The 56321-nt window shown below is 67.7% G+C and carries 52 protein-coding genes and 2 tRNA genes (2 of these 54 cut by a window edge); 12 read left to right on the top strand and 42 right to left on the bottom strand.

The features are described 5' to 3' along the window. On the top strand, positions 1-328 hold the 3' portion of the coding sequence (locus M4578_RS02815) for an SRPBCC family protein (RefSeq protein ID WP_258091910.1). Its footprint begins 143 nt before the window's first position; only the last 328 of its 471 coding nucleotides appear in the window; its start codon lies beyond the left edge, outside the window; its stop codon occupies positions 326-328. A gap of 30 nt (positions 329-358) precedes the next feature. Here M4578_RS02815 and M4578_RS02810 read toward each other — a convergent pair whose 3' ends face one another. The 3 genes from M4578_RS02810 to M4578_RS02800 are packed head-to-tail and all read right to left on the bottom strand — an operon-like array spanning position 359 to position 3897. After that, on the bottom strand, positions 359-1018 hold the full coding sequence (locus M4578_RS02810) for an ATP-binding cassette domain-containing protein (protein WP_258091909.1): 660 nt from the start codon (positions 1016-1018) through the stop codon (positions 359-361). Further along, positions 1011-2651: an ABC transporter permease gene (locus M4578_RS02805; RefSeq protein WP_258091973.1), complete on the bottom strand. Its 1641-nt coding sequence runs from the start codon at positions 2649-2651 to the stop codon at positions 1011-1013. Before M4578_RS02805 ends, M4578_RS02810 begins: the two co-directional genes overlap by 8 nt. 43 nt (positions 2652-2694) lie before the next feature. Then, complete coding sequence (locus M4578_RS02800; protein WP_258091908.1) at positions 2695-3897, bottom strand: ABC transporter substrate-binding protein; 1203 nt, start codon at positions 3895-3897, stop codon at positions 2695-2697. A 222-nt stretch (positions 3898-4119) separates the two neighbouring features. Between M4578_RS02800 and M4578_RS02795 the strand changes: the two genes are divergently transcribed. Beyond that, entirely contained in the window at positions 4120-4725 is a 606-nt protein-coding gene (locus tag M4578_RS02795) for an SAM-dependent methyltransferase (protein ID WP_258091907.1), read from the top strand. Between the two features lie 62 nt (positions 4726-4787). Here the strand turns inward: M4578_RS02795 and M4578_RS02790 are convergent, their stop codons facing one another. From M4578_RS02790 to M4578_RS02730, 13 genes are all read right to left on the bottom strand, one after another. Then, complete coding sequence (locus tag M4578_RS02790) at positions 4788-5483, bottom strand: HAD-IA family hydrolase (RefSeq protein ID WP_258091906.1); 696 nt, start codon at positions 5481-5483, stop codon at positions 4788-4790. Beyond that, positions 5480-6145, bottom strand: a complete 666-nt coding sequence (gph, locus tag M4578_RS02785; protein WP_258091905.1) for a phosphoglycolate phosphatase — start codon at positions 6143-6145, stop codon at positions 5480-5482. The genes M4578_RS02790 and gph overlap by 4 nt, the downstream gene beginning before the upstream one ends. 110 nt (positions 6146-6255) lie before the next feature. Further along, positions 6256-6810, bottom strand: a complete 555-nt coding sequence (locus M4578_RS02780) for a thioredoxin family protein (protein WP_258091904.1) — start codon at positions 6808-6810, stop codon at positions 6256-6258. A gap of 4 nt (positions 6811-6814) precedes the next feature. Further along, the gene (rpe, locus tag M4578_RS02775) at positions 6815-7513 is read right to left on the bottom strand and encodes a ribulose-phosphate 3-epimerase (RefSeq protein ID WP_258091903.1); all 699 of its coding nucleotides are present in this window, start codon (positions 7511-7513) and stop codon (positions 6815-6817) included. Beyond that, entirely contained in the window at positions 7510-8442 is a 933-nt protein-coding gene (gene cbbX / locus M4578_RS02770) for a CbbX protein (RefSeq protein WP_258091902.1), read from the bottom strand. The genes rpe and cbbX overlap by 4 nt, the downstream gene beginning before the upstream one ends. A gap of 72 nt (positions 8443-8514) precedes the next feature. Next, positions 8515-8904 carry a ribulose bisphosphate carboxylase small subunit gene (locus M4578_RS02765; RefSeq protein WP_258091901.1) on the bottom strand — a complete coding sequence of 130 codons (390 nt, stop codon included), beginning with the start codon at positions 8902-8904 and terminating at the stop codon, positions 8515-8517. Between the two features lie 114 nt (positions 8905-9018). After that, positions 9019-10476 carry a form I ribulose bisphosphate carboxylase large subunit gene (locus M4578_RS02760; RefSeq protein ID WP_420854792.1) on the bottom strand — a complete coding sequence of 486 codons (1458 nt, stop codon included), beginning with the start codon at positions 10474-10476 and terminating at the stop codon, positions 9019-9021. Positions 10477-10506: 30 nt separating this feature from the next. After that, entirely contained in the window at positions 10507-11586 is a 1080-nt protein-coding gene (fba, locus tag M4578_RS02755; protein WP_258091899.1) for a class II fructose-bisphosphate aldolase, read from the bottom strand. A gap of 13 nt (positions 11587-11599) precedes the next feature. Further along, positions 11600-12808 (bottom strand): phosphoglycerate kinase, encoded by a 1209-nt coding sequence (locus M4578_RS02750; RefSeq protein ID WP_258091898.1) that lies wholly within the window; start codon positions 12806-12808, stop codon positions 11600-11602. Then, positions 12808-13809: a type I glyceraldehyde-3-phosphate dehydrogenase gene (gene gap / locus M4578_RS02745; RefSeq protein WP_258091897.1), complete on the bottom strand. Its 1002-nt coding sequence runs from the start codon at positions 13807-13809 to the stop codon at positions 12808-12810. Before gap ends, M4578_RS02750 begins: the two co-directional genes overlap by 1 nt. Before the next feature lie 18 nt (positions 13810-13827). Next, positions 13828-15813 (bottom strand): transketolase, encoded by a 1986-nt coding sequence (tkt, locus tag M4578_RS02740; RefSeq protein WP_258091896.1) that lies wholly within the window; start codon positions 15811-15813, stop codon positions 13828-13830. Positions 15814-15824: 11 nt separating this feature from the next. Then, a complete protein-coding gene (locus tag M4578_RS02735; RefSeq protein ID WP_258091895.1) occupies positions 15825-16697 on the bottom strand; it encodes a phosphoribulokinase in 873 nt (290 codons plus the stop codon). Positions 16698-16728: 31 nt separating this feature from the next. Continuing rightward, the gene (locus M4578_RS02730; protein WP_258091894.1) at positions 16729-17736 is read right to left on the bottom strand and encodes a class 1 fructose-bisphosphatase; all 1008 of its coding nucleotides are present in this window, start codon (positions 17734-17736) and stop codon (positions 16729-16731) included. Between the two features lie 100 nt (positions 17737-17836). Here M4578_RS02730 and cbbR point away from each other — a divergent pair, with 100 nt between their 5' ends. After that, positions 17837-18769, top strand: a complete 933-nt coding sequence (cbbR, locus tag M4578_RS02725) for a LysR family regulator CbbR (protein ID WP_258091893.1) — start codon at positions 17837-17839, stop codon at positions 18767-18769. A 37-nt stretch (positions 18770-18806) separates the two neighbouring features. Here cbbR and M4578_RS02720 read toward each other — a convergent pair whose 3' ends face one another. From M4578_RS02720 to M4578_RS02690, 7 genes are all read right to left on the bottom strand, one after another. Beyond that, positions 18807-19730 carry a hypothetical protein gene (locus M4578_RS02720; RefSeq protein ID WP_258091892.1) on the bottom strand — a complete coding sequence of 308 codons (924 nt, stop codon included), beginning with the start codon at positions 19728-19730 and terminating at the stop codon, positions 18807-18809. Next, entirely contained in the window at positions 19727-20470 is a 744-nt protein-coding gene (locus M4578_RS02715) for a TSUP family transporter (RefSeq protein ID WP_258091891.1), read from the bottom strand. The genes M4578_RS02720 and M4578_RS02715 overlap by 4 nt, the downstream gene beginning before the upstream one ends. Before the next feature lie 4 nt (positions 20471-20474). Continuing rightward, positions 20475-21788 carry a TRAP transporter large permease gene (locus M4578_RS02710; protein WP_258091890.1) on the bottom strand — a complete coding sequence of 438 codons (1314 nt, stop codon included), beginning with the start codon at positions 21786-21788 and terminating at the stop codon, positions 20475-20477. Position 21789: 1 nt separating this feature from the next. Then, positions 21790-22320 (bottom strand): TRAP transporter small permease, encoded by a 531-nt coding sequence (locus M4578_RS02705; RefSeq protein WP_258091889.1) that lies wholly within the window; start codon positions 22318-22320, stop codon positions 21790-21792. 230 nt (positions 22321-22550) lie between these two features. After that, a complete protein-coding gene (locus M4578_RS02700) occupies positions 22551-23522 on the bottom strand; it encodes a TRAP transporter substrate-binding protein (protein WP_258091888.1) in 972 nt (323 codons plus the stop codon). Between the two features lie 44 nt (positions 23523-23566). Beyond that, the gene (locus M4578_RS02695; RefSeq protein ID WP_258091887.1) at positions 23567-24808 is read right to left on the bottom strand and encodes an NAD(P)/FAD-dependent oxidoreductase; all 1242 of its coding nucleotides are present in this window, start codon (positions 24806-24808) and stop codon (positions 23567-23569) included. A gap of 102 nt (positions 24809-24910) precedes the next feature. Next, positions 24911-26272, bottom strand: a complete 1362-nt coding sequence (locus M4578_RS02690) for a glutamine synthetase family protein (protein WP_258091886.1) — start codon at positions 26270-26272, stop codon at positions 24911-24913. 316 nt (positions 26273-26588) lie between these two features. Here M4578_RS02690 and M4578_RS02685 point away from each other — a divergent pair, with 316 nt between their 5' ends. Genes M4578_RS02685 through M4578_RS02675 form a run of 3 tightly spaced genes read left to right on the top strand, consistent with a single transcriptional unit; the run spans position 26589 to position 29769 of the window. After that, positions 26589-27839, top strand: a complete 1251-nt coding sequence (locus M4578_RS02685) for an efflux RND transporter periplasmic adaptor subunit (RefSeq protein WP_258091885.1) — start codon at positions 26589-26591, stop codon at positions 27837-27839. Between the two features lies 1 nt (position 27840). Continuing rightward, positions 27841-28560 carry an ABC transporter ATP-binding protein gene (locus M4578_RS02680; RefSeq protein ID WP_274705511.1) on the top strand — a complete coding sequence of 240 codons (720 nt, stop codon included), beginning with the start codon at positions 27841-27843 and terminating at the stop codon, positions 28558-28560. A 3-nt stretch (positions 28561-28563) separates the two neighbouring features. Continuing rightward, the gene (locus tag M4578_RS02675; RefSeq protein WP_258091884.1) at positions 28564-29769 is read left to right on the top strand and encodes an ABC transporter permease; all 1206 of its coding nucleotides are present in this window, start codon (positions 28564-28566) and stop codon (positions 29767-29769) included. A 76-nt stretch (positions 29770-29845) separates the two neighbouring features. Here M4578_RS02675 and hmuQ read toward each other — a convergent pair whose 3' ends face one another. Genes hmuQ through M4578_RS02650 form a run of 5 tightly spaced genes read right to left on the bottom strand, consistent with a single transcriptional unit; the run spans position 29846 to position 34003 of the window. Continuing rightward, entirely contained in the window at positions 29846-30166 is a 321-nt protein-coding gene (hmuQ, locus tag M4578_RS02670) for a heme-degrading protein HmuQ (protein WP_258091883.1), read from the bottom strand. A gap of 17 nt (positions 30167-30183) precedes the next feature. After that, positions 30184-30972: a heme ABC transporter ATP-binding protein gene (locus M4578_RS02665; RefSeq protein WP_258091882.1), complete on the bottom strand. Its 789-nt coding sequence runs from the start codon at positions 30970-30972 to the stop codon at positions 30184-30186. Next, complete coding sequence (locus M4578_RS02660; protein WP_258091881.1) at positions 30972-32057, bottom strand: FecCD family ABC transporter permease; 1086 nt, start codon at positions 32055-32057, stop codon at positions 30972-30974. Before M4578_RS02660 ends, M4578_RS02665 begins: the two co-directional genes overlap by 1 nt. A 3-nt stretch (positions 32058-32060) precedes the next feature. Further along, a complete protein-coding gene (locus M4578_RS02655; RefSeq protein ID WP_258091880.1) occupies positions 32061-32939 on the bottom strand; it encodes a heme/hemin ABC transporter substrate-binding protein in 879 nt (292 codons plus the stop codon). Further along, the gene (locus M4578_RS02650) at positions 32936-34003 is read right to left on the bottom strand and encodes a hemin-degrading factor (protein WP_258091879.1); all 1068 of its coding nucleotides are present in this window, start codon (positions 34001-34003) and stop codon (positions 32936-32938) included. Before M4578_RS02650 ends, M4578_RS02655 begins: the two co-directional genes overlap by 4 nt. 220 nt (positions 34004-34223) lie before the next feature. Here M4578_RS02650 and M4578_RS02645 point away from each other — a divergent pair, with 220 nt between their 5' ends. Then, on the top strand, positions 34224-36266 hold the full coding sequence (locus tag M4578_RS02645; protein WP_258091878.1) for a TonB-dependent receptor domain-containing protein: 2043 nt from the start codon (positions 34224-34226) through the stop codon (positions 36264-36266). Between the two features lie 96 nt (positions 36267-36362). Here the strand turns inward: M4578_RS02645 and M4578_RS02640 are convergent, their stop codons facing one another. Further along, complete coding sequence (locus M4578_RS02640) at positions 36363-38408, bottom strand: sigma-54-dependent Fis family transcriptional regulator (RefSeq protein ID WP_258091877.1); 2046 nt, start codon at positions 38406-38408, stop codon at positions 36363-36365. A 54-nt stretch (positions 38409-38462) separates the two neighbouring features. Beyond that, on the bottom strand, positions 38463-38936 hold the full coding sequence (locus M4578_RS02635) for a hypothetical protein (RefSeq protein WP_258091876.1): 474 nt from the start codon (positions 38934-38936) through the stop codon (positions 38463-38465). A 302-nt stretch (positions 38937-39238) separates the two neighbouring features. Between M4578_RS02635 and M4578_RS02630 the strand changes: the two genes are divergently transcribed. Together M4578_RS02630 and M4578_RS02625 are read left to right on the top strand one after the other, a co-directional pair. Next, positions 39239-40189 carry a LysR substrate-binding domain-containing protein gene (locus M4578_RS02630; RefSeq protein WP_258091875.1) on the top strand — a complete coding sequence of 317 codons (951 nt, stop codon included), beginning with the start codon at positions 39239-39241 and terminating at the stop codon, positions 40187-40189. Positions 40190-40296: 107 nt separating this feature from the next. After that, positions 40297-40590, top strand: a complete 294-nt coding sequence (locus tag M4578_RS02625; protein WP_258091874.1) for a ribbon-helix-helix domain-containing protein — start codon at positions 40297-40299, stop codon at positions 40588-40590. Between the two features lie 18 nt (positions 40591-40608). Here M4578_RS02625 and M4578_RS02620 read toward each other — a convergent pair whose 3' ends face one another. The 10 genes from M4578_RS02620 to pyc all read right to left on the bottom strand — a co-directional run bounded on the left by M4578_RS02620 (position 40609) and on the right by pyc (position 48468). Next, positions 40609-41604, bottom strand: a complete 996-nt coding sequence (locus tag M4578_RS02620; RefSeq protein WP_258091873.1) for an energy transducer TonB — start codon at positions 41602-41604, stop codon at positions 40609-40611. Next, positions 41601-41990 (bottom strand): ExbD/TolR family protein, encoded by a 390-nt coding sequence (locus tag M4578_RS02615; RefSeq protein ID WP_258091872.1) that lies wholly within the window; start codon positions 41988-41990, stop codon positions 41601-41603. Before M4578_RS02615 ends, M4578_RS02620 begins: the two co-directional genes overlap by 4 nt. Continuing rightward, positions 41990-42376: a biopolymer transporter ExbD gene (locus M4578_RS02610; RefSeq protein ID WP_258091871.1), complete on the bottom strand. Its 387-nt coding sequence runs from the start codon at positions 42374-42376 to the stop codon at positions 41990-41992. Before M4578_RS02610 ends, M4578_RS02615 begins: the two co-directional genes overlap by 1 nt. Continuing rightward, positions 42369-43025, bottom strand: a complete 657-nt coding sequence (locus tag M4578_RS02605; RefSeq protein WP_258091870.1) for a MotA/TolQ/ExbB proton channel family protein — start codon at positions 43023-43025, stop codon at positions 42369-42371. The genes M4578_RS02610 and M4578_RS02605 overlap by 8 nt, the downstream gene beginning before the upstream one ends. Next, a complete protein-coding gene (locus tag M4578_RS02600) occupies positions 43022-43453 on the bottom strand; it encodes a hypothetical protein (RefSeq protein ID WP_258091869.1) in 432 nt (143 codons plus the stop codon). The genes M4578_RS02605 and M4578_RS02600 overlap by 4 nt, the downstream gene beginning before the upstream one ends. 193 nt (positions 43454-43646) lie before the next feature. After that, entirely contained in the window at positions 43647-44096 is a 450-nt protein-coding gene (locus tag M4578_RS02595) for a GNAT family N-acetyltransferase (protein ID WP_258091868.1), read from the bottom strand. Between the two features lie 127 nt (positions 44097-44223). Next, positions 44224-44298 (bottom strand) — tRNA-Gly (locus M4578_RS02590). Positions 44299-44335: 37 nt separating this feature from the next. Beyond that, positions 44336-44410: transfer RNA gene (locus M4578_RS02585), tRNA-Gly, on the bottom strand. A gap of 103 nt (positions 44411-44513) precedes the next feature. Next, positions 44514-44915 carry a rhodanese-like domain-containing protein gene (locus M4578_RS02580; protein ID WP_258091867.1) on the bottom strand — a complete coding sequence of 134 codons (402 nt, stop codon included), beginning with the start codon at positions 44913-44915 and terminating at the stop codon, positions 44514-44516. A gap of 109 nt (positions 44916-45024) precedes the next feature. Then, complete coding sequence (gene pyc, locus M4578_RS02575; protein WP_258091866.1) at positions 45025-48468, bottom strand: pyruvate carboxylase; 3444 nt, start codon at positions 48466-48468, stop codon at positions 45025-45027. Between the two features lie 254 nt (positions 48469-48722). Between pyc and M4578_RS02570 the strand changes: the two genes are divergently transcribed. Next, positions 48723-51077 (top strand): ATP-dependent helicase, encoded by a 2355-nt coding sequence (locus M4578_RS02570; RefSeq protein WP_258091865.1) that lies wholly within the window; start codon positions 48723-48725, stop codon positions 51075-51077. 312 nt (positions 51078-51389) lie between these two features. On the opposite strand, the gene M4578_RS02565 is transcribed toward M4578_RS02570, so the two are convergent. Continuing rightward, positions 51390-54158, bottom strand: a complete 2769-nt coding sequence (locus tag M4578_RS02565) for a hypothetical protein (RefSeq protein ID WP_258091976.1) — start codon at positions 54156-54158, stop codon at positions 51390-51392. Positions 54159-54326: 168 nt separating this feature from the next. On the opposite strand from M4578_RS02565, the gene M4578_RS02560 reads away from it, so the two are divergent. Next, positions 54327-55013: an SIMPL domain-containing protein gene (locus M4578_RS02560; protein ID WP_258091864.1), complete on the top strand. Its 687-nt coding sequence runs from the start codon at positions 54327-54329 to the stop codon at positions 55011-55013. Positions 55014-55018: 5 nt separating this feature from the next. Continuing rightward, positions 55019-55555 carry an MOSC domain-containing protein gene (locus tag M4578_RS02555; protein WP_258091863.1) on the top strand — a complete coding sequence of 179 codons (537 nt, stop codon included), beginning with the start codon at positions 55019-55021 and terminating at the stop codon, positions 55553-55555. Positions 55556-55631: 76 nt separating this feature from the next. Here the strand turns inward: M4578_RS02555 and M4578_RS02550 are convergent, their stop codons facing one another. Beyond that, positions 55632-56321 carry the 3' portion of an O-acetylhomoserine aminocarboxypropyltransferase/cysteine synthase family protein gene (locus M4578_RS02550; RefSeq protein WP_258091862.1) on the bottom strand. The gene runs 588 nt beyond the window's last position, so only the last 690 of its 1278 coding nucleotides appear in the window; its start codon lies beyond the right edge, outside the window; the stop codon is at positions 55632-55634.

Here is a 56321-nt window from a genome sequence, read left to right as displayed (position 1 = left end):
CGAGGGCTTGAGCTGGAGCGCGGGGTTCCGGTTTCGCGGCAAGGGGCGCAAGGCCGAGATCGCGCTGTCGGAATACGACGCGCCGAACACGATCTGCTATCACACGGTGTCGGGCGGAATCGAGGCGATGACGCGGATCGACTTCGTGGCGCTGTCGCGCGCGCGGACGCGGGTGGGGATGCGGATCGAGCTTTTGCCCAAGACGCTGTCGGCGCGGTTGGCGGTGCAGTCGATGAAACTCGCCAAGGGCAATATGGAAAAGCGCTTTCGGGTGAAGATGGCGGAATATGCCAAGGATCTGGAAGACCGGCTGAAACGCGAGGGCTGACGCGGGCGGCGGCACCGCGCCGCGCCCGGATCAGGGCGCCGGGGCGTCGGGGGGCTCGCCCAGGCGGATCACCCTGCCGCCGGCGGCCTCCGCATCGGCGCGGTCGTGGGTGACCAGCAGCACCGGCAGACCCTGTGTCCGGGCGCGCTCGAAGACCAGCGCGCGGATCTGACCGCGCAGCTCGGCATCGAGCCGCGAGAAGGGCTCGTCGAGCAGCAGCGCGCGCGGCGCCGCCAGCAGCGTGCGCATGAGCGCCACCCGCGCCTTCTGTCCGCCCGACAGGGTCGCCGGGTCGCGCGGGGCAAAGCCCGCCAGACCGATCTCGTCCAGAGCCTCCGCGATCCGGGCCCGGCGCGCGGCGCGGCCCCGGACCGAGGGCGGCAGGCCGAAGGCCAGATTGCCGCCCACCGAGAGATGCGGGAACAGCAGCTCGTCCTGAAACAGAATGCCCGTGCGGCGCTGTTCGGGGGGCAGGGCGGTGATGTCGCGCCCGTCCAGCAGGATGCGGCCCATCAGGGTGAATTGCGGGGCCAGCGTGCCGGTGATCGCGGCGAGCAGCGTGGATTTCCCCGATCCGGAGGGGCCCATCACCGTCAGCACGCTGCCGGGCGCCACCGCCGCGTCGAGCGCGACCATGACGCGCCCGCCGAGCGCGATGCGCAGATCCTCCAGCACCAGCCCCTCAGCCATGGCGCAGCCCCCGCCGGTTGCGCCAGACCAGCGCCGGGATCAGCAGCGCCAGGGCGAAGGGCACGAAGGCGGCGGCGGTCTGCGCCAGCGCGGTGACCCCGATCACCCGCCGCGCGCCGCCCGAGGCCAGCGCCACCGCCTCGGTGGTCAGCGTCGGCACCCGGCCGGCGCCCAGCAGCAGCGTCGGCAGGAATTGCCCGACCGAGACGGCGGCCCCGACCGCCGCCGCCGTCAGCACCGGGCGCAGCAGCATCGGCAGCCGCACCTGCCAGAACACCCGCGCCGGCCCCGCGCCAAGCGCCCGGGCGACGGCACCGTGTCGCGCATCCCATCCGCGATAGGGATCGGAGAGCGACAGAAAGACATAGGGCAGCACAAAGATCACATGCCCGGCGATCACCGCGCCCCGGCTGCCGTCGATCCCGGTGACCAGCGCCAGCAGTTGCAGCCCCGGCAGAAAGGCGATCTGCGGCACGATGAGCGGCAGGTAGAGCAGCCACAGCGCCCGCGTCGTCGGGCGCAGGCCAAAGCGGTCCTCGGCCTCGAGACAGGCGAGCACCAGCGCCAGCGCCACGCCCACCGCTACCAGCGCGATCAGCGCCGTGTCGGCGGCGGGGGCCAGCAGCATCGGACCCTGCCGCATCCAGCTTTTCAGCGTCAGCGTGTCGGGCAGCAGTGCGGGAAAGCCCCAGAAGCCCGCCACCGACCAAACCGCCAGCGCGGCAAGTCCGAGAAACACCGCCGCTGCGGACACCGCGCCCAATGCCAGCGCCGCGCCGCGCAGCAGCCCGTCGCGCGTGCCGCGCCCGCCCGCCGCGATCCAGCGCCGCCCGAGCCGCGCCACGGCATATTCGCCAAGCCGCCAGAGCCCCAGCGCCGCAACGGTCAGCGCCAGTTGCAGCACCGCGCCCGCCGCCGCCCGCAGCCGCAGCGCCAGATCGGGGTCGTTCATCCAGCGCAGGATCTGCACCGACAGCGTCGGCGGAGTGCTGGGGCCGAGGATCATCGCCACATCCACCACGCTCATGGAAAAGGCCAGTACGGCATAGACCGGCAGCCGGATCTGCGGGTAGAGCCGCGGGAACACGGTTTTCAGCCAGCCGGTGCTGCGCCCGTAGCCCAGGCTGCGCGCGGTGGCGAGGCTTTGCGCGGGCCGCAGCGCGGGCAGCGCGGCAAGCGTCATCAGCAGCAGGAACGGCACTTCCTTGATCACCAGACCGGCGATCAGCGACAGGCCCAGGGGATCTTGCAGGATCAGCAGGTCGGGCGGGCGCTCCCATCCGGTGGCGGGTGCCAGGGCCCGCGCGATCCAGCCCGAAGGTGCGATGAGGAAGGCGAAGCCGAAGGCCGCCGCGGCATGCGGCACCGAAAGCAAGGGCGAGAGCGCCCGTTCGAGCCAGCGAAAGGCGCGGGTGCCCTGCCAGCCGGCGCAGATCAGCAGCGCGATCGCCAGCGCCAGCGCCGTGGCGGCAAACCCGGTGCCGAGGCTCAGCGCCATCGCGCGCGGCAGGCCGGGCCAGGCCACAAGCTCGTGAAACGGCATGAACCCGGGCTCGACCCGGCCCAGGGCCGGCATCACGCCGAAGGCCGGCAGAAGCGTCCCCGCGAGCCCCGCCGCCACCGGGCCGAGCATCACCAGCAGGGTCAGCGCCGGGGCGAGGCGCAGCGCCGGCACGTTACTCCGCCACGCCGTAGCGCGCGGCCCAATCCTCTTCGAGCCGGACCATCCAGGAGGGGTGCGGCTCGGGCCGCGGCGCCCCCAGCGCGTCGGGCGGCAGCGTGGCGGGGCCGAAGGTGAGGCGCTCGAACCGGGCCCGGTCCTCGGCGCCGAGCCGCGTCAGGTCGAGCACCGTGCCAAGCCCCCAGATCTCGGGATCGGCCATGCGCGCCTGCGCTTCCGGCGAGAGCAGGATATTCGCCACCACCATCGCGCCGGCCTTGGCGCTGGCATTGTAGGGGATGGCGACAAAGCTCGCATTGCCGAGCGTGCCACCCGTGTGCAGATGGCTGCGCACCGTGTCGGGAAGCTGGCCGTTGGCGATGGCGTTGGAGGCGGCGTTGGGGTTGAACTCGAACCCGATGTCGATCTCGTTATCCGCCATGAGCTGGATCAGCCGCGCGCCGTTCTGCGGATAGGCCCGGCCCTGACGCCAGAGCAGCGGCGTCAGCGCGTCCATGAAGGCCCAGAGCGGCGCGGTGACAGCCGCGTAATCGGCCTGATCCACCGGCAGCGACAGCGCGTCGCGGTCCGGCGTCAGCTCGATCAGCGCCTGTTTGAGAAAGCTGGAACCCAGGAAATCCGGCGGCTGCGGAAAGGCGATGCGGCCGGGATTCTCGCCGGCCCAGTCGAGCAGGGCGGTCATGCTGCGCGGCGGCTCGGGCAGGCGGGCGCTGTCGTGGAAGAACACGAGCTGCGCCATGCCCCAGGGGCTTTCCATGCCGTCGGTGGACACGGTGAAATCGGCGCCAAGGGCGCTGTTTTGCGGGTCGGTCAGGGCCCGGTTGGGCAGGGCCTCGGCCCAGGGACCGAAGAGCAGGCCCTGCGCCTTCATCGCGGCGAAGTTCTCGCCATTGATCCAGATGAGGTCGATGCCGCCGCCCGCGTCCTGCCCGGCGGTCTTCTCGGCCAGAACGCGGCTCACCGCCTCGGCGGTGTCGGTCAGCTTCACATGTTCCAGCGTGACGCCTTGGTCCTCTGCCCGGTCGCCGATCCAGGCGATGAACCCGTTCACCACATCAGACCCGCCCCAGGCGTTCCAGTAGACGGTCTGGCCCCGGGCCTCCTCGGTGACGGCGGCCCAGTCGGCGGGATCGGGCTCGGCCCCGGCGGGCATTGCGAGGGCAAGCGAAAGACCGGCGGCGGCGAGTGCGGATTTCATCTTGAGACCTCCCCTGATCCGGCCTTTTGCCGGCAATCCGGGCGCTTATGGCAAGCGCGTGCGCGTCCGGTCAAATGACATTCCGGTGGGGAAGGTTTCAAGCCCCGACATGCCGCGCGGCCTTTGCGGGGCGGGAGGATCGGCGCGTGCGGAGGGCTGCCGCGCTTGAGATTCGCGCTGCGGGGCCCTAGCTCTGGACGGATCAGAGGCAGGGAGGCCGCCATGTGGGAAGACCGCTACAATACCGAGGATTACGTGTTCGGACGCGAGCCGGCGGCGTTCCTGCTGCGACACGAGGACCGGCTGCCGCGCGACGGGCTGAAGCTGGCGCTGTCGGTGGCCGATGGCGAGGGGCGCAATTCGGTGTTTCTGGCAGAAAAGGGCCTGCGGGTCACCGCCTGGGACGGCGCGCCCTCGGCGGTCGCCAAGGCGCGGGCGCTGGCGCATGAGCGCGGGGTCGCGGTGGCCTATGAGGTGGCCGATATCGAGGACTGGGCCTGGCCCGAGGCAAAGTTCGATCTGGTGCTGGGCGTCTTCATCCAGTTCGTCGGCCCCGAGGCACGGGCACGGCTGTTCGAGCGGATGAAGCGGGCATTGAGGCCCGGCGGGGTGCTGATGCTGCACGGCTACACGCCGAAGCAGCTCGAATATGGCACCGGCGGGCCGCGCGCCGTGGAAAACCTCTATACGCCCGAGCTGTTGCGCGCGGCCTTCGGCGATCTGGAGATCCGCGAGCTGGAGGCCTATGAGGCGGATCTCGACGAGGGCGGCGGCCATGTGGGCCGCTCGGCGCTGATCGACCTCGTGGCGGTGAAGCCTTTGCCCTGACGCGCGGATTCGGGCGGCAAGACCCTTCGAAGAGTCTTGCAAATTCCTTTGAAGGAATTTGGTCAGGCGCGCGGGGCGAGGGCTGCGCGCAGATCGACGGGCAGCTCTGCCGGTGCGAGCGAGGCCAGAACCTCCGCCGCGCCGAAATCCTCGTCCTCGGTATAGACCGAGGGCGTGACGATCACCCGCAGCCCCGCCGCCTGCGCCGAGAGCACACCGTTGCGGCTGTCCTCCAGCGCCAGGGCCAGCGCGGCGGGCAGGCCCAGCCGCTTCAGCGCAAGGTCGTAGACATCCGGCGCGGGTTTCTTCGCGGCCACCTCGTCGCCCGCGGCGATCACATCGAAGACCGCTTCGCCGGGCCGGCCCCAGCAGCAGCGGCACAGCGCCTCGACATTCGGGCGGCTCGTGGTGGTGGCCACCGCCAGCCGCAGCCCCGTATTCCGCGCCGCCGCGACCAGATCGCCCACGCCGGGGCGCAGCGCCAGCCCGCCGCTCTCGAGGATCTCCACATAGCGCGTGGTCTTGGCGGCGTGCAGAGCGGCAATATCGAGCCCGTCCTCCGATGCGCCGCGTTCCGCGAGATAGGCGCGGATGCGCTCCTTGCCGCCGGTGGTCTTCAGCAGGCGCCGGTAATCGTCCCGCGTCCAGTGCCAGCCGAGCCCCCGGGCGGAGAACGTCTCGTTGAAGGCCAAGCGATGCGCCTCTTCGGTCTCGGCCAGCGTGCCGTCCACATCGAAGATGAGCGCCCGCAGCGTCATGCGCGGATCTCGGAGAAATGGCGTGCCACCAGATCCGGCAGCGCGTCGAAATGATCGAAGGCGTAGCTGTGATACATCTCCGAGACGGGGGTCTTGCGATAGCCTTCGGTGTAAAGCGCGAAGGGCACACCCGCGCGTTCGGCGGTCTCCGCGTCCACTTCGCTGTCGCCGACGTAAAGCGCGCTGTCCGCGCCAAGGTCGCGCATCACATGCAGCAGCGGCGCGGGGTCGGGTTTGCGCTGGGGCAGGGTGTCGGCGCTGGCGACCTTGCTCAGAAACCGGTCGAACCCGAAATGGCGCAGGGCGATCCGGGTCGGTTCCTCCGGCTTGTTGGTGCAGAGCCCCATGGAACAGGACATCGCCTCGAGCCGGGCCAGCGCGTCCATGACGCCGGGATAGACAAGGGTGTGGGCGGGCTCGCCTTCGTAATGGGTCATGAACTTGGCCAGCAGCCGGGCGTGTTCGGCGGGATCGTCGCCCAGCCCGACTGTATCCATGACGCGGCTGATCAGCACCCCGGCGCCCTTGCCGATAAAGCTGCGCGCCTGCGCGAAGGTGATCTCGGGCAGACCTTCGTCCCGCAGCACCAGATTGGCGGCGAGATGCAGATCGGGGGCGCTGTCGATCAGCGTGCCGTCGAGGTCGAAGACGATGGCTTTCATGGCAGGGATCCTTCGGGACGGGGCCGCGCCCGGGCGGCGGAGGGGACGTCGCTGGCATCGGGGGGCCGGTGCGTATTTGGAAAGAGAAGAAGCGCAGGGGACGGTGCGTCTCAGGCGGCCTTCCATTTGATCGAGCAGCCCATGGAGGGGATCTGCTCTTGCGGTCCGTGACCGGTTTCGGCCACGAGCCGCATCGCCTCGTAAAGCTCGCGCCGGAGATCCGGAGGACCGGCCTCTTTGCGCGAGGCGTCGAGTCTGCCGCGATATTGCAGCCCGCCCCCGGCATCGAAGCCGAAGAAATCGGGGGTGCAGGCGGCGCCATAGGCGCGGGCCACGCCCTGGGCCTCGTCGTAGAGATAGGGGAAGGGGAAGCCCCGCGCGACCGCCAGGGCCTTCATGTTCTCGAAACTGTCCTGCGGGTAGGCTTCGGCATCGTTTGAGGAGATCGCCGCCACGCCGATGCCCAGCCGCTGCAGATCCCGCGCGTCGCGCAGGATGCGGTCGAGCACGGCCAGGACATAGGGGCAGTGGTTGCAGATGAACATGACCAGCGTGCCGCGGGGGCCGGCGATGTCCTTGTAGCCATAGGCGCGGCCGTCGGTGCCGGGCAGGAAAAAGCCCGGCGCCTGCCAGCCGAAATTGCAGATCGGCGGGATGACGGCCATGCGATCAGGCTGCCTTGCGGGCGCCTTCGGCGGCGTCACGAATGGCGCGGATATTGGCGCCGTAGACCTCGGGGTTGGAGACCGAGCCGCCCTTGAACACCGCCGAGCCCGCCACCAGCACATCGGCGCCTGCCGCGACCACCAGAGGCGCGGTCTCGGGGGTCACGCCGCCGTCGATCTGGATGTGGATCGGGCGGTCGCCGATCATCTGGCGGATCTTGCGGGTTTTCTCGACACCGGAATGGATGAATTTCTGCCCGCCGAAGCCGGGGTTCACCGTCATGATCAGCACCATGTCGCAGAGATCGAGCACATCGGCCACCGCCTCGGCAGGGGTGCCGGGGTTCAGCACCACGCCGGATTTCACCCCCTGCGCGCGGATCGCCTGAAGCGTGCGGTGGATATGCGGGCCGGCCTCCACATGGGCGGTGATCATGTCGGCGCCCGCCTCGGCATAGGCCTTGATATAGGGATCGACCGGCGCGATCATCAGATGCACGTCCATGAAGGTCTTTACATGCGGGCGGAACGCCTTCACCGCGGGCGGGCCGAAGGTGAGGTTCGGGACGAAATGCCCGTCCATCACATCCACATGCACCCAGTCGGCGCCCTGCGCCTCGATGGCCTGGATCTCGGCGCCGAAATTGGCGAAATCGGCCGAGAGGATCGACGGGGCGATCTTGATGGAACGGTCAAAGCTCATGCGCGTGTCTCCTCATGCGCGCGGTCCACGTCCAGCCCGCCCTGAAAGACCCGGCTGGGGCGGATATCCGCCTCTGTAATCGTGCTCAGCGCGGTTGCGTCGAGCGGGCCGGTCGAGGTCTCGAACAGCCGGTTGGCCTGCCGCAGCCGCGCCCGGTCGAGTGCGTTGCGGATGGAGCGCGCATTGGCGAAATGCGGCTGCGCGCGCCGCTTGCCGATATACTCCTCCATCGCACGCTTGCCACCCGCGTCAAAGACGTAATTCTGCTCTGCGAGCATGGTTTCGGCGATCCGTTCCAGCTCGGCATCGGTGTAGTCGGGAAATTCGATGTGATGCGCGATGCGTGATCGGAAGCCGGGATTGGCGGTAAAGAACTTGTCCATGCGGTCGGCATAGCCGGCCATGATCACCACAAGGTCGTCGCGGTTGTTCTCCATCACTTGGAGGAGAATCTCGATGGCCTCCTGACCGTAGTCACGCTCGTTGTCGGGCTTGTAGAGATAATAGGCCTCGTCGATGAAGAGCACGCCGCCCATGGCCTTCTTCAGCACTTCCTTGGTCTTGGGCGCGGTGTGGCCGATATACTGGCCGACCAGATCGTCGCGGGTCACCGTCACCAGATGGCCCTTTCGGCAATAGCCCAGCCGGTAGAGCAGCCCGGCCATCTTCAGCGCCACGGTGGTCTTGCCGGTGCCGGGATTGCCGGTGAAGCTCATGTGCAGCGAGGGCGCCGCCTGGCTCAGCCCCATGTCGCGCCGCGCCCGGTCCACCAGCAGCAGCGCCGCCGTCTCGCGGATCCGCTGCTTGACCGGTCTCAGCCCGATCAGCTCCTCGTCGAGCTCGCGCAGTACCTCGGCCACGCCCGAGGCCTCGTATTCGGCGGCGAGGTCCACGGTTTTGGGAATCGTCGTCTCGGTCTCGGCGTTCATCGGGTCAGCCTTTCATCTTTCTGAAAATACGCCAAAATCCGCGAGGGGCAGCGCCCCTCGCGGCAAGGCCCGTCAATAGCGCGCGTCCCAGGCGTATTTCTGGGACCGGCCCTCGAAATCGGTCCGCTGCATGTGCAGCTTGGGCTCTTCCGGCGGGCGGTTGACGATGAAGGACATCATCACCGTTTCGAAACCGCGTGTGCTGTCGAAGGCCTGCAGGCGGATATAGCTGTCGGGATGCGCCTTGCGGCACTCGTCGAGCTCCATCATCACCCCCTTGGCATCGCGCAGGTCGAACATCGGGTGGCCCCACATTTCCCAATAGGTGTTCCGCGGGTGGGGATCGTAGACATATTCGACGCTCACCGCCCAGTCGCGGCTGAGCATGTATTCCACCTGCGCGGTGATCTGGGTGTCGTCGAGGTCGGGCAGGAAGGAAAAGCACCCCTGAGTGATACGCATATCTTGTCTCCTTGAGCTGGTCTGTGGCGCGTCCGGTGCGGCCGGGAGCGCAAATTCCTTCCAAGGAATTTGCAAATCTCTTCGAAGAGATTTGTCCCGGCCGCCCCCTTGGCGTTACATGGCGGGCGTTTCGGTGGGCACGAAGTCCGAGGTGTCGGTCGATGTGTAGTTGAAGGTGATATTGCCCCAGGTATCGAGCGCGGCTTCCAGCGGCTTGCACCACTTGGCGGCTTCGCGCAGGATCTCGGGCCCTTCATTGGCGATGTCGCGCCCCTCGTTGCGCGCCAGCACCATGGCCTCCAGCGCCACGCGGTTCGCCGTGGCGCCCGCCTGGATGCCCATCGGGTGGCCGATGGTGCCGCCGCCGAACTGCAACACCACATCGTCGCCGAAGAGCCCGATGAGCTGGTGCATCTGGCCGGCATGAATGCCGCCCGACGCCACCGGCATCACCTTCTTGATGTCGGCCCAGTCCTGCTCGAAGAAGATGCCGCGCGGCAGATCCACTTCGTTATGCGTCTCGCGGCAGACGTTGTAATAGCCCTGCACAGTCAGCGGATCGCCCTCGAGCTTGCCGACGGCGGTGCCGCAATGCAGGTGATCGACACCCGCCAGCCGCAGCCATTTGGCGATCACCCGGAAGCTGATGCCGTGGTTCTTCTGGCGGGTATAGGTGCCATGGCCCGCGCGGTGCATGTGCAGGATCATGTCGTTCTCGCGGCACCATCTGGAGATCGACTGGATCGCCGTCCAGCCGATGATCAGATCGACCATGACGATGACCGAGCCGAGCTGCTTGGCGAATTCCGCCCGCGCATACATCTCCTCCATCGTGCCGGCGGTGATGTTGAGGTAGTGGCCCTTGACCTCGCCGGTCTCGGCGCTGGCCTTGTTGACGGCCTCCATGCAGTAGAGGAAGCGGTCGCGCCAGTGCATGAAAGGCTGCGAGTTGATGTTCTCGTCATCCTTCATGAAGTCGAGCCCGCCCTTGAGCCCCTCATAGACCACCCGGCCATAGTTCTTGCCCGAGAGCCCCAGCTTGGGCTTGGTGGTGGCGCCCAGCAGCGGCTTGCCGAACTTGTCGAGACGCTCGCGTTCGACCACCAGCCCGGTCGGCGGGCCTGCAAAGGTTTTGCAATAGGCGACGGGGAACCGCATGTCCTCGAGCCGCGCGGCCTTGAGCGGCTTGAACGAAAAGACGTTGCCGATGATCGAGGCGGTGAGGTTGGCGATGGAGCCCTCTTCGAAGAGGATCAGGTCATAGGCCACATAGGCGAAATACTGGCCGGGATTGTTCGGCACCTCTTCGACGCGATAGGCCTTGGCGCGGTACTGGTCGGCGGCGGTCAGCCGGTCGGTCCAGACCACGGTCCAGGTGGCGGTGGAGCTTTCCCCCGCGACGGCGGCGGCGGCCTCGATCGGGTCCACGCCCTCTTGCGGGGTGATCCGGAACAGCGCCAGAATGTCGGTGTCCTTGGGCTGATAGTCACCGTCCCAATACCCCATCTGCGCGTATTTCAGAACGCCCGCCTTGTAGCGTTCCTTGCCCTTCAACTCCTTGGGATTGCTCATCTCGTTCATGGTCCTTCCTCCTCCGAAGGGTTACGCGGCGCGTTGCGCGGCGATCTGGGGGTTGAGCGCGCCGCTGGCATAGCGGCTCGCCATGTCGTCGAGCGAGATCGGCTTGATCTTCGCGGCCTGGCCGGCGGTGCCGAAGCGTTCGAACCGGTCGGTGCAGAGCTTGGTCAGTTCCTCCATCGCGGGGATGTTGAACTTGCGCGGATCGAATTCCTCGGGCTTTTCCTGCGCGACCTTGCGGAACTGGCCGGTCATCGCCATGCGGCAGTCGGTGTCGATATTCACCTTGCGCACGCCCATGCGGATGCCCTTTTCGATCTCCTCGACCGGCACGCCGTAGGTCTGCGGCATGTGCCCGCCGAATGCGTTGATGAGATCCTGAAGATACTGCGGCACCGAAGAGGAGCCGTGCATCACCAGATGCGTGTTCGGCAGCTTCTCGTGGATGCCCTGGATGGTCTTCATCGACAGGATGTCGCCATCGGGCTTGCGGGTGAACTTGTAGGCGCCGTGCGAGGTGCCGCAGGCAATGGCCAGCGCATCGCATTTGGTGGCCATGACGAACTCCACCGCCTGATCGGGATCGGTCAGAAGCTGGTCGTGGCTGAGTTTGCCCTCGGCGCCCGAGCCGTCCTCTGCCGCCGCCTCGCCGGTCTCCAGCGAGCCCAGAACCCCCAGCTCGCCCTCGACCGAGGCGCCGACCGCATGGGCGGCCTCGGTCACGCGGCGGGTGATCTGCACATTGTACTCGTAGGAGGCCGGGGTCTTCATATCCTCCTCGAGCGAACCGTCCATCATCACGCTGGTGAAGCCGTGGCGGATCGCCGAGAGGCAGGTGGCGTCGTTGTTGCCGTGGTCCTGATGCATCACGACGTGGTTGTCGGGATACATCTCGCAGAGCGCCTCGACCATGTGGCGCAGCATGACGTCGCCGGCGTATTTCCGCGCCCCGCGCGAGGCTTGCAGGATCACCGGCGCGCCGGTGGCCTTGGCCGCCTCCATGATGGCAAGGCCCTGTTCCATGTTGTTGATGTTGAAGGCCGGCACGCCGTAGCTGTTCTCGGCGGCGTGATCCAGCAATTGTCTGAGCGTTATCAGTGCCATTCTCGGTCCTCCCTCAGGCCGCTTGCTTGGGCGCGCAAAGCGCCGCGATGCCGGGCAGCGTCTTGCCTTCCAGCCATTCCAGGAATGCCCCACCGGCGGTGGAGACATAGGTGAAGTCCTGCGTGACCCCCGCCGCGTTCAGCGCCGCCACGGTGTCGCCGCCGCCCGCCACGGTGACCGCGCGGCCCTCGTGGGAGAGGGTTGCGGCCTGCTTCGCCACGGCCACGGTGGCCGCGTCGAAAGGCGGGATCTCAAACGCGCCGAGCGGGCCGTTCCACAGGATCGTATGGGCGTGGTTGAGCCGTGCCATGAAGGCCTCGGCGGATTGCGGGCCCGCGTCGAGGATCATCGCATCGGCGGGGCAGGCATCGGCGGGCACGATTTCGCAGGCGGCGCCGGCCTTGAACTCGCGGGCGACCACCACGTCCTCGGGCAGCAGAAGCTCGCAGCCCGACGCCTCTGCCAGCGTCTCGATCTCGCGCACGGTGGCGATCTGGTCGACCTCGTGCAGCGATTTGCCCATCGGGCAGCCGCGCGCATAGAGGAAGGTGTTGGCCATGCCGCCGCCGATGATCACCGCATCCAGCTTGCCCACCAGATTCTTCAGCACCGCGATCTTGGACGAGACCTTGGCCCCGCCCACCAGCGCCACCGAGGGCCGCTCGGGCGCCTCGAGCGCGGCGGTGAGCGCGTTCATTTCCTCGATCAGAAGCGGGCCGGCATAGGCGGGCATCAGCCCGGCGATGGCGGCGGTCGAGGCATGCGCCCGGTGCGCGCAGGAAAACGCGTCGTTCACGTAGAGGTCGCCCAGCCGCGCCAGCGCGGCGGCGAAGGCGGGGTCGTTGGCGGTCTCGCCGGGATTGTAGCGTAGGTTCTCGCAGAGCAGGACCTGGCCGTCTCCCAGTTGCTGCGACAGCAGAACGGCGCTGTCGGTGGCGCAATTGTCCGAAAAGGCGACCGGCCTGCCAAGCGCTTCGGCCAGCGCCGGGCGCAGCTTGTCGACCGAAAAGGCGGGGTCCAGCTCGTTGGGCTTCGGGCGGCCGAAATGCGTGAGGATGACCAGCCGCGCGCCCTGATCCAGAAGCGGCTTCATGCCGGCGGCGAAGCGGGTGATGCGTGTGGCATCGGTGACGCGCCCCTCCTCGACGGGCACGTTCAGATCGGCGCGCACCACAAGGCGCTTGCCCGCCACATCCACCTCGGTGATCGGGGTGATCTGCATCAGAGCAGCCCTCCCATCGCCACCGCCGTATCGGCCATGCGGTTCGAGAAGCCCCATTCGTTGTCATACCACGACAGGATGCGGACCATCTTGCCGTCCATCACCTTGGTCTGGTCCATGTGAAAGACCGAGCTGTGCGGATTGTGGTTGAAGTCGATGGAGACGTTGGGGGCGTCGGTATAGCCGAGGATGCCTTTCAGCGGCCCGTCGGCGGCCGTGCGGATCGCGGCGTTCACCTCTTCGACAGAGGTGTCCTTGGCGGCCTCGAAGACCAGGTCCACCACCGAGACATTCGGTGTCGGCACCCGGATCGCAACGCCGTCGAGCTTGCCGTTCAACTCGGGCAGGACGAGGCCCACGGCCTTGGCGGCGCCGGTGCTGGTGGGGATCATCGACTGCGCGGCGGCGCGGGCGCGGTAGAGATCCTTGTGCATCGTGTCCAGCGTCGGCTGGTCGCCGGTATAGCTGTGGATCGTCGTCATGAACCCCTTCTGGATGCCGATGGCGTCGTTCAGCGCCTTGGCGACCGGCGAGAGGCAATTGGTGGTACAGGAGGCGTTGGACACCACCAGATCGTCGGCGGTCAGCGTGTCGTGGTTCACCCCGAAGACGATGGTCTTGTCCGCGCCCGAGGCGGGGGCGGAGACCAGCACGCGCTTCGATCCGTTCTCCAGATGCAGCGCGGCCTTGTCGCGGTCGGTGAAGATGCCGGTACATTCCAGCGCGATGTCCACATCGCCCCAGGGCAGATCCGCGGGGTTGCGCTCGGCGGTGACCTTGATGGGGCCGCGGCCCACGTCGATGCTGTCGCCGGAGACGGTGACCTCGCCGGGATAGCGGCCATGCACGGAGTCGAAGCGCAGCAGATGGGCGTTGGTCTCGACCGGGCCCAGATCGTTGATGGCGATCACCTCGATGTCGGTGCGGCCCGATTCAGCGATGGCGCGGAGCACATTTCGCCCGATACGGCCAAAGCCGTTGATAGCAACCGTGACAGTCATTCCAGTCCCTTTTGTATTTTACATCAGTTGTTTGGCGAGGTCGGTCGTCGCCTCTGCCGTGATGCCGAAATGGCGGTAGAGATCCGGCGCCGGGGCCGAGGCGCCAAAGCCGGTCATGCCGATGAACCCGTCCTCGGGGCGCAGCATGAGATCCCAGCCCTGCCGGATCGCGGCCTCTATCCCGATGCGGGGGGCCTCGCCCAGAACCTCGTCGCGATAGCTCTGGTCCTGCTGCGCGAAGAGTTCGAAACAGGGGGCCGAGACCACGGCAGCCCGGAGCCCGTCCTTTTCCAGCATCTCGGCGGCGCTGAGCGCGAGTTCCACCTCGGAACCCGTGGCGATGAGCGTCACGTCGCGGCGCGACGGGTCGCGCAGCAGATAGGCGCCGCGGGCGGAGAGGTTGGTGTCGGTGTGGCGGGTGCGCAGCGTGGGCAGACCCTGCCGCGACAGCGCCAGCGTGCTGGGGGTGGTCGTCTGTTCCATGGCGATCTGCCAGGCCTCGGCGGTTTCCACCGCGTCGGCAGGGCGGAAGACCAGATGGTTCGGCATGGCGCGCAGGGAGGCGATGGTTTCTACGGGCTGGTGGGTCGGACCGTCCTCGCCCAGCCCGATGCTGTCATGGGTCATGACATAAACCACCGGGACGCCCATCAGCGACGACAGCCGCATCGCCGGGCGGCAGTAATCGGCGAACACCAGGAAGGTCCCGCCATAGGGCTTCAGCCCGCCATGCAGCGCAAGGCCGTTCATCGCGGCGGCCATGCCGTGTTCGCGGATGCCGTAATGGATGTAGCTGCCGGCATAGTCGCCGGGTTTGATCGGGGTCTGCCCCTTGGTTTTGGTGTTGTTCGAGCCGGTCAGATCCGCCGAGCCGCCGACCGTGTTGGGCAGGGTGCCGTTGACGATTTCCAGCGCCATTTCCGAGGCTTTCCGGGTCGCGACCTTGGGCTGGTCTTCGGAGAGACGGTGCTTGTAGGCGCAGATCGCCGCGTCCAGCGCCTGGGTGTCCACCGGCGCGTGGGCGGCGCGGAAGCTGTCGGCATTGGGGCTGTTGAACAGCCGCCGGGACCAGGATTCGCGCGCCTCGGACCCGCGCGCGGCAATCGCGCGCCAGCCGTCATAGACCTCTTGCGGGATCTCGAAGGGCGGATGGTTCCAGCCGAGCGCCTCGCGGGTGGCGGCGATTTCCGCATCGCCGAGCGGCGCACCATGCACGGAATGGGTGCCCTGCATGTTGGGCGCGCCGAAACCGATCACCGTCTTGCAGGCGATCATCGAGGGGCGGTCGCTGGCGCGCGCCGCCTCGATGGCGGCGGCCACCGCATCCTTGTCGTGCCCGTCCACCGCGCGCACGTCCCAGCCGGCGGCGGCGAAACGCGCCTTCTGGTCGGTGGAGGTCGAAAGCTCCGTGCCGCCGTCGATGGTGATGCCGTTGTCGTCCCACAGCACGATGAGGCGCGACAGCTTGAGGTGGCCGGCAAGGTCGATGGCCTCGTGGCTGATCCCCTCCATGAGACAGCCGTCGCCGGCGATCACATAGGTATAGTGATCGACCAGATCGGTGCCGAAGCGCGCGTTCATCATGCGCTCGGCCAGCGCCATGCCGACGGCGGTGGAGATGCCCTGACCCAGCGGGCCGGTGGTGGTCTCGATCCCCTTGGCGTGGCCGTATTCCGGATGCCCCGCGGTGCGCGCGCCGAGCTGGCGGAAATTGCGCAGCTGCGCCATGGGCATGTCGTCATAGCCCAGCAGGTGGTTGATCGCGTAGACCAGCATCGAGCCATGGCCCGCGCTCATCACAAAGCGGTCGCGGTCGGGCCATTTGTGATCTTTCGGATCGACGTTCATGAAGCGGTTGAAAAGCACGGTGGCCACATCGGCCATGCCCATCGGCGCGCCGGGATGGCCCGATTTCGCCGCCTGCACCGCATCCATGGCAAGCGCGCGGATCGCGTTGGCCATGAGGTCTTCGGCAGTGGTCGAGATCTTTTGCTGAATGGTCATCCGGGTCTCCTTCACGCGCGCTTGGATTCGTTGACGAGCCGCTGGACCATCGGCGTAAAGATGAGCTGCATGGCGAGGTCCATCTTGCCGCCGGGGATCACGATGGAATTCGCCCGGCTCATCCAGGAGTTCTGGATCATCGACGTGAGATAGGGAAAGTCGATGCCCCTGGGGTTCTTGAAGCGGATCACCACGAGGCTTTCATCGGCGGTGGGGATCCAGCGCGCGATGAACGGGTCGGAGGTGTCGACCACCGGAACGCGCTGGAAATTCACATCCGTTTCAACGAATTGCGGGCAGATGCAGTGCACATAGGCGTGCATCCGGCGCAGGATCGTATCGGTCACCGCCTCGGTGGTGTAGCCGCGTGAAGCCTTGTCGCGGTGGATCTTCTGAATCCATTCGAGATTGATCACCGGCACCACGCCGATCTTGAGATCCGCATGCGCCGCGAGGTTCACCTCGTCATTGACCACCGCGCCGTGCAGCCCCTCGTAGAACAGCAGGTCGCTGTCGTCGGCAAAGGGCTTCCAGTCGGTGAAATGGCCCGGCGGCGTGCCGTGGCGCTCGGCCTCCTTGTCGTCGTGGATGTAATGGCGGGTGCGGCCGGTGCCGGTGTCGCCATAGGTGCGAAAGATCGTCTCCAGCTCGCCCAGCTCGTTGGCGTCATAGGAGAAATGCGAGAAGGTCTCGTCGCCGGCGGCCTTGCGGTTTTCCAGCTCGGCTTTCATGTCGGCGCGGTTGTAGCGGTGAAAGGCGTCGCCCTCGATGCTCACCGCCGAGATGCCCTCGCGGCGGAAGATCTGGTCGAAGGTCGCCTTGACCGTGGTCGTGCCCGCGCCGGACGAGCCGGTGACGGAGATGATCGGGTGTTTCTTGCTCATGGAACCTGTTGTCTTTCTGTCCGGGGCGGCGTCAGGCGCGGAACAGGCCGCGATTGCCGAAAAGGGCGGAGACTTCCTGCTCGGGAAGATCGAAATAGGCGCAGACCCGGTCGACCTTGACCGACGAGCCGAAGACAAAGGGCGTGCGGGCGTGCAGCGCGCCGGGGATCTTATCGAGAATGCGCGTGGTGCCGTCGGTGGCCCGGCCATGGGCCTGTTCGACCAGCATCGCGATCGGTGCGCATTCATAGACCATGCGCAGCCGGCCCATGGCATAGCCCGGGCGGTCGTCGCCGGGATAGAGGAACAGGCCGCCGCGGATCAGGATGCGGTGGGTTTCGGCCACCAGCGACGCGATCCAGCGCATGTTGAAATTCTTCTCGCGCGGCCCCTCGGCACCGGCGAGGCAATCGTCGATATAGGCGCGCACGGGCTTGGGCCAGTGGCGGTAGTTCGAGGCGTTGATGGCGAATTCGGCGCTTTCCTGCGAGATGGTCAGCGCGCTGTTCACCAGCGTGAAGAGGCCGGTGTCGGGGTCGAGGATGTAATCCTGCACGCCGGTGCCGAAGGTGACGAGCATCATGCATTGCGGGCCGTAGATGATATATCCCGCCGCGATCTGTTCGTGGCCCGGGCGCAGAAAGGTCTCTTCGCCGTCCTCGCGGGCCTCGCGGATCGAAAAGATCGTGCCGATCGAGACGTTGGTTTCGATGTTCGACGAGCCGTCCAGCGGGTCGATGGCCAGCGCCAGCGGGCCGCCAGCGTCGATCTCGACCACGACATCCTGCTCTTCGGAGGCATACCAGCGCACGCCGCTGCCCTTGAGTTCGCGGGCAAAGGCCTCGTCGGCCATCACATCCAGCGCCTTTTGCTGATCGCCGCCGGCGTTGTCGCCGACGGCGGCGGCAAGCTGACCTTCGAGCGGGCCGCGGGCGATGCGCCGGGCGAGATCGCGTCCGACGCGGCCAAGCGCCTCCATGGCGGGGCGCAGGCGGGCCGGAATCGGCGCATCTGCGGAATAGGGGTTCATGCCGGTCATCAAGGCCTCCTCCTCCTCGACGGGTGACTGAGGCTTGATCATGGGAATTGCGGCTTGTAAGAAAATTTAAAAATTCTGACCCTCGTTTCAGGAAAAATGAATGCGCAGATTGGCCTCTCTGACCTTCAAACAGCTTCGCGCGCTGGAAGCCGTTGATCGGACAGGATCAATTTCCCGGGCTGCGGAAGAGCTGGGGCTGACGGCACCGGCGGTGCACAGCCAGCTCAAGACGCTGGACGAGACTTTTGGCTGTGCCATGCTGTCGCGGGAGGGGGCAGGGCCTTTTGTCGCAACCCCCGAGGGCAGGGTGCTTTTGCAGGCCTATGAGAAGGCCGATGCGGGATTGCGCCTGGCGGTGCGCCGAATCGATGCGCTGCAAAAGGGGCTCGCCGGGACGGTGGTTCTGGGGGTGGTCTCGACCGGGAAATATTTCGCGCCGGGGATTGTGGCGCGGTTGCGCAGGAGCTGCCCCGAGATCGAGGTGCTGCTTCAGATCGGCAACCGCGACACGATCATTTCGGCGTTGCAGGACGGGGCACTGGATCTGGCGATCATGGGGCGGCCGCCGCGCGACCCGCCGCTCGAGGCGATCTCGCTGGGCGATCACCCGCATGTGCTGATCGCGCCGCCCGATCACCCGCTGGCGCATGCGGCGCAGATCACCCCCGAGGAGGTGCTGAAGGAGACGATCCTGATGCGCGAGCAGGGTTCGGGCACGCGGATTCTGGCGACGCGGTTCCTCGACCGGATCGGCGAGGGCAAGACCTATGAGCGCGCCGAGATGGGCACCAACGAGACGATCAAGCAGGCGGTGATCGCGGGGCTGGGTCTGGCGCTGATCTCTTATCACACGGTGGTGGAGGAGCTGCGCACCGGGCGGTTGGTGACCCTCGATCTGCCGGGGCTGCCGATCGTGCGGCACTGGTTCCTGCTGCATCCGGCGGATGCGCCGCTGAGCGGCGCCGCGCGCACCGTCTGGGAGTTCATCGCGGCGGAGAAGGACGACTTTCTGCCGCATTGGCCTCCGGCGTGAGGCCCAAGATTTTTCGGACGAAAAATCTTGGGCCCGGTCAGCGCAGGCGTTTGTAGACCGGCGTCATCAGCAGCGGCGTCAGATACATCGGCACCTGATAACAGCCGATGAACAGCAGCAGCGCATCGGTGGTCTCGGCGGGCAGGGCAACCAGGAATAGCGCGATGTTGCGGTTGCCGCAGGTGATCGCCAGCGCCGGAATCTGCGTGCCCGCGATCCGCTGCCGCAGCGCCAGCACGGTTGCGAACTGGGGCCCGAGATTGGCGGCGCAGGCGAGCGCCAGCCAGGCGGCGAGCGCCGCCGGGCGTTCGGTCAGCGCGGGGCCCACCGCCGACATCAGCCCGAGCACCATCACCGTCATGGTCAGCGCGGAGAGCCCGTCGATGCGCTGAAGCGCGGGCTCGGAGGGCTGCGTCATCAGCGTGAGCCGGAGGGCAAAGGCGGCGCCGGCGGCCAGCGCGATGGTGGCGAGCAGTTTCAGCACCGATCCGGTCACGGCACCGGCGCTGCCGAGCGCGGGCAGCGCCCAGAACACCGGGATGACGGTCAGCGGCAAAAGCGCCGTGCCGAGGATCAGAAGCCGCAGCGCCGGGGCGGGATCGGCCCCCACCAGCATGGTGAGATTGGGGCTGCCCGCCAGCGGCGAGGCTGCGAGCATCAGCACGAGTGCCAGCGCGGCGGGATGCGTCAGAAGCCCCAGCGCGGCGGCCAGCGCCAGCGCAATCAGCGGCAGCGCCACTTGCCAGAGCAGCGCGGTCAGCGCCGTGCTTCGCAGCTCGTGCAGCGCGCCGAGCGCCCGGCGCGGCCCGATGCGCAGCGCGGCGAGAAACAGCATCAGCGCCACCAGCTCGGGCAGCCAGGCCCGCACCGTGCCGGCGGCGCCGGGCAGGGCAACGCCCGCCACAAGTCCCGCCACCAGCAGCCAGCGCGCATGGCGGGCGCAGGCGCGCAGCGGGCTCACAGCAGCCCCCGCAGGATCAGCGCGACGCCGGCCAGCCCGCTGATGCCCAGCAGCGCCGTCCGGTAGCGCGCATCGAGTCGCGGCCCCAGCGCCCGCGCCGCGAGGAACCCGGCGAGGGCGGCGGGAGAGAGCAGCAGCGCCAGCCACAGATCGCTCATCCCGGCCCAGCCGCTCAGCCAGAGCCCGGCCAGCGAAAACAGCGTGCCGAAGGTGAAGATCGCCGAGAGCGTGGGGCGCGCCTCGTTGGCAGGCCGCGACTGGAACACCATCGCCAGCGGCGGGGCGCCCACCGAGGTGATCGTCGCCATCACCCCCGAGACCGCGCCCATCGCCAGGATGTTGCGCCGGGTGAAGGCCAGCCGCAGCCCGGCGAGCGACAGCGCCACGGCGCCGGTGATCAGCAGCCCGAAGATCAGGCTGAACCCCTTGTCCGAGGCGATGCCGCCCAGCACGACCGCCGCCGCCAGCGCTCCGGCGCCGCGCCCGCCGGCGGCCAGCGCGACGGCGGGCCAGCGGATCGCGCGGGCTTCGCGCAGCGCACCGCCAAGCGCCACCGCAAAGCTCATGATCAGGGCGGGCACCGGCACCAGCGCCGGGTCGAGCAGCGCCAGAACCGGCGCCACGGTCAGGCCGAACCCCATGCCGAGCGAGAACTGGACCACGGCACCGGCAAAGACCACCGCCAGCGCGATTGCGGCGACCCAGGGGGCCGCCGCGAAATGGCTCAGCGCCTCCTGCACCGGCTCAGCCGCCCGGACCCTTGCGGATATTGTCGGGCAGCCAGGTGGCGAGTTCCGGGAAGGCGATGAGGACAAAGACCATCACCACCATGATCAGGAACATCGGGATCGCGGCGCGGGCGATGAAATTCATCTCATGCCCGGTCATGCCTTGCAGCACGAAAAGGTTGAAGCCGATGGGCGGCGTGATCTGCGCCATCTCGACCACCACCACGATGAAGATGCCGAACCAGATGATGTCGATCCCCTGGGCGCGGATCATCGGTTCCACCACCGCCATGGTCAGCACCACCGAAGAGATCCCGTCGAGGAACATCCCCAGAATGATGTAGAAGACCAGAAGCGCCATCAGAAGCTGGAACCGCGACAGCTCCATCGAGGCGATGAGATCGGCCAGCCCGCGCGGAATGCCGGTGAACCCCATGCTCAGCGACAGGAAGGACGCGCCCGCGAGGATCAGCGCGATCATGGCGCTTGTGCGTACCGCCCCCATGAGGCTTTCGCTGAAGGTGCCCCAGGTAAGCGAGCCCTGCGTCGCCGCCAGCACCATGGAGCCGATGACGCCGAAGGCCGCCGCCTCGGTCGCCGTGGCGATGCCCATATACATGGAGCCGATCACCACGAGGATCAGGCAGATCACCGGGATCAGGAAGCGCGAGTTCTTGAGCTTCTCCATCAGGCTCATCGGCGGTTCGGGATCGGGATCGAATTGCTTCGAGAGTTTCGAGGTGAGCGCCACATAGCCCATGAACATCAGCGCCAGCACAAGACCGGGGAAGACGCCCGCCATAAAGAGCTTGGTCACGCTCTCGTTGATCGTCACGCCATAGACGATGAGCGTCAGCGAGGGCGGAATCATCAGCCCCAGCGTCGCCGCGCCCGCCAGCGTGCCGATGACCATCTTTTCCGGGTAGTGCCGCTTGCGCAGCTCGGGGATGGACATCTTGCCCACGGTGGTGAGCGTCGCCGCCGACGATCCGGAGACGGCGGCAAACACCGTGCAGCCGACGATATTGGTGTGCACCAGCCCGCCGGGCAGACGTGCCATCCAGGGCGAAAGCCCCTTGAACATGTCCTCGGACAGACGCGTTCGGTAGAGGATCTCGCCCATCCAGATGAAGAGGGGCAGGGCGGTCAGCGTCCAGCTCGACGAGGAGGACCAGACCTTGGTGATCATCGCGTCGCCCGCCGGGCGCGAGGTGAAAAGCTCCATGCCCACATAGGCCACGCCCATGAGCGCAAGGCCCACCCAGACGCCGGACCCCAGCAGCAGGAACAGCACGAAGAGGAAGATGCCGATCGGGATCAGTTGTTCCATGTCATTCTCCCTGGCTCTGATCGACAAGATCGGTGGTGATGCCGTGCGATCCGGTCACGATCAGCCGCACGAGATGATCCCAGAACGCCACGGCCAGCAGCACCGTGCCGATGGACATGGAGAGCTGCGGGATCCAGATGGGCGTCGCGTCGAGCCCCTGGCTCAGCTCGTTCCAGCGCCAGGAGATATGGTTGCCCTTGATCGCGTACCAGGCGAACCAGGTGGAGATCGCCGTGCCGATGCCGAAGCACCAGATCTCGCCCCAGCGGCGGTATTTCCCCAGCGCCGAGAGGAACAGCGACACGCGGATATGCGCCCCGTGGTTCAGCGCATAGGCGAAGGCGAAGAACGAGGCGGCAGCCATGCAATAGCCCGCGTAGTCGGTGGCGCCGGGAAACACATGGCCGGTCCAGCGCGCCAGCATCTGCAGCACGATGATCGTCAGAATGGCGATGAGGAAGAACGAGGCGATGATGCCTCCGATCAGATAGAGCGTGTCGAGTAAGCGCCTCAGCGCCTTTGCCGCGGCCATGGGCTGTCCCTCTCTGTGCTGCTGCGCGGGCGCGTCCGGCCTGTCTTTGATCATCGGGCGGGCGCCTGTCTGTCAGGCGCCTGGCCGGGGCCGCCGAAACTTGGGCCCGGTCGCCGTTCGGCGCCCCACGCAGGATAAAAAAGCGCCATCCGTTTGTGGCGCTCGTTGGGTGCCGGACCCGCCCGAAGGCAGGCCCGGCCCGATGTCCGGTCGCTCGGAAGAGACGCGGCTTATTCGCCCTTGTAGGCGTCGACGATGGCCTTGCCGTCGTCGCCCGCCTGTTCCAGCCACTCGGCGGTCATGACCTCGCCCATGGCCTTGAGCTGGCCCATGAGCGTGTCGTTGACGCGCTCGACGGTCATGCCGTTCTCTTTCAGCCCGTCCAGGGTGAACTGGGTATAGTCCTTGGAGCGTGCCAGACCGTCCGCCGCCGCCTTGGTGGCGCAGTCGTTCATCACTGCCTTGGTCTCGTCCGGCAGGTCTGCCCAGGCGTCCTTGTTCACGAAGACCGCGTTGCGCGGCAGCCAGGCATCGACCTCGTAGAAATTCGACAGGTGTTCCCAGACCTTGCGGTCATAGCCCGTCGCGCCCGAGGAGATAAAGCTCTCGGCCACGCCGGTGGCCAGCGCCTGGCTCAGTTCCGCCGCCTCGACCTGCACCGGCAGCGCGCCGGTCAGCTCGGCCATCTTGGCGGTGGCGGTGGAGTAGGAGCGGAACTTGACGCCCTTGAGGTCGGAAATATCCGAGATCGGCTTGTTCATATACAGGCCCTGCGGCGGCCACGGCACCGAATAGAGGTAATGCAGATTGTCCTCGTCCAGCGCCTTTTCCACATAGGGTTCGGCGATCGCCCAGAGCTTTTCATGCTCGTCGAAGGAGGAGACCAGGAAGGGGATCGAATCCACGCCGTAAAGCGGGTTCTCGTTCTGATGCGCCGACATCAGACGCTCGCCGATATTGGCCTGGCCGGTCATCACCGCGCGCTTGATCTCGGCCCCGCCGAACAGCGAGCCCGAGGGGTGGGTGACGATTTCCAGCGCGCCAGAGGTGCCGTCGGTCACGCATTTGGCGAATTCGGCGCCGATCTCGGAATGGAAGTTGGTCGCGGAATAGGCCATCGGCATATCCCATTTCTCGGCTTGCGCGGCCACACCCGTGCCCGCGAGCGCCGTGGCGGCCAGCAGCGTCTTGATCGTTTTCATGATCGGTCTCCCTGTTGTTTGTGTTCTAATGTTTTTACGTGGGCTCAGTGAAACCGATCCGGGGCGTAGGGCGCAAGGTTGATGTTCGGCGTTCGGCCCGAGATCAGCTGCGAGAGCAGCAGCCCGGTCTTCGGACCGCCTGTCAAACCGACATGATCGTGGCCGAACCCCATGAAGGCGCCCCTCACCACGGTGGATTCGCCGATGATGGGCAGGGAATCGGCCATCGAGGGGCGGTGTCCCATCCATTCCACGGTCTTTTTCCAGCTCAGGCCGGGGATCGCGGCACGGATCTGACGTTCGAGCAGCGCGAAGGGCGCGCGCGAGGGCGGCAGATCGAGCCCGCCCAGCTCGACGATCCCGGCAAGGCGCAGCCGCCCGTCCATCGGCGTGGCGACGAATTTTCCGCTGGCGATCATCACCGGTGCGCGCGGCATGACCGAGGGCTCGTAAAGTTCCAGATGATAGCCGCGCTCGGATTCCAGCGGCGGTTTCACCCCCAGCTTTTCCGCCAGCGGGCCGGACCAGACGCCAGTGGTCAGCACCGCGGCATCGCAGGCGATGGTCTCGCCGCCGACCCGCACGCCGGTGACGGCGCCCTGTTCGCGGGCGATGTCGGTCACCTCGCCCATGATCAGCCGCGCGCCCTGCGCCTCGGCAAAGGCGGCAAGGTCCTTCACATAGCGACCGGGATCCGAAATGCGCCCATGGCCGGGGAAGCGGGCGGCGCAGGTGATCTCGGGGCTGAAGATGGGGTCGTAATCGCGGAAGGCCTGGTCCTCCAGCAGCTCCCATTCAAAGCCGTTCTCCTTTCGCACCGAGAATCCGAAGGCGTCGGCCTCGTAATCGGCGCGGCTGTTGTAGAGGAAAACGTAATCGTCCGGGTGCAACCATTTCTCGGCACCGGTGCCCGAGGCCAGCGCGACGTGGTCGTTATAGCTGTCGCCGATGATCTGCGTAGAGGCGGCTGCACGCTTGTGCACCGCCGCCGCGTTGGCGTGGGACATGAATTTCATCAGCCAGGGCGCGATCTTGGGCAGGTAGGACCATTTCATGAAGAGCGGCTGGTTCGGATCGAGCAGCATCTTCGGCGCCTTCAGCCAGAGCCCCGGTCCCGGCACCGGCACCACCGAGCAGGAGGCCAGAACGCCGCCGTTGCCGTGGCTGGTGCCCTCGCCGGGCCCGGCCTTGTCGATCAGGATCACCTTGTGCCCGTCGCGCTGCAACCAGATCGCCGTCGAAACGCCCACGATCCCCGCGCCGATCACTGCCACTGTCTTTGTCATGTCGCCCCCTTGGCCTGTCCTCACCGCTGCGGATCAAGCGCGCATTTCAAGGGGGTGTCAACTCGGCGGGGCCTCTGGCCCGGGCGGGTCCGGCGTGGCGCCTCAGACGCGCTCAAACCCGCGCCGAAGCTCGTAATCGGTGACCGCGCGGTCGAAATCTTCCTGCTCCACCTCGGCGGCGCGGGTGTAGTGATCGACCACCGCGTCGCCCAGAGTCTTGCGCAGCATCTTCGAGGCGCGGAAGGTCTCGGTCGCGGCGCGCAGGGTGGCGGGCACCTCGGGGATCTCCTCCATCGCGTAGAGATCGCCGCGCGCGGGGGCGGGCAGGGGCAGTTCCTCCTCGATCCCGGCCAGCCCGGCGGCCAGCTGCGCGGCGCAGGCGAGATAGGGGTTCATGTCGGCGCCGGGGATGCGGCATTCGATGCGCACGCCCTTGCCGCCCTCGCCCACCAGCCGGAACCCGGCGGTGCGGTTGTCGACCGACCAGGCGATCTTGGTCGGTGCAAAGGTGCCGGGGATAAAGCGTTTGTAGCTGTTGATATAGGGCGCGAGCAGCAGCATGGTCTCGGGCGCGTATTTCAGCAGCCCGGCCACGTAATGGCCCATGGTCTTTGACATGCCATGCGCGCCCTCGGGGTCGTGAAAGGCGTTTTCCCCGTCCGCGAACAGCGACTGATGCAGATGCGCGGCGCTGCCCAGCCGGTCGGCGCGCCATTTCGCCATGAAGGTGGCGGCATGGCCCTTCTGCTCGGCGATCTCCTTGACCGCCTGCTTGGCCAGCGTGTGGTGATCGGCGGCGCCAAGCGCCCCGGCATAGCGGATGTTCAGCTCTTCCTGCCCGGTCTCGGCCTCGCCCTTGGTGTTCTCGACCGGGATGCCCATGGCATAGAGCGTGTTGCGCACCGGGCGCATGATATATTCCTCCCGCCCCGTCATCTGGATCGAGTAATCCTGATTGACCTTGATCAGCGTTTCGAGATCGCGGAAGCCGCTGGCGCGGATGCTGTTGTAATCGCGGGCGAAGAGGAAGAACTCCAGCTCCGTCGCCATCATCGGGGTGAACCCCAGCGCACCCGCCCGCTCGATCTGCGTCTTGAGGATCTGCCGCGGCGACTGCGGCACAGGCGCATGGGTCTTCGGGTCGAGCAGATCGCAGAGCACCAGCACCGTGCCATCGAGCCAGGGCACCGGGCGCAGGGTGCCGAGATCGGGCTTCATGAGGTAATCGCCATAGCCCAGCTGCCAGCTTGTGGTGGCATAGCCCTCGGGGGTGCCCATCTCCAGATCGGTGGCCAGCAGGTAGTTGCAGCAATGCGCCTCGTCCTGCGCATGTTCGAGAAAATGCGCGACGTGATAGCGCTTGCCCATCAGGCGGCCCTGCATGTCCACGGCGCAGACCAGAACGGTGTCGGTCTCGCCGGAATTTGCCTGCGCGGTGAGCGCGTCGAGCGTGAGTACGGCCATGAGATCCTTGCTCCGTTCCAGTTGCGGCGCGTCTCGCGCCAGCCTTGCCAATCCGGTTGCCCGGTGGAAAAAACAGTTCCAGTCAGGCGTTTCTGCGTCAAGCCGCGCGGCAGGGGCAAGCCGGTGTACCGGGGGTGCCGCCCGGGCGGCGCGGGATGCTCAAAATGCAGGCAGGGGATCTGGCGGCGCGGGACATGGCCCTGCGGCATCCCGCCACGCCGGCGGCGGATCCCTCTTGCTCCTGCGTATGACAATGTGCAGAGGACCGGCGCTTTCCACGTGGAAGGCGGCTCCGGCCGGAACAGAGGGCAGGACCATGGCACGCAGCAGCGCCGAAATTTCCGCAACGCTTCAAAAGGCCAAACAGCGGCGCAAGCCGGTCTGGTGGGGGATTGCGCTGCTGTTGCTTGTCGCGGCGGGCGGCTGGGTCTGGCTGACCAACGCGCAGTCGCAGCGCAGCGTGGCCTATGTCACCGAAACGGTGGGGCGGGGCAGCTTTCAGGTCGAGGTGACCGCGACCGGCACCGTGCAGCCCACCACCGAGGTCACGGTGTCCTCGGAGCTTTCCGGCACGATTGCCAGCGTCGAGGCCGATTACAACGACCGGGTGAGCGTCGGTCAGGTGCTGGCGCGGCTCGACGATACCAAGCTCAAGGCGCAGGTGACCACAGCCGAGGCCTCGCAGGCGGCGGCCAGAGCGCAGCTTGCGCAGGCCGAGGCCAGCGCCCGCGAGGCGCAGTCCAATTTCGACACGCAGCGGCGGCTGGACGAGCGCGGGGTCAGCACTCACACCGATCTCATCGCCTATGAGGCGGCGAACGAGCGTGCCATGGCGGCGGTCGATGCGGCACAGGCCGACCTCAAGCTCGCCACCGCCAATCTGGCGCTGGCCGAGGCGGATCTGGCGGATGCGGCCATCGTCTCGCCCATCGACGGGATCGTGCTCGACCGCGACGCCGAGGTCGGCCAGACCGTTGCCGCCAGCCTTTCGGCGCCCGAGCTTTTCACCCTTGCCGAAGACCTGCGCCGGATGGAGGTGCAGGTGGACATCGACGAGGCCGACATTGGCCGCGTGGCCGAGGGCAACCCCGCCACCTTCACCGTCGATGCCTATTCCGGCCGCCACTTCGATGCCGAGCTGGCGCAGCTGCGCTATGCGCCGGAAGAGACCGACGGGGTGGTGACCTACAAGGGCGTGCTGACGGTCGATAACGACGCGCTGCTGCTGCGCCCCGGCATGACCGCCACCGCCACCATCGCCGTGGCCCAGGTCGAGGAGGCTCTGCTGGTCTCCAATTCGGCCCTGCGCTACGTGCCGCCGCAGACTGTGGCGGGCGAGGGCGACAGCGGCGGGGGCGGCGGTCTGGTGGGGCTGGTCCTGCCCTCGCGGCCCTTCGACGGCGCGGGGGCCCGCGCCGATGCCTCCACGGTCTGGGTGCTGCGCGACGGTGTCGCCACCGAAATCGCCGTGCAGACCGGCGAGACCGACGGGCGCAGCACCGAGATCCTTGCGGGCGATCTGGCCGAGGGCGACACGGTGATCATCGACCAGACCGAGGCGCGATGACATGGGCGAGGACGACACCAGCCCGCTGATCGCGCTCCGCGATGTCAGCCGCGTCTATGGCGAGGGCGAGGCCGAGGTGCGGGCGCTCGACGGCGTCGATCTGACCATCGGCGAAGGCGAGTTCATCGCCATCATGGGGCCGTCGGGCTCGGGCAAATCCACCGCGATGAACATCATCGGCTGTCTCGACCGGCCCACCGGCGGCAGCTACCTGTTTCACGATGTGGAGGTGGGCGGGCTCGACCGCGACCAGCGCGCGATCCTGCGGCGCGAATATCTGGGGTTCGTTTTCCAGGGCTTCAACCTGCTGCCGCGCTCGACGGCGCTGGAGAATGTCGAGCTGCCGCTCATCTATAAAGGCGTGCCGCCCGCCGAACGCGCCGCGCGGGCGCGCTCGGCGCTGGAAAAGGTCGGGCTGGCGGGGCGCGAGCATCACCAGCCCTCGCAGCTCTCGGGGGGCCAGCAGCAGCGCGTCGCCATCGCGCGGGCCATCGTCGACAACCCCATGGTGCTGCTTGCTGACGAGCCCACGGGCAACCTCGACACCCACCGCTCGCGCGAGATCATGGAGCTGCTTTCGGCGCTGAACCGCGATGACGGGATCACCATCATCATGGTGACCCATGAAGAGGAGATGGCGGAGTACGCGCACCGCATCGTTCTGTTTGTCGACGGGCGCGTGCAGAGCGCCGATTTCCAACCGGCCGCGCGGGAGGGCTGAGAGATGCTTTGGGAAACCGTCCGGCTTGCGCTTCTGGCGATCACCCGCAACGCGCTGCGCTCCTTCTTGACCGTGCTGGGGGTGGTGATCGGGGTGGCCGCCGTCATTGCCATGGTGACCATCGGACAGGGCTCTTCCGAGCAGGTGACCTCGGATGTGGAAAGCCTTGGCAGTGATGTGCTGATGCTGCGTCCGGGGGGCGGTTTCGGCGGGCCGGGTGCCTCGGAGGAGGCGGCGAATTTCACCCTGCGCGACGCCGAGGCGCTGGGCGGGCTGAGCGTGCTCTCGGCGGTGGCGCCGGTGGTCAGCAGCATGGAAACCGTGGTCTATGGCAATGCCAACGCCTCGACCACGGTCACGGGCACCACCTCGGATTACCTCGATGTCGGGAACTGGACGGTGCTGCGCGGGCGCGGCTTTACCGAGGCCGAGGAAAGCGCGGGCGCCGCGGTCTGCATCCTGGGGGAAAGTCTGCGGCAGGAGCTGTTCGGCAATGCCGACCCGACGGGCGAGACGATCCGCATCGACACGGTGTCCTGCCTGGTGATCGGGTATCTCGAGGCCAAGGGGGCCGGGATGATGGGGCAGGATCAGGACGACCTGATCCTGATGCCGATCCGCGCGGTGCAGCGGCGGCTGGTGGGCTCGGCGGATGTGGCGAGCTTTCAGCTTGCGCTGACGCCGGGCGTCTCGGCGGATCGCGGCACCCGCGAGATCGAGGCGCTGATGCGGGAACGCCGCCGCATCAGCGTGGACGAGGCCGACGATTTCCGGGTCATGGACATGGCGCAGATCGCCTCGATGCTGACCTCGGTGAACGCGGTGCTGACGGGGCTTTTGTCGGCGGTGGCGGCGGTGAGCCTGCTGGTGGGCGGCATCGGGATCATGAACATCATGCTGGTCTCGGTCACCGAGCGCACCCGCGAGATCGGCATCCGGCTGGCCATCGGCGCCACCGCGCGCCAGGTGCTGACGCAGTTTCTGGTCGAGGCCATCGTGCTGTCGGTGCTGGGCGGTGTGATCGGCATCCTGACCGGCTTCGGCATCGCCTTCGTGGCGGCGCAGCTCATGGCGATTCCGTTCTCGCCCAGCGTCGAGGTCGTGCTGCTGGCCTTCCTGTTCTCGGGGCTGGTGGGGGTTGTCTTCGGCTATTTCCCTGCCCGCCGCGCGGCGCGGCTCGATCCGATCGAGGCGCTGCGGCATCAGTGACCCGGCGCGTGTCGCGCGCCGGGGCGGTTGCTGCGCCACGGGGGCCGTTCTGTGGCGGGCCCGGGGCTCCGGCAGATTATGCCGGCTGCGGAATGTGCTGGATGGCCCGGAACCCTTCGAAGCGCGGCGCGCCCGCATGCAGCTTGCGGCGGGTGCCGGCGCGGGCATGGGCGGTGCGGAACGCCTCGCTTCGGGTCCAGTTGCGGAAATCCTCCTCGGTCTCCCAGGCGGTGTGCGAGGCATAGAGGATCGTGCCATCGGTCTCGTCGCCCTTCAGCATGTGGAAGGCCAGGAAGCCCGGCATTTCCTGCAAGGCACTGTCGCGCGACAGCCACATCTCCTCGAATTCCGCGGCATTCTCGAGCGGGACGGTGAAGCGGTTCATCGCAAGATACATGGAATGTCCTTTCGGGGTCAGTCTGCCGCGCGTGCCGCGGCCTGGGGAAGAAGGAAGGGGGTGCCCGGCGGCGGTGCCGCGCCCACGCGCAGCCGGCAGCCATAGGCCCGCGACAATGTTTCCGAAGTCATCACCTCGGCCGCCGGGCCCGCCGCCAGAACATGGCCTCCGGCCAGCAGCGCGACGCGGTCGGCGAACATGGCGGTGAGGTTCAGGTCGTGCATCACCGCGACCACGCCGCCGCCGGCATCGGCGAAGTCGCGGGCGATCTGCATCACGTCGAGTTGATGGGCGATGTCCAGCGCCGAAACCGGCTCGTCGAGGAACAGCCAGCGCGGTCCGTCCTCGGCGACGGGGGCGGCGACCTGCGCCAGCACCCGGGCAAGCTGGGCCCGCTGCTGCTCGCCGCCGGACAAAGCCTGATAGGGGCGGGTGGCGTAGTGATCCAGATCGACCCGGGCCAGGGCCTGCATGGCGGCCTCGGGATCGCCGCCGGACCGGCCCCGGCTCAGCCCGATCTCGACGACTTCGAGCACGGTGAAGGGAAAGGCGAGGGCGCTGGCCTGCGGCAGCACGCCCCGGATCGCCGCCAGCTCCCAGGGGGCGCGGGTCTCGAGCCCGGCGCCGTTCAGGGTGATCCGCCCGTCATGCGGGAGGTCGCCGGTCATGGCGCGCAGCAGCGTGGTCTTGCCCGAGCCGTTGGGGCCGCAGATGGCGGTGAGCTGGCCGGGGGCGGCGTCGAAGGCGATGTCGTGCAGCACCTCGGCGCGGCCGAGGGTCACGGTGATGTTCCGGGCCTGTAGCATCAGAGATCCACCACGCCGCGCTGCCGCAGCAGGATCCACAGGAACACCGGCGCGCCCAGCACGGCGGTGACGATGCCGATGGGGAGTTCTGCGGGGGCGACGACCACGCGGCTGATCATGTCGGCCACCACCAGCAGCGCGGCGCCCAGCAGCGCGGAGTTGATGAGCAGCGCCCGGTGATCGGGGCCGGAGCCGAGGCGCAGCAGATGCGGCACCACGATGCCGACGAAGCCGATGCCGCCCGAAACCGCGACGGCGGCGCCGGTGGCGCCCGCGACGCAGAGGATGGCGAGGCGTTTCATGCGCTGCACGGGGATGCCGATATGGGCGGCGGTGGCCTCGCCGAGTGCCAGCGCGTTGAGCCCGCGGCCGATCAGGCCGGCGCCGGCGATGGCGATCAGCATGATCGGCAGGGCGGCGGCGAGCTTGCCCCAGCTCGCGCCCGCCAGAGAGCCCAGCCCCCAGAAGGTCAGGTCGCGGAGCTGGTTGTCATCGGCCATGTAGACCAGCACGCCCGAGACGGCGCCGGCAAGCGCCGCGAGCGCGATGCCCGCCAGCAGCATGGTGGCGACCGAGGTGTGGCCGCGCCGCGTGGCGACGCGGTAGAGCAGCAGCGTGCTGGCCCAGCCGCCCAGGAAGGCGGCGAGCGGCACAAGGTGCCCGCCCGCGAGGCCCAGCAGCGCGGGCGGCAGCAGCCCGCCCAGCACGATGGCGAGGATCGCGCCGAGGCCCGCCCCGGCGCTGACCCCGACGATGCCGGGATCGGCCAACGGGTTGCGGAAGAGCCCCTGCATCACCGCCCCGGAGACGGCCAGCGCCGCGCCCACCGCCAGCCCCAGCACCAGGCGGGGCAGGCGGATGTCGAAGAGGACGACACGTTCCATGCGGGACAGCTCCTCGCCTCTTGCGAGGCTCCTCGCCACGTCCCAGAGCTGGACCCCCGTTGCCCCGACGGTGAGGCTGGTCAGCGCCACCGCGATCATCAGCAGCGCCAGCCAGAGATGCAGGCGCCGGGCGCGGGCGAGGCGGCTTGGCGGGGCCGCCGCCCGCCGCGCGCCGGGGGCGGGATCGGTGAGCGCGACCACGGATCAGTCTCCGTAGAGCATGGCCGACAGCTCGGCCACCGCCGCGCCGGTGCGCGGCCCGAAGCCCAGCAGCTTCAGCCCGTCCATCTTGATCAGCGCGCCGGTTTCGGCAGCGGGGGTGACGGCCAGGGCGGGCAGGGAAAACAGCTCTTCCGCGCTGGCCGCATGATCGCCCTCGCGGTCCATCATCAGGATGACATCGGGCGCGGCGGCGGTGGCGGCCTCGTCCGAGAGCGGCTTGTAGCCCTCGACGCCCTCCAGCGCGTTCACCCCGCCGGCAAGCGCGATGATCGCCGCCGCGCCGGTGTTCTCGCCCGCGCCCATCAGCCGTCCGCCCTGCGCGGAGAGAACGAAGAGCACGCGCTTGGGCGCGCCTGCGGCGCCTTGCGCACGGGCGCTGGCGGCGGCGATCTCGGCGGTGACCTCGGCGGCCAGCGCCTCGGCCTTCTCCGGCACACCGAGGGCCGCGCCCACCGCGCGGATCTTGGCGGCGACGCCTTCGGCATCCAGCCCGCCCGGCACGGTGATGAAGGGGATCTGCGCCTCTTCCAGCACCTCCAGCGTCTCGGGCGGGCCCGCGCCCTCTTCGGAGAGGATCAGGTCGGGTCCGACCGACAGCACGCCCTCGGGCGAGAGCGCGCGCATATAGCCCACATCGGGCAGCGCCTCGGCCTCGGGCGGGTAGGTCGAGGTGGTGTCGCGGGCCAGAAGACGGTGCTCCTGCCCCAGCGCATAGACGATCTCGGTGACCGATCCGCCGATCGACAGCGTGTCGGCCTCGCCCCGCGCCGCCTCGGCGGGCAGGACAGCGGCGCCGAGCCCGCCAAGCACGAGAGTGGCGGCGGTGGACAGCGCAAGCGTGTGGAAGGCGCGGCGTCTCATGCGCTCACCTCCTCGCGGCTGGCGAGCCCCCCGACGATGTCTTTCCAGGCCGGGCGGTGGTCGTTGCCCTGCTTGCCGACGCCGAAGCACTGGAAGATCAGCCCGCCCTCGGCGTCGAAAGCCTCGACCGAGAGCGCCGGGCCGCGCTGGGTGGGTTTCTCCACGGCCCAGAGCTCGGCCACCTTGTCGCGGCGCAGATGCAGGTTGAAGCCGGGGTCCATGATGTTCTGCCACGGCCCCATCGGGTGCAGATTGCGCACCGGGCCGGAGTGGATCTGGATGCAGCCGCGATTGCCCACGAAGAGCATGATCTGGGTCTCGCGGTCGCGCACCGCCTCCAGCATCGGATCTATGGCGGCGGGATCGAGCGGGCGCACGAAGGGGGCGCCAGCGATGCGATAGGCGCCGAGCCGGTTCATCTTGAGCTTGGAGCAGAGCCGCAGGAACTGATGCGTGTCGGTGAGCCGCGCCCATTCCTTGCGCAGAATGTCGCGCTTGGCGGGATCGGACTTTGCCGCCTCGGTGGTCTGGCGCGGGGCCAGCTCCAGCGTGTCGCCCGTCTCGCCGGTGGCGAGCGCCTGTTTCAGAGCGGCCCAGCCGCTCAGGTCCGAGCCTTCGCGCAGATGCACCTTGTGGATGGCGTCGCCCGCCGCGTCGAAGATCTGCAGGCTGCGTTTCACGCCGCCGTCGCTCTCCTGCTCGACGAGGAAGCCGTGTTGCCAGTGGCTCGGGAAGATGCGCAGGTCGATCTCGTCGGCCAGCACCATCGCGGCATGCGGGCCGGGGTGGTAATTGGCATAGATCCCGACTTTCTCATGCACCGCCGCCTCGACGCGGGTCAGCGCCATGACCTCGCCCAGCGTCTCGACCGCCGGCATTACCGCGTCGGGATGGGCGTTGATGCGGGTGACGCCCTGGCCGGTCCGCGCGGCCAGAAGCGCCGCTTCCGGGAGGCCGAGCTGACTGGCGAGATCGCGGGCGCGCATCTTGGGATTGTAGTCGAGCGCGGCGCGAATCGCCTCCGCGGAGAGGGGCTGCGGGGCAGCGGTCTGGGTATCGGCCATCGGGGGTCCTGTCCGGTCGTTGCGTGTCAAAAGCTCACATGGGCTGGCACGACGCGGAAAAGCGGGGTCGAGGCTGGCGGGTTCTTAGTTGACTGTTTTAGTTGGATACGTTAGCCGCTGCAAGGAACAAACGGATCCGTGATCGAAATTTGCGCGGATCCGCCGAAGCCAGCCCCGTGCCAGCGACCCGATAAACCACTCGCTGACGAAGGCTGATCTCATGACACGCAGCATATTGCGCGGCAGCACCGCGCTTGTTCTTCTTTCTCTTTGTCCGGCGCCGGCTCTGGCGCAGGACACCGGCACCGACCTGTCCACGGTGAGCGGCTTTCTCGGCACGCTCTACCTGACGCCGGGCAAACGCGACCTGAGCCTGGGCGGCGCGGTATCGACCACCACCATCGACGGGGAGGAGATCGAGGACCGGCAGGCGGGCACCGTCGCCGAACTGATCGATTCCGTGCCCGGCGTGACGCTGATCAACGGTTCCACCCCGCAGGGCTCGGGCATCAATATTCGCGGCTACGGCGCCAACAGCACCTATGGCAACGACCAGAAGATCGCGATCCTTGTGGACGGGGCATCGGTGGGCTCGGAAGAGCTGTACCGCATCGGCACCCAGCTTTTCACCGATCCGCTGCTCTATCGTCAGGTCGAGGTGCTGCGCGGCACCATGGGCAGTTTCGAATATGGGTCCGGCATCGTCGGCGGGGTGGTGAAGCTCGAAACCAAGAACGCCTCGGATTTCACCGGCGGGGTGCCGGGGTTCCGGGTCGGGCAGACGCTGGAATTCAGCTCGAACACGGCGGGGGCGGTCAGCTCCACCACGCTGGCCTGGCAGCCGACCGAGCGGGCGGAGTTCCTGCTGAACTACACCTGGCGGCAGCAGGACGATCAGGTCGATGGCGACGGCAATGTCATCGGCAACAGCGGGTTCGAGACGCCCTCGGGGCTTTTCAAGGGCAAGTTCACCTTCGGTCAGGACGACGACCACAGCCTGACCTTCTCCTATTCGCGCACGCTCGCCGACGACAAGGACGTGCCCTATGACACGTTCGACACCACCGGCGGCACCTTCGGCAATGTCGACCGCGAAACCGACACGAGCCAGACCACGCTGGAATACAATTACAATCCGGTCAGCGATCTGGTCGATCTGACCGCGACCCTGTCTTACGCCGATCAGCAGATCGACTACAGCTATGTGCCGGGCTCCTCGCCGCTGGAGGGCACGCCGACCTGGCCCTTCCTCGAACCCACGGTGAACGCCGAGCAGCGCTATGAGACCACCAAGTTCACGGTGAAGAACGTGGCGCTGTTCCAGACCGGCGTGGTGGACCACCAGCTGCGCAGCGGCGTCGAGGTCTCGCGCCGGGTGCGCGCCGACAACGAGGCGGGCAGCGCGCCGGGGGGCGAGGACAACCGTCTGGCGCTGTTCCTGATCGACGAGATGCGCGCGGGCGGGTTCACCATCACCCCGGCGCTGCGCTACGAGAAATCCAAGGTCGAGAGCGCGGCCAGCTACGGAAGCTATGAGAACGACGCGCTGATGGGCGGTCTGGCGGTGGCCTATGATTTCGGCAACGGGCTGTCGGTCTTCGGCAGCGCCGCCTATACCGAAGGTCTGCCGATCATCGACGATCTGGGCGGCAGCGCCGCCAACGAGTGGCGCATGACCACCTCCGAGAAATCCCACACCTTCGAACTGGGGGCGTCTTACGCGGGCACGGATCTGTTCACGCCGGGCGACAATTTCTCGATCCGGGGGAACATCTACCGGACCGAGCTCTGGGACATCACCAGCTACACCGCCTCTGGCTCGACCTCGGTCAATCTCGACCGGGTCGAGACCGAGGGGTTCGAGCTGGAAGCCTCTTACGGGCTTGAGAACGGGGTCTATGTGGATTTCCACGGCGCCACCGGGCAGGGCACGGAATATGCCGATGGCTTCGCCGATGAGGATTGGCGGAACCAGCCCGCGACCACACTGGGGCTGACGCTGGGCAAGCGCTGGAACGACACGCTGGATCTGAGCTGGGAGGTGCGGCATACGGCGGATGCCCGCGACGCCACATTGAACGATCTGTCCGACTACACGGTCCACAATCTGCGCGCGACCTACAAGCCGCAGACCGGGGCGTTTGAAGGGACCGAGATCCGTTTTGGCATAGAGAATGCCTTTGATCTCGACTACACGGGGAATCTGTCGTCGCGCAAGGCGCCAGGCCGGACCTTCAAGGTCAGCCTCACCAAACTCTTCTGATCCCGCCGCGGTTCCCTCTCGGCGGACAGGGTGGAAACGCCCTCCGGATTTCCGGAGGGCGTTTTCCGTTTCCGGGGCAGAGGCGCCCGAGCCGGCTCAATCCCTCGGGATGCCGTATTGCTTGATCTTGCGGTAAAGCGTCGGGCGCGAGATCCCGAGCCGTGCCGCGACCCGGGTGAGGTTGCCGTTCTCCGCCGCCATCGCCCGGCGAATGGCCTGATCCTCGACATTCTCCAGATTGACCGCGGCGTCGCCGCTGTCAAAGGCGGAGACCGAGAAGCCGAGCCCGCTCGGGGTTTCCAGGATTTCGGCGGGCAGATCCGACAGGCCCACCGTGCCGGAGCGCCGCAGCAGGTGCAGACGCTCGACGAGATTGCGCAGCTCGCGCACGTTGCCCGGCCAGTGATAGCGTTGCAGCCGGTCGAGCACCTGCGACGAGAATTCGAGCCGCGCGCTGTCGAAGCGCTGGGTGAAGCAGGTGTTGAAATGTTCGAGCAGCGCCAGAATGTCGGTGCCGCGTTCGCGCAGCGGCGGCACCTCGATGGCGACGATGCCGATGCGGTAGAACAGATCGCGGCGGAACCGCCCGGTTTCCACATCGTCGCGCAGATTGCGGTTGGTCATCGCCACGAGCTGCACATTGACCGGGCGCCGCTCGCTGTCGCCGATCCGGTAGACCGCCCGCTGTTCCAGCGCCCGCAGCAGATAGGGTTGCAGCTCCAGCGGCATGTCGCCGATCTCGTCGAGACAGAGCACACCGCCATCGGCCTGTTCGAACTTGCCCGCCTTGCCGCCGCGCAGCGCGCCGGTAAAGGCGCCTTCCACATGGCCGAACAGCTCGGCGCCGATCAGCTCCTTCGAGATCGCCGCGCAGTTCACCGTCACATAGGGCGCCTCCTTGCGGGTCAGCCGGCTGTGCACGAGGCGCGCGAACAGCTCCTTGCCGGTGCCGGTCTCGCCCTGGATCAGCACGGTGACCCCGGCGGCGGCGGCGCGTTCGGCCAGCTCGATCGCCTCGAGCATCTTCGGGGCGTTGCCGACGATGATGATCTCGTCCTCGGCCACATTCGGCCGAGGCCGGATGCGCACCGTCTCTTCCTGCCGGGCATGCGCCGGCTGGCTGTGTTTCAGGAACAGCGCCGCGCCGCGCAGACGGCCCTCGAATTCCAGCCGTTCGATGCCGTCGGTTTCCAGCTCCGGGGGCAGGGCGGCGACGATGTCGCCATCGCTCATCCCGGCATTCAGCGCCAGAAGCTGTTTGCCCACCGCCAGATCCGAGCGCGGCAGGTGCAGCCGGTCGTCGAGCCCGCGCCGGTAGAGAATGCGCCCGACCTTGTCCAGCAGCAGCACGCCGTTGCCGGGGCGGCTGACATCGGAATTCAGGAACGCCTCGAGCAGCAGCGTGCGCTCTTCGCGCTGCTGTTCGGCAAGCGCGATCTCGATCTCGCGGGCGGCGGCGACCACCAGCGCGATATTGTGGCGGCGGAAGATGTCGGGCGGCCCCGACAGATCGACCACCCCGATCACCGTCCGGTCGAACGGGTCGAAGATCGGCACGCCGGCGCAGGTCCAGGCTTGCACGCCCTGGCAGAAATGCTCGGCCGCATGCACATAGGTCGGCTTGCCGGTCTTGAGCGCGGTGCCGATGCCGTTGGTGCCGATGGCGTCCTCGTTCCAGACGCCGCCGATCTCGAGGTGAATCTCCTGCCCCTCGTCGAGCACGGAATGATCGCCGATGGCGTCGATGATCACCCCGTTGCTGTCGGTCAGCAGCAGGATCGCCTTGGCCTCGGAAAGATGCGGGGCCAGCCGGGCAAAGGCGGCCCGCGCCGCCTGCATCAGCGAGGCGTTGCGGCGCCGCAGCCGGTGCAGATCCTCCTCGGCGCCGATCTTGCGCGAATGCTGCATCTTGGCATCGACGCCCATCCGCAGGCTGCGTTGCCAGGATTGCACGATCTCGTTGCGGACCGGAGCGATTTCCGGCTCCGCCAGCGACTGGCCGGTGATCACGCTTTCCCAGGCCTGACGGGTCTGGCCTTCGCAATATTCCGTCAGAGGCGCGGCGGGCGTCCGGGGTTCGTTTGTTTTGTGTGTGCGCTGGAAATAGCTTGTTCGACCCATACCTAGCTCGGTGTTGCGCATGCCTTGCTGTGTTTCAGAGGCGGAGGCCCCGCTGGGCCCCCGCAAGGGGCGTGGTCAGGTCAGACCGAGGCTTTCCTCCAGAGCGGCGGCAAGCTGCTTTTCGCCGAACTCCCGGGTGATCGGCTGCTCTTCGAGATGCCGGATCGCGGCATAGACATCCTCGGGCAGCGGCGAGAAGAAGCCGTTCTCGGCGGTGGCGGGCACGAAGCGCGCCGGATAGCCGCTGCGAATCTCCCCCAGCATGTGAAGTTGCCGGCCACTGTTCTTGTCGGCCAGAACCACGCGGTTGTTGAGGCTGATCTTGACATAGGGCTCCGGCTCGGCGGCGCTGCGGGCGCTGCCGAGATCGTGGATGATCAAGCCCTTGGGTTGCGGAGGTTTTTTGGCCTTGGCCTGTTGCATCGCGGTATAGCCGCCGCCGCTGATCTGGTCGGCGAGCTTGCGAATGACAGGCGCGTTTTCGGAAATCATGCGTTTGGCGCGCACGTCTTCTGCGCGCGGCCCATCGCGTTTCGAGAAAATGTCCAATTTTAGTCCTCCCTGCTTAAAAGATTAACAGATGACAAACCTTTTGCCTACGTGATTTTGCGCGCCGATCCGGCGCGCCATCGCGCGAAACGCCTTTCTGCCTTGCAGAAAACGCGTTTTTTGCAGCTCTGCCGGGTACGTGGCCGGCGGGGAACTCACGGACAAAAGGCGCCGGGCAACGCGGAAAGCGGCCTGTCGTGCGACCGTCGCGGAGCCTTTGGCGCAAATTGTCGGGTCGAGCCTAGCAAAGTCCTGCGATATGTCTAAATTTAATGATCTGATCTTTGCGATAAGGTTCTCAAATGGCCAACCTCACGCTCAAGCAGCTTCGCTATTTCGACGCGCTGGCGCTGCACAAGCATTTCGGGCGGGCGGCCTCGGCCTGTTCGATCACCCAGCCGGCGCTGTCGCTACAGATCAAGGAGCTGGAGGCGGAACTGGGGGTGGCGCTGTTCGAACGCGGGCCGCGTCAGGTCCGGCTGACCCATGTGGGCGAGGAATTCGCCCCCCGTGCGCGCGAGATCCTGCGCGCGCTGGACGAGCTGGGCGATCTGGCCCGCGCCTCGAAGGAGCGCTTCGTGGGGCGGCTGCGGATCGGGGTGATCCCGACCATCGCACCCTATCTGCTGCCCTCGCTGATCCGCCGCCTCAATCAGAGCTATCCGGGGCTCGACCTGCAAATGCGCGAGACGGTGACCAGCCGGCTGATTTCCGAGCTGTCCGAGGGGCGGCTCGACGCGGCGATCGTGGCGCTGCCGGTGTCCGAACCCTCGCTGACCGAGGTGGCGCTGTTTTCCGAGAATTTCGTCCTGATCCGTCCGGGCGAGGACGAAGGCACCCCGGTTCCCTCGCGCGAGACGCTGCGCGAGATGCGGCTGCTGCTGCTGGAAGAGGGGCATTGCTTTCGCGATCAGGCGCTGTCCTTCTGCAAGGTGCAATCGGCGCTCCCGCGTGAGATGCTGGACGGCAGTTCGCTGTCCACGCTGGTGCAGATGGTGGCCGCCGGCATCGGGGTCACGCTCATTCCCGAAATGGCGGTGCCGGTCGAGACCCGTGCCACGCCGGTCGCGGTCTCGCATTTCGTGGGGGCGCAGCCGGCGCGCACCGTGGGGATGATCTGGCGCAACGGGTCGCCGCTGGCCGACCGGCTGCACGAGATTTCGGAGGCGGTGCGGGATTGCGGTCTGGACCTCGTGGCCGGGGCGGTGCCGCTGCCCGCCGCGGCCAAGGCGGCACCCGCGCCTTCCGTCTGATGGACAGGGGCGGATTTCCTTCCTAGAGTGATGTGCCGGGAGGGAGCGCCGGAGCCGGACCCCGGGAGGACGGGGCCGGAACGGCCGGAAGAGGAGGGAACAGACGCATGTGCCAGGTTTTTGCGGGGCAGGAGCCGCAGCGCTACGCTTCGACCACGCGCCGGCTGCGGCTCAACGGTCAAAGCACCAGCATCCGGCTGGAAAATTCGTTCTGGGCGATCCTCGACGAGATCGCCGAGAAAGAGGGGCGCACGACCCCGGCCTTCCTGTCCAAGCTGCATTCGGAAGTTCTGGAACTGCGCGGCGAGCCGGAGAATTTCACCTCGCTGCTGCGCTGCGCCTGCCTGGTGTTCATCGAGGCCAATCCCGAGCGGTCGCAGCGTCTGATGGCGGCGGAATAGACCGCCGCCGCCGACCGCTCAGCGGCCCTTGATCTGCACGGAAAAGCTGCGCTGCGCGCCGGCGGGCGGCGCCGGGAAGGGCGCCGCCCGCTGCACGACCTTCAGCGCTGCGCTGTCCAGTGCCGACGAGCCCGAGCTGCGGGCGACCGAGACCCCGGCCAGCCCGCCGGTGCCCGAGATCCGGAAGGCCACAACGGTGGCGCCGCGCACATTCATGCGCGGGCGCGGCACGCGCGAGAGCTTCCGCATCACCTGACCGGGATAGTTGCTGGCCGCCGCATTGCCCGATTGCTTGGCCTTGCCGCCGGCGCCGCTCCGGGTTGCCTTGGCGCTCTGGCTGCCCTGCTCCTGACCGGCCTTGGCATTGCGGTCTGCATTGCCTCTGGGCGCGGGGGCGGCCTTGGGCTGCGCCTTGGCGGTCTTGGTCTGCGTCTTCGGGCGCGCGGCGGCTTTCGGGGCCGGCGCGGGCGCGGGTTTGCGCAGGGTCTCGGGGCGCTCGATGGGCCGAAGCGACCGCGCCAGCGCGTTGGGCGGCACGTCCTTCTCTTCGGCCTCGAGGGTTTCGGCGGGGACCGCCGGGCGGGCCGCCTCGGGCGTTTCGGGGCGCAGTGCGGCCACGGCGTCGGGCGCGGGCAGCGGGGCGCTCGTTTGTGCCGGCGCGGCGGGCTGGACGTGCTCGGCCACGGGCGGCGCTTCGGCAGACTGCGCCTCGGGGACGGGGGGCCGGGGCGCGGGCTCCGCCGCGATGGGCGGTTGCGGTTCGGGCGGTGTGAGCGGGGTCAGCGCCGCCTCCTGCACCGGCTGCGGCGCGACCGGCTCGGGGGATGGCTCGGCGCTGAGCGTGCCCGTTGCCATGTCGGCAAAGCTGGATCCGACCCGTGCCTCGGGCGCGCCGTCCGAGCCTTCGATCTCGACCGGTGGGTTGTCGGGCAGCAGCGCCAGCGCCAGCGCGCCATGGGCGCTGCTGGCCAGCAGCAGTGCCACCGCTTTCAGAAGGCGGGAATTCGCGATCATTGCAGCACCCTTTCGCTGACGATCAAAACCCTTTCGGCCCCGCCCGCGCGCAACGCCCGCGCCACCGCCACCAGATCGGCGGCGGGCAGGTCGCGGTCGGGCACCAGCCGCACGGTCGCGCGTGCCTCGGGGGCGAGCGCCGCAAGGAAGGTTTCGGGCGTGTCCACGACCTGCCCCTTGTGGCTCAGCGCGCCGTCCGGATGCACCACCAGCGCGTCGGGCGGCGGCGGGCTGCCGTCGAGATCGCGGGTGCTGACCAGCCGCAACGCCGGGTCCAGCGGCTGCGCCAGCGTGCCGGCCACGAGGAAGAAGATCAGCATCAGGAAGACGATGTTGATCAGCGCGATGGTCGGCTCGCTCTGCGGGCGGGGACGGCGCGGGCGCATCACGAGGCTCCCAGCACGACCGGCGCCAGCCCCGGCAGGCCACGCAGTACCACAAGCAGGTCGGTCAGCCGTTGCGCGCTGACCCCCGGTTGCAGCGCGACCAGCAGCCGCCGCACCGCCGCCCCGTCGCCCCGCTGTGCGGCGAGCGCGTCGGCAAGCCCCTCCAGCGCCACCTCGGCACTGTTGAGCCGCGCGGTTTCGGGCCCGAGTTGCAGGAACAGCGGGCGCTCCGAGGGTGCCGGCGCCGCGCCGCTGCCGGCGGCGGCCAGTTCGACCTCGGAAAAGCGGGTGAAGGTCGAGGTCAGCATGAAGAACAGCAGCAGCAGAAAGATCACGTCGATGAGCGAGGTCATCGAGAGCCTGCGTCTGCGCTTTGCGCTACGCATGGGCGGGCGCCCCGATCGCCACCGTCTCGGCCGCCTGCGTGCTGCCGGCGGGCGACAACACGCTGCGCAGCGCCTGTTCGGCCAGCACGCGCTCGGCCTCCATGCGGGTTTCGAACCAGCTCAGCACCAGCGCCGTGGGCATCGCGACGGCCAGCCCCACGGCGGTGGTGAGCAGCGCCACCCAGATGCCGCCCGCAAGAATCGAGGGATCGACCTGCGCGCCCGCGTCCTGAAGCGCCTGGAAGGCCGAGATCATCCCCAGCACCGTGCCGAAGAGCCCCAGCAGCGGCGAAAGCTGTGCCACCGAATCGAGAAAGCGGAAGCCGCGCTCGAGCCGGGCAAAGCGGGTCTCGGCCTCGGCGTCGAGCCGCGCCGCATCGCAGCGCCCGGCGAAGGCCATGGTAATCACCGGTTTCAGATAGCTGGAGGACCGCGCCAGCGCGTCGCGGGCGGTGCCGTGATCGCCGGCATCCCAGGCGGCGACCGCGTGTTTCAGCGCCCGGTGCCGCCCCACGCCCGCCGCGCGGAACTGCCAGATCTTATAGAGCATCACCGCCAGGGTCAGCACCGACAGCGCGATCAGCAACAGCACCACCGGCCCGCCGAGATCGGCCACCCGGACCAGCATGTCGATCAGCATTTCGATCATCCCATCATCTCCACATCGGTGCGGCTGGTCAGGCGCAGCCCCTGGGTGCAGGCGCCCGGTGTGCCGGCCTCGCAGCGCGTGGCGCCGTTGATCAGGATCTGTCCCAGCGCCTCGCATTGCAGCCCGGGCACCACGAATTGCCGCAGCCGGGGCTTGCCCGCCGGCAGCGCGCCGAAATCGAACAGCGTCAGCCGCTCGACCTGGCCGCCGGTGTCGAACAGCACCGTCTCGAACACCGCGCCGGCAATGTCGCTGTCATGGCTGTTGCGGGCGAGAAAGCTGAGCTTGCAGCCGGTCTCGGTCTGCTCCTGCGCATTCAGTTCCAGCGCCAGCGCGCCCTCCTGCGCGGCGAGGGCCGTGGGCAGCAGTAGTCCGGCGGCAAGGGGCGCCAGGGCGCGACGGCAGGCGGAAGGGATGGCACGGAACACCGGCAACTCCTTGAAACGTGGTCAGGTACACGGTTCGCTGGCGTTGCCCCGGATGGCAGGGTGCTGGCTGTTGTGATTGCGCCGAGAGTCACCACAGCCGGAGGCAAATTTCAATACCTTATTAAGTTAATCAACTTTATTGGCGCAAGCCCGTGACCGGTCTGGCGGTGCCTCGGGGCAGGGGCCATGGAGGTTACGGCCTGCGGATTTCGAAATAGGTCTTCGCGTTTCTCTGGAAGCCGGCGCCTTCATAGAACCTCAGGGTCGATTCCCGCGCCGAGCCCGTCGCCAGCACAACCTTGTAGCACTGCGCGTCCCAGGCCTTGCGTAGTGCTGCGGACAGCACCGCGCGGCCGAGGCCGCGACGGCGGTGCGCCCCATCGGTCACCACATTCTCGATGACGCCGTAGGGCTGTCCGCCCCGCGACAGGTTCGGTACGATGGCGAGCGTGCAGGACGCGACAAGGAGATCGTCTTGCTCGATGACGAAGACGGTGGTCACGCCGCAGGACAGCAACCTGGACCAAGTGGCCTCGGCTTGGGCTCTATCGAGTACGGGATCGGCTGGATGGAGTTGACGATAGAGCGCCAGAACGGCGGTCAGATCGTCTTGCGCCGCCGCGCGAACACGGGGATCCGCCATATCTGTTCTCTCAGATGATCATGGCCTGCATCGGCACTAAAGACGCTCGGTCGGAGGATCGCAAGGCCCGGCTCTGGCGGCCCGCCGCGGCGGTTTCGCTCAAATTCCGTATCTCAGTGTGAGTGTTTGGAGCGGGCGATGAGATTCGAACTCACGACCCTTACCTTGGCAAGGTAATGCTCTACCCCTGAGCTACGCCCGCATCCGTTTACGACAGCCATGCTGCCGAAGGGTCCATCTGGAGCGGGCGATGAGATTCGAACTCACGACCCTTACCTTGGCAAGGTAATGCTCTACCCCTGAGCTACGCCCGCGTTCCCGATGGTGGAGGCGATGTAGAGGCTTGCGCGCCGCTCCGCAAGAGGAAATTTGCACGGAGTCCGCGGAAATCCGCGACGGGCCGCGCGGGGCGGTCCTTCAGTTCCGGGGCTCGGGGTTTTCCACCGGCCCGCCCTGTTTCACCCAGTCGCTGAACCCGTCTTTCAGATGGGCCGCATCAAAGCCCATCTCCTGCAGCATCGCCACGGTCAGCGCCGAGCGCCAGCCGCTGGCGCAGTGAAAGAGATAGCGCTTGCCCTCCTGGGCGAACACCTCCTTGTGGTAGGGGCTGGCGGGATCGACCCAGAATTCGATCATCCCGCGCGGCGCGTGCACCGAGCCTGGAATGGATCCGGTGCGCTGACGTTCGCGCACGTCGCGAATATCGACGATGACCAGATCCGGGTCGCCAAGCTGCGCGATGGCGTCGGCGGTCTCTACTTCGGGGATGCGCGCCCGCGCCTCCGCCACCATCTTCGCCGCCGTGATCTTCAGCGCCATGGCTTCTCCTCCCAGGACCCCGAAAGCCCTTTCATCTTTCTAGAAATACTCAAAAAAACATCTCAAAAAGGCGCGGGGCAGGGGAGGCATTCCCCCGCCCCGCAACCGCTCATTCCAGTTCGATCAGCAGGTCCTTGGCGTCGATCTGGCCGCCGGGCAGCACATGCACCGCCTTCACCACCGCGTCGCGCTCGGCGTGCAGGCCGGTCTCCATCTTCATCGCCTCGATGGTCAGCAGCAGATCGCCTTCCTTGACCGCCTGACCGGCGCTCACGGCCACGCTTGCCACCACACCCGGCATCGGCGCGCCGATGTGGTTGGGATTGCCGGTCTCGGCCTTGGGCCGCGCCGCCGAGCTGGCCTTGGCCTTGCGGTCGGGCACGCGGATGGTGCGGGGCTGGCCGTTCAGTTCGAAGAACACCCGCACCTCGCCATCGTCCTGCGTCTCGCCCACGGCGATCAGGCGAATCTCCAGCGTCTTGCCGGGGTCGATCTCGGCGGTGATCTCGGCGCCGGGCTCCATGCCGTAGAAATAGGTCAGCGTCGGCAGCACCCGCACGGGGCCGTAATCCTCGTGCCGGGCGACGTAATCGGTGAAGACCTTGGGATACATCAGGTAGCCGTTGAAATCCTCGTCGTCGAATTCGACATCCTCGAATTTCGCCTGAAGCTCCTTGCGCAGCGCGTCGAAATCGGCGGGCGCCAGATGCGCGCCGGGGCGGTCGGTGTTGGGCTTTTCGCTCTTCAGCACCTTCTTGACGATCCCCTTGGGGAAGCCGCCCGGCGGCTGGCCGAGATTGCCGCGCATCATGTCGATGACCGAATCGGGGAAACTCACCTCGGTCTTCGGATCCTCGACCTGAGCGCGGGTCAGGCCCTGGCTGACCATCATCAGCGCCATGTCGCCGACCACCTTCGACGACGGGGTCACCTTGACGATGTCGCCGAACATCATGTTCACGTCGGCATAGGTCTTGGCGACCTCGTGCCAGCGCTCTTCCAGCCCCAGTGAACGCGCCTGCGCCTTGAGGTTGGTGAACTGGCCGCCCGGCATCTCGTGCAGATAGACCTCGGAGGCGGGGGCCTGCATGCCCGATTCGAAGGCCGCGTATTGCCCGCGCACCGCCTCCCAGTAGTTCGAGACCTCGCGGATCACGTCCACATCCAGCCCGGTGTCGCGCTCGGTGTGGCGCAGCGCCTCGACGATGGAGCCCAGCGTCGGCTGCGAGGTGTTGCCCGAAAGCGCGTCCATCGCCGCGTCCACCGCATCGACCCCCGCCTTCGACGCCTCCATGATCGTGGCGATGGCGGCCCCGGAGGTGTCATGGGTGTGGAAGTGGATGGGCAGGCCCACCTCTTCCTTCAGCGCCTTGACCAGCATGCCCGCAGCGGAGGGTTTCAGCAGGCCGGCCATGTCCTTCAGGCCCAGCACATGCGCGCCCGCCGCCTTCAGCTCCTTGCCCATCGCGACATAGTATTTCAGGTCGTATTTGGCCCGCGCGGGATCGAGGATATCCCCGGTATAGCAGACCGTGCCCTCGCAGATCTTGCCGCTCTCGATCACCGCATCCATGGCGACGCGCATGTTCTCGACCCAGTTCAGCGAATCGAAGACGCGGAACACGTCGACACCCGAGGCCGCCGCCTGGGCGACAAAACTCTGCACCACGTTGTCGGGATAGTTGGTATAGCCCACCCCGTTCGAGGCGCGCAGCAGCATCTGCGTCATGATGTTGGGCATCTTGGCGCGGATGTCGCGCAGCCGCTGCCAGGGGCATTCCTGAAGGAAGCGATAGGCCACATCGAAGGTCGCGCCGCCCCAGCATTCCACCGAGAAGAGCCCCGGCATATTATGCGCATAGGCGGGCGCCGCCTTGATCATGTCGAGCGAGCGCATGCGGGTGGCGAGCAGCGACTGGTGGCCGTCGCGCATGGTGGTGTCGGTGATCAGCAGCTGTTTCTGCGCCGCCATCCAGTCGGCCACCGCCTGGGCGCCTTTCTCTTCCAGCAGCGTGCGGGTGCCGGGCGGCGGGGTTTCGGTGCGCAGCTTGGGCGTGCGCGCCGGTTTTAGCTCCGCATGCGGCATGGGACGGCCCTGCACCTCGGGGTGACCGTTCACCGTGATGTCGGCGATATAGGTCAGCACCTTGGTGCCCCGGTCGCGGCGCTTCTTGAAATCGAAAAGCTCGGGCGTCGTGTCGATGAACTTGGTGGTGTACTGGTTGTTCAGGAACACCGGGTGTTTCAGCAGGTTGATCACGAAGTCGATATTCGTGCTCACCCCGCGGATGCGGAATTCACGCAGCGCCCGGTCCATCCGCTTGATGGCCTTTTCCGGCGTCGGCGCCTTGGCGGTCACCTTCACCAGCAGCGAATCGTAATAGCGGGTGATCACCCCGCCCGCGTAAGCCGTGCCGCCGTCGAGACGGATGCCCATGCCGGTGGCCGAGCGGTAGGCGGTGATGCGGCCGTAATCGGGGATGAAGTTGTTGGTGGGGTCTTCGGTGGTGATCCGGGTCTGAAGCGCGTGGCCGGTCAGCTTGATGTCGTACTGGCTGGCCTTGCCGGTGGCCTCGGCCAGCGACTTGCCCTCGGCGATCATGATCTGCGCCTGCACGATGTCGATGCCGGTGACCTCTTCGGTCACCGTATGCTCGACCTGCACGCGCGGGTTGACCTCGATGAAGTAGAACTTGCCCGAGTCCATATCCATCAGGAACTCGACCGTGCCCGCGCATTCGTAATTCACATGGGCGCAGATCTTGCGGCCCAGCTCGCAGAGCTCCTCGCGCTGCGCTTCGCTCAGATAAGGGGCGGGCGCGCGCTCGACCACTTTCTGGTTGCGGCGCTGCACCGAGCAGTCGCGTTCATAAAGGTGGTAGATATTGCCCTGCTGGTCGCCGAGGATCTGCACCTCGACGTGGCGGGCGCGAAGGATCATCTTTTCCAGATAGCCCTCGCCATTGCCAAAGGCGGCCTCGGCCTCGCGGCGGCCTTCCAGCACCTTTTCCTTCAGTTCCTTGGGCTCGGTGATCGGGCGCATGCCGCGCCCGCCGCCGCCCCAGCTGGCCTTGAGCATCAGCGGATAGCCGATCTCTTCGGCTTCCTTGGCGATGGCCTCGAAATCGTCGCCCAGAACCTCGGTGGCGGGGATCACCGGCACCCCGGCGGCGATGGCCACCTTGCGGGCGGAGGCCTTGTCGCCAAGCGCGCGCATGGTCTCGGCCTTGGGGCCGATGAAGGTGATGCCGGCCTCGACGCAAGCATCGACGAAATCGGGGTTTTCAGAGAGCAGCCCATAGCCCGGATGGATCGCGTCGGCGCCCGATTCCTTGGCCACGCGGATGATTTCGGGAATCGACAGATAGGCCGCGACCGGCCCCAGCCCCTCGCCGATGCGATAGGCTTCGTCGGCCTTGAAACGGTGGAGCCCAAGCTTATCTTCCTCGGCAAAGACGGCAACCGTCTTCTTCCCCATCTCGTTCGCCGCCCGCATGATGCGGATCGCGATCTCACCCCGGTTGGCGATGAGAATCTTCTGGAACTCGGACATTATTTTCCTCCGTCTTGGGCCGTTCCTGACCGTGGCGGGGAGTGAACGCGATGCCGCGATGCGGCGCAAGATTGCTTTGCAAAGTTAGCCTGGATTTTCAGGCGTTTTGCAAATCTCGCTGTAACAGAATTTGCCGTTAGCGGATTTTATTGTTTCAAGCTGCAACAGCGCGTGCAAGCGGCCCCCTGCGAAAGCTGTGGAACATTGCGTGAACGCCGCTTTTCTTTGGTCGCGTCTGCGGCTAGATTGGGCATATGAGCAGTTTCGATGACATGGACGCCTTCGAAGGCGCGTCGCTGTCGGCCCGTGCCATGGCGGCGCGGCCCGCGCCCTATCTCGACGACCTGAACCCGGCGCAGCGCGAGGCGGTGTTGCAGATGGACGGGCCGGTGCTGATGCTGGCCGGCGCGGGCACCGGCAAGACCAAGGCGCTGACCGCGCGCATCGTGCATCTGCTGATGTCCGGCAAGGCGCGCCCGAACGAGATCCTCGCGGTGACCTTCACCAACAAGGCCGCGCGCGAGATGAAGCAGCGGGTGGGGCGGATGCTCGGCCAGCAGATCGAGGGCATGCCCTGGCTCGGCACCTTCCACTCGATCTGCGTCAAACTGCTGCGCCGCCATGCGGAGCTGGTGGGGCTCAAGAGCAACTTCACCATTCTGGATACCGACGACCAGATCCGCCTGCTGAAACAGCTCATCGCCGCCAGCAACATCGACGAAAAGCGCTGGCCCGCGCGGCAGCTTGCGGGTCTCATCGACCACTGGAAGAACCGCGCCTGGGTGCCCGCCAAGGTGCCCGCCGCCGAGGCGTCGGCCTATAACCACCGTGGCACCGAGCTTTACGAGCAATACCAGACCCGGCTGCGCGAGCTGAACGCCTGCGATTTCGGCGACCTGCTGCTGCATATGGTGACGATCTTTCAGGCGCATGCGGATGTGCTGGAGCAGTACCAGCGCTGGTTCCGCTACATCCTCGTGGACGAGTATCAGGACACCAACGTCGCGCAATATCTCTGGCTGCGGCTGCTGGCGGGCGCGCATAAGAACATCTGCTGCGTGGGGGACGACGACCAGTCGATCTATGGCTGGCGCGGCGCCGAGGTCGGCAATATCCTGCGGTTCGAAAAGGATTTCCCCGGCGCCCATGTCGTTCGGCTGGAACAGAATTACCGTTCCACTCCGCATATCCTCGCCGCTGCGTCCGGCGTGATCCGCGGCAATGAGGGCCGGCTTGGCAAGGAGCTCTGGACCGAGGCCGAGGGCGGCGAGAAGGTTCGGCTCATCGGCCATTGGGACGGCGAGGAAGAGGCGCGCTGGATCGGCGAGGAGATCGAGTCGCTGCAAAAGGGCACGCGCGGGCTGAAACCTTATTCGCTCGACGATATGGCCATCCTTGTCCGCGCCTCGCACCAGATGCGCGCCTTCGAGGACCGCTTCCTCACCATCGGTCTGCCTTACCGGGTGATCGGCGGCCCGCGCTTTTACGAGCGGATGGAGATCCGCGATGCCATGGCCTATTTCCGGCTGGTGGTCTCGCCCGAAGACGATCTGGCCTTCGAGCGCATCGTCAACACGCCCAAGCGCGGTCTTGGCGACAAGGCGCAGCAGATCATTCAGGCGACGGCGCGGGAGTTTGGCGTGTCGCTGGTCGAGGGCGCGCGGATCGCCGTGGACGAGGAGCGCATCAAGGGCAAGGGCGGCGGGCAACTGCGGCTCTTGTGCGAAAATCTCGCGCGCTGGGGCCGGCTGACCGGCGACCGCGACATGACCCATATGGAGCTGGCCGAGATCATTCTGGATGAGTCCGGCTATACGGGCATGTGGCAGGCCGACAAGACGCCCGAGGCGCCGGGGCGGCTGGAAAACCTCAAGGAACTGGTCAAGGCGCTGGAGCAGTTCGAGAACCTGCAAGGGTTCCTCGAACACGTCGCGCTGATCATGGACAACGAAAGCGAAGAGGCGGGGGCGAAGGTCTCGATCATGACGCTGCACGCCGCCAAGGGGCTGGAGTTTCCCTGCGTGTTCCTGCCGGGCTGGGAGGACGGGCTCTTCCCCTCGCAACGCTCGATGGACGAGAGCGGGTTGAAGGGGCTGGAGGAAGAGCGGCGGCTGGCCTATGTCGGCATCACGCGGGCCGAGGAGCTGTGCACGATCTCCTTTGCCGGCAACCGCCGGGTGTTCGGCCAGTGGCAATCGGCGCTGCCCTCGCGCTTCATCGACGAACTGCCCGAGGCGCATGTGGAGGTGCTGACCCCGCCGGGGCTTTATGGCGGCGGCTTCGGCGCGGCGGCGGCCTATGGCGGCATGTCCTCCGGGGTCGAGGCGCGCGCGGCGGAGGCCAATGTCTACAATTCGCCGGGCTGGAAGCGGCTACAGGAGCGCTCTTCGCAGCGCCCGGTGAGCCAGCCGCGCGAAAGCCGCAACACGGTGATCGACCTCGAGGCGGTCTCGGCCTTCGAGACCGGGCAGCGGGTTTTCCACCAGAAGTTCGGCTATGGCGAGATCGTGGGGATCGAGGGCGACAAGCTGGAGATCGCCTTCGAGAAGGCGGGGCTCAAGAAGGTCGTCTCGCGCTTCGTGCATGCCGAGGATGACGTGCCGTTTTAGGGGCTTACGCGACCTGATCGCCTTCCGCGGTCCTCAATCCCCGCGCCTTGGTCCGGACTCAATGGCGTAGCCCGCCGGGGCGGGCTGCCGCTGTTGTGGCGTAAACGCCTCGTTTCGAGGTTGTTCGGATGTGGCCGGGATCAGTCAGGGGTTACAGCCCGTCTGGGCGGCACCCCACGGGCCAACGCCGGCCCGGCAAACATTGCATGGGAGGCACTCGGCAAGGGGCTTAACCGTTGCGATTTTCATGCAATCGTAGGGTGGGCGATTCGCCCACCATGCCTGTCTGGCATGTCCGCTACGGCGACAAGCTTAGCCCCTCGGCATCCTCAGAACGATGTTCCGTCCGCCCTTGGTAAGCTGAAGCTCGGATTCGCCGATGGCGGCAACGCGCCCGCCGTCGAGCCGGTCGCCGACCTTGACGTTCTGTAGCCGTCCGTTCGACAGGCGTACCAGGGCGCGGCGGCTCGAGGGTTTGCCGAAGACGCCGATCAGGTTCATCTCGCGCAGGTTGATCTGGTTCCGGACCGTGGCCTCCTTGGCCACATTCGCGTTCTGCGGCACCTTGGGGCCGGGCTGGATCCGGATCGGCCCGGCAGAGGCGGTCTGCACGGTCTCGCGATCGGCGCGCTGGACGATGGTGTCCATGTTGCGCGGCCGTGTCTGCGGTTGCAGCGAGGTCGCAACCGCCAGCGCCGTGGCCGGCGGTGTCGCGGGGGCGGGGGCTTCGGCGGTGGGCTCTTGCTGAGGGGCGTCCTGCTGCGCCTCTGCCGCCTGCTCCTGCGCACTGGGCGGGCGCATCGCGGGGCGCTTGCCCGCCAGCTCGGCGATCGAGATCCCGCCGAGATTCGCGCGTTCGGTCTGCTCCACCAGATCGTCGGGCCGGGGCTGCGGGCGGAGCTGGCGAAGCTGGTCCTGTGCCGGATCGGCCGCGGGCGCGGCCTGCGGGGCGGCCTCCTGCTCCGGAGCCGCCGGCGTCTCGGCGACACCGCGCAGCGGCGGCACCTGCGGCGGCAGGCCGGCAAACACGCGTACCCCGTCGGGCGAGACGGCGCCCTCGGGCGTCGCGCGCACCAAACCCTTGTCATCGAGATCGAACCGCACGTCCGGGCCGGGCGGCAGCGCCACCGGCTGAGGCGCAAGATCGTCATGGTCGATGGCGGTCCGCGGCAGTGCCACGGCATCGAACTGGCCCACCTGGGGATCGACCGAGGCGATATAGAGATCGTCCACCCCGCTTTGCGCCGGTTCCAGCGGTGCGGTCGGCGCGCGTTGCCAGATGCCGGTCGCGGCGTAGCGCGCGGCGGCCTCTTCCGGGGTCAGCGCCTGGGGCAGGATGGGCTGGCTCAGCGCCGATGTGGCGGCATCGGTCTGCACCGGGGCCGGATCGAGCGCGGCCATCTCGGTGTCTTCCGCCTCTTCCTCGGCCTCGGTGGCCGGGGGCGGCAGCGGCAGGGCCTCGTCCGGCAGCGCGGCGGCAATCGCCTCTTCCGCGGGATCTTTCGGGCCGAAGAAGCGCGACAGCCCTTCGTCGAGGAAGACCGAGGCCCAGGCAGCGACGCCGGCGAGGAACAGCAGCAGCACGGCGGTGAGCATCAGCCCAAGATAGCGCGGCTTGCCGCCGATCTGCTCTTCGCGCCGCGCGCCGAAGACGGTCATGCGGCGGCGTTCCTCATCGGGGTCGAGGACGGCGGCGCCGGCGGCAGCGGGCGCCATTGTCGGGGGCGGCGTGGGAGTGGGCGCCGGGTCGCGGCGCATGGCGGCGATCTGCGCCGCGGCCTTGCCCGGCGATTTCAGCATGGCGGCGGCCTTGGAACTTGCCTTCCTGGCCGGCGCGCGGGTTTTCCTGGGGGCCGGCTCGGGGTGCGGGGTGCTATCTGCGGAGGGGGCCGGTTCGGGGTCGGGCGCGGCGCTCTCGCTGCGCCGGCGGCGCGACAATGCCGACAGCGCGCGGCTGGCCATGCTGTCGCGGTCCGGAGCGGGAGCCGCCGGTGTGGCCGGGGTCGCGTCGCGGGCCGGTTGGGCGGGCAGCTCGGGGCCTTGCAGCCTCGGGGCGGTTCTGGGCGCGTCGCTGACGGAGGCCGGCGCCGGGGCTGCCGGTGTCGCCGGCAGATCGCGGGTGGCGCGGATGCTGGAGAAACTGGGGGCCGGGCCGGGCGCTGTCGTGTCGGCGCCCGAGAGCGGCACTGCCGGGGCGCCACTGGCCGTGCGTGCGGGGGCCTTGACCGGGCGCAGCACCGGCGTTTCCTGCTGCGGGGCGGGGATCGTGTCGGCGCGGGCGTTGCCGCCGGGGCCGAACATGCCCTCGCCAAAGCTGACCCGCGCGGGTGGCTCGGGCGCCACGGGCGCGGTTGGCGCGGCAGGAGCCGTCGGCGGCGCAACGCGGGCGGGTTCGGACGGCGGAGGGGCGACCGGCGTGGGGGTCGGCTTCGGCGCCGGGCCCGGGGGCGGGGCCGGCGGAACGGCCACTGGTTCCGGTTGGGGCGGCGCGTCTGCGGCCGGGGGCTGCTGCGGCTCGGCGCGCGGGCGCGACCAGGGCAGATCCGGCGTGCCCTCGACGATCCGCAGCGGCTGCGGCAGCCGGTCCGGCGCGGCGCCGGTCCAGCCGGGGGCGGCGCCGAGGAACAGCGGGCCCTCGAACGCCTCCTCCGGCGGGAGCGCGGTAAAGCTCACCGGATCGAAGCCATGCGCCCGGATGAACCCGTCAGCCTCTTCCAGCGTCTCGCGTGCCACGGCGGCGGCGAGCAGGCGGTCGCCGCTTTGCGACCAGTCGAAGACCAGCTCTTCCACCGCATAGGGGGTGGCGCCGTCGAGCGCGGCGCGGACGGCGGTCTCGCGCTCTGCGCGGTCGCCGCCGGGGTCGGGCAGGTCGAGATAGCGAATCTGCTCGTTGGGCAGGACCAGCAGAACCTGCGCCCCGTCCGGCGCCAGTTCCAGCGCGCGATCGCGCAGCGCCTGCAACGCGCCGTCGAGGTCGTCGCTGTCCAGCGCCACCGCGTCGAGCCGCATCCAGCCGGTGACGGCACGGCGCAGCAGGGCGATGCCATCGAAAGAAAGGGATAGCGCGAAATTCGGTGCCATGCGCGGTCTCTATCACTGCTCGGGCGCCTATGGGAGTCCCAAGACGCGGGAGCCCAGTCTACAGCAGCTCTCCGCTCAGCGAAAGAAGCCTTTGGCCGCAGGGTCTTGCGGGACGGGAGCTGGCGAGGGATGTTAGCGCCCGGAACCGCATGAAAAAGGAGGCCCTCCATGCGCCGTCTCGTCCTTGCCGCCGCCTGTGCCCTGATGGTGACCCCTGTCGCCGCGCTGGCCGAGGATCTGGTCCCGAAACTGACCGTTACCGGTGATGGCCGGGCCGCCGCTGTGCCCGACATGGCGACCGTGACGCTGGGGGTGACCGCCGAGCACAAGGAGCCCGGCGCCGCGATGAACGAGGCCAGCCGGGTGGCGGGGGCGATTCTCGCTCGGCTCGACGCGCTGGGGATCGCCGCGCGCGACCGCCAGACCTCGGACATCGGCTTGCAGCCGGTCTGGACCGATTACAACAGCAACCGCGCGCGCGAGATCACCGGCTATGTGGCGAACAACCGCCTGACGGTTCGGGTCCGCGATCTGGCGCGGCTGGGCGAGGTTCTGGGCGCGGTGACCGAGGATGGCGCCAACCGCCTGTCCGGGCTGAGCTTCGGCTTGCAGGAGCCGGGGCCGGTGATGGACGATGCGCGACGCGACGCGGTGGCCGACGCCATGGCGCAGGCGCGGGTTCTGGCCGAGGCGGCCGGGGTCGGGCTTGGCGCCGTCCTGTCGATCTCCGAGGCGGGCGGCGGTTATGCGCCGGAGCCGATGATGGAGATGGCCCGGGTGTCCTCGGTGCCGGTGGCTGCCGGGGAATCGGTGCTGACCGCGCGGGTGACGATGGTCTTCGCGCTGGAGGAGTGAGCGCGATGGCCGAGGTGGTCGCCGTGGCGCGCGACGCGGCGCACCGCTTTAGCAAGACCCCCTGTCCCGCGATCGTGCTGATTGCGGGAGAGGGGGTCGAGGGCGATGCCCATCGCGGCGTGACGGTGCAGCACCGGTCGCGCGTGGCGCAGGATCCGACCCAGCCGAATCTGCGGCAGGTGCATCTGCTCTCTGCCGAGCTTTTCGACGAGCTGGCGGAGAAGGGTTACGAGGTCCGGCCGGGCGATATGGGCGAGAACATCACCACGCGGGGGCTCGACCTGCTGGGGCTGCCGCGCGGGACAGTGCTCGGGATCGGCGAGGCGCGGCTCGAGGTGACCGGGCTGCGCAATCCCTGCGCGCAGATCTCGGGGTTCCGCCCGGGGCTTTTGTCCGAGGTGCTGCGGCGTGGGCCGGACGGAACGCTGGTCCGCCGGGCGGGGATCATGGCGGTGGTGACGCAGGGCGGGGCGGTCTCGCCGGGCGATGCGATTTCGGTGCATCTGCCGGCGGCGCCGCATCTGCCGCTGGAACGGGTCTGACGGGGGAGCGCGGCCCGATGCGCGGCATGGAGGGGGATGGCGCGCGGCGGGCCGCGCGCCTCCCGTCGCGGGGCGTTCAGCCGGCCTTGGACAGCGCCTGGTCCAGATCGGCGATCAGGTCTTCGGGATCCTCGATCCCGATCGAGATCCGCACCACGTTGGGCGCCGCACCCGCCGCGATCTGCTGCTCTTCGGAGAGCTGGCGGTGGGTGGTCGAGGCGGAATGGATCACCAGGCTGCGGGTGTCGCCGAGATTGGCCACATGGCTGAAGATCTCCAGCGCGCCGACGAATTTCACGCAGCTCTCGTAGCCGCCCTTGAGCGCGACGGTGAACAGCCCGCCAGCGCCGTTGGGGCAGATCTTGGCGACCCGGTCATTGTAGGGCGACGAGGGCAGGCCGGCATAGGTCACCTGCGCGACCGCCGGGTGATTTTCCAGCCACGAGGCCACGCGCATGGCGTTCTCCACGTGTTTCTGCATCCGCAGCGACAGGGTCTCGATGCCCATCAGCGTGTAATGCGCCGCCTGCGGGTTCATCGTCATGCCGAGATCGCGCAGACCGATGGCGATGCCGTGGAAGGTGAAGGCGAGCGCGCCGAAGGTCTCGTGGAACTTCAGCCCATGATAGGCGGGCTCGGGCGCCGAGAGCGACGGGAACTTATCCGAAGCCGACCAGTCGAACTTGCCCGAATCCACCACGCAGCCGCCGGTCACCGTGCCGTTGCCGGTCATGTATTTGGTCAGCGAATGCACCACCAGCGTGGC

This window comes from Salipiger pentaromativorans, assembly GCF_024721115.1.
GTDB lineage: Bacteria > Pseudomonadota > Alphaproteobacteria > Rhodobacterales > Rhodobacteraceae > Salipiger > Salipiger pentaromativorans.
Note: the sequence above shows the minus strand (reverse complement) of the source record. Positions and strands in the feature narration are given on the sequence as shown.

Bases quoted from the DNA above. Each gene is read 5' to 3' on its own strand.
- M4578_RS02810 (WP_258091909.1), bottom strand. From the start codon at position 1,018: ATGGCTGAGGGGCTGGTGCTGGAGGATCTGCGCATCGCGCTCGGCGGG.
- M4578_RS02805 (WP_258091973.1), bottom strand. From the start codon at position 2,651: ATGCTCGGCCCGGTGGCGGCGGGGCTCGCGGGGACGCTTCTGCCGGCC.
- M4578_RS02800 (WP_258091908.1), bottom strand. From the start codon at position 3,897: ATGAAATCCGCACTCGCCGCCGCCGGTCTTTCGCTTGCCCTCGCAATG.
- M4578_RS02795 (WP_258091907.1), top strand. From the start codon at position 4,120: ATGTGGGAAGACCGCTACAATACCGAGGATTACGTGTTCGGACGCGAG.
- M4578_RS02790 (WP_258091906.1), bottom strand. From the start codon at position 5,483: ATGACGCTGCGGGCGCTCATCTTCGATGTGGACGGCACGCTGGCCGAG.
- gph (WP_258091905.1), bottom strand. From the start codon at position 6,145: ATGAAAGCCATCGTCTTCGACCTCGACGGCACGCTGATCGACAGCGCC.
- M4578_RS02780 (WP_258091904.1), bottom strand. From the start codon at position 6,810: ATGGCCGTCATCCCGCCGATCTGCAATTTCGGCTGGCAGGCGCCGGGC.
- rpe (WP_258091903.1), bottom strand. From the start codon at position 7,513: ATGAGCTTTGACCGTTCCATCAAGATCGCCCCGTCGATCCTCTCGGCC.
- cbbX (WP_258091902.1), bottom strand. From the start codon at position 8,442: ATGAACGCCGAGACCGAGACGACGATTCCCAAAACCGTGGACCTCGCC.
- M4578_RS02765 (WP_258091901.1), bottom strand. From the start codon at position 8,904: ATGCGTATCACTCAGGGGTGCTTTTCCTTCCTGCCCGACCTCGACGAC.
- M4578_RS02760 (WP_420854792.1), bottom strand. From the start codon at position 10,476: ATGAGCAATCCCAAGGAGTTGAAGGGCAAGGAACGCTACAAGGCGGGC.
- fba (WP_258091899.1), bottom strand. From the start codon at position 11,586: ATGGCACTGATAACGCTCAGACAATTGCTGGATCACGCCGCCGAGAAC.
- M4578_RS02750 (WP_258091898.1), bottom strand. From the start codon at position 12,808: ATGCAGATCACCCCGATCACCGAGGTGGATGTGGCGGGCAAGCGCCTT.
- gap (WP_258091897.1), bottom strand. From the start codon at position 13,809: ATGACTGTCACGGTTGCTATCAACGGCTTTGGCCGTATCGGGCGAAAT.
- tkt (WP_258091896.1), bottom strand. From the start codon at position 15,813: ATGACCATTCAGCAAAAGATCTCGACCACTGCCGAAGACCTCATGGCC.
- M4578_RS02735 (WP_258091895.1), bottom strand. From the start codon at position 16,697: ATGAGCAAGAAACACCCGATCATCTCCGTCACCGGCTCGTCCGGCGCG.
- M4578_RS02730 (WP_258091894.1), bottom strand. From the start codon at position 17,736: ATGACCGGCATGAACCCCTATTCCGCAGATGCGCCGATTCCGGCCCGC.
- cbbR (WP_258091893.1), top strand. From the start codon at position 17,837: ATGCGCAGATTGGCCTCTCTGACCTTCAAACAGCTTCGCGCGCTGGAA.
- M4578_RS02710 (WP_258091890.1), bottom strand. From the start codon at position 21,788: ATGGAACAACTGATCCCGATCGGCATCTTCCTCTTCGTGCTGTTCCTG.
- M4578_RS02705 (WP_258091889.1), bottom strand. From the start codon at position 22,320: ATGGCCGCGGCAAAGGCGCTGAGGCGCTTACTCGACACGCTCTATCTG.
- M4578_RS02700 (WP_258091888.1), bottom strand. From the start codon at position 23,522: ATGAAAACGATCAAGACGCTGCTGGCCGCCACGGCGCTCGCGGGCACG.
- M4578_RS02695 (WP_258091887.1), bottom strand. From the start codon at position 24,808: ATGACAAAGACAGTGGCAGTGATCGGCGCGGGGATCGTGGGCGTTTCG.
- M4578_RS02690 (WP_258091886.1), bottom strand. From the start codon at position 26,272: ATGGCCGTACTCACGCTCGACGCGCTCACCGCGCAGGCAAATTCCGGC.
- M4578_RS02685 (WP_258091885.1), top strand. From the start codon at position 26,589: ATGGCACGCAGCAGCGCCGAAATTTCCGCAACGCTTCAAAAGGCCAAA.
- M4578_RS02680 (WP_274705511.1), top strand. From the start codon at position 27,841: ATGGGCGAGGACGACACCAGCCCGCTGATCGCGCTCCGCGATGTCAGC.
- M4578_RS02675 (WP_258091884.1), top strand. From the start codon at position 28,564: ATGCTTTGGGAAACCGTCCGGCTTGCGCTTCTGGCGATCACCCGCAAC.
- hmuQ (WP_258091883.1), bottom strand. From the start codon at position 30,166: ATGTATCTTGCGATGAACCGCTTCACCGTCCCGCTCGAGAATGCCGCG.
- M4578_RS02665 (WP_258091882.1), bottom strand. From the start codon at position 30,972: ATGCTACAGGCCCGGAACATCACCGTGACCCTCGGCCGCGCCGAGGTG.
- M4578_RS02655 (WP_258091880.1), bottom strand. From the start codon at position 32,939: ATGAGACGCCGCGCCTTCCACACGCTTGCGCTGTCCACCGCCGCCACT.
- M4578_RS02650 (WP_258091879.1), bottom strand. From the start codon at position 34,003: ATGGCCGATACCCAGACCGCTGCCCCGCAGCCCCTCTCCGCGGAGGCG.
- M4578_RS02645 (WP_258091878.1), top strand. From the start codon at position 34,224: ATGACACGCAGCATATTGCGCGGCAGCACCGCGCTTGTTCTTCTTTCT.
- M4578_RS02640 (WP_258091877.1), bottom strand. From the start codon at position 38,408: ATGCGCAACACCGAGCTAGGTATGGGTCGAACAAGCTATTTCCAGCGC.
- M4578_RS02630 (WP_258091875.1), top strand. From the start codon at position 39,239: ATGGCCAACCTCACGCTCAAGCAGCTTCGCTATTTCGACGCGCTGGCG.
- M4578_RS02625 (WP_258091874.1), top strand. From the start codon at position 40,297: ATGTGCCAGGTTTTTGCGGGGCAGGAGCCGCAGCGCTACGCTTCGACC.
- M4578_RS02620 (WP_258091873.1), bottom strand. From the start codon at position 41,604: ATGATCGCGAATTCCCGCCTTCTGAAAGCGGTGGCACTGCTGCTGGCC.
- M4578_RS02615 (WP_258091872.1), bottom strand. From the start codon at position 41,990: ATGCGCCCGCGCCGTCCCCGCCCGCAGAGCGAGCCGACCATCGCGCTG.
- M4578_RS02610 (WP_258091871.1), bottom strand. From the start codon at position 42,376: ATGCGTAGCGCAAAGCGCAGACGCAGGCTCTCGATGACCTCGCTCATC.
- M4578_RS02605 (WP_258091870.1), bottom strand. From the start codon at position 43,025: ATGATCGAAATGCTGATCGACATGCTGGTCCGGGTGGCCGATCTCGGC.
- M4578_RS02595 (WP_258091868.1), bottom strand. From the start codon at position 44,096: ATGGCGGATCCCCGTGTTCGCGCGGCGGCGCAAGACGATCTGACCGCC.
- M4578_RS02580 (WP_258091867.1), bottom strand. From the start codon at position 44,915: ATGGCGCTGAAGATCACGGCGGCGAAGATGGTGGCGGAGGCGCGGGCG.
- pyc (WP_258091866.1), bottom strand. From the start codon at position 48,468: ATGTCCGAGTTCCAGAAGATTCTCATCGCCAACCGGGGTGAGATCGCG.
- M4578_RS02570 (WP_258091865.1), top strand. From the start codon at position 48,723: ATGAGCAGTTTCGATGACATGGACGCCTTCGAAGGCGCGTCGCTGTCG.
- M4578_RS02565 (WP_258091976.1), bottom strand. From the start codon at position 54,158: ATGGCACCGAATTTCGCGCTATCCCTTTCTTTCGATGGCATCGCCCTG.
- M4578_RS02560 (WP_258091864.1), top strand. From the start codon at position 54,327: ATGCGCCGTCTCGTCCTTGCCGCCGCCTGTGCCCTGATGGTGACCCCT.
- M4578_RS02555 (WP_258091863.1), top strand. From the start codon at position 55,019: ATGGCCGAGGTGGTCGCCGTGGCGCGCGACGCGGCGCACCGCTTTAGC.